Annotated in this window: 50 protein-coding genes (2 of these 50 running past the window's edge); 15 read left to right on the forward strand and 35 right to left on the reverse strand. The window is 72.3% G+C overall.

Annotated elements, in window-relative coordinates; translation table 11 throughout:
- The 4 genes in view from QIS99_RS11525 to argC are tightly spaced (at most 35 nt apart) and all read right to left on the reverse strand, a layout consistent with a single transcriptional unit that may run on beyond the window.
- Positions 1-1134: the 5' portion of an acetylornithine transaminase gene (locus QIS99_RS11525; protein WP_282513082.1), read on the reverse strand. Its footprint begins 84 nt before the window's first position; only the first 1134 of its 1218 coding nucleotides appear in the window; the start codon lies at positions 1132-1134; its stop codon lies beyond the left edge, outside the window.
- The gene (gene argB / locus QIS99_RS11530) at positions 1131-2108 is read right to left on the reverse strand and encodes an acetylglutamate kinase (RefSeq protein WP_282513084.1); all 978 of its coding nucleotides are present in this window, start codon (positions 2106-2108) and stop codon (positions 1131-1133) included. The genes QIS99_RS11525 and argB overlap by 4 nt, the downstream gene beginning before the upstream one ends.
- Before the next feature lie 35 nt (positions 2109-2143).
- On the reverse strand, positions 2144-3301 hold the full coding sequence (gene argJ, locus QIS99_RS11535) for a bifunctional glutamate N-acetyltransferase/amino-acid acetyltransferase ArgJ (protein WP_282513086.1): 1158 nt from the start codon (positions 3299-3301) through the stop codon (positions 2144-2146).
- Entirely contained in the window at positions 3298-4326 is a 1029-nt protein-coding gene (gene argC / locus QIS99_RS11540) for an N-acetyl-gamma-glutamyl-phosphate reductase (protein WP_282513088.1), read from the reverse strand. Before argC ends, argJ begins: the two co-directional genes overlap by 4 nt.
- Before the next feature lie 181 nt (positions 4327-4507).
- Between argC and QIS99_RS11545 the strand changes: the two genes are divergently transcribed.
- Complete coding sequence (locus tag QIS99_RS11545) at positions 4508-5914, forward strand: SMI1/KNR4 family protein (RefSeq protein ID WP_282513090.1); 1407 nt, start codon at positions 4508-4510, stop codon at positions 5912-5914.
- 209 nt (positions 5915-6123) lie between these two features.
- On the forward strand, positions 6124-6708 hold the full coding sequence (locus tag QIS99_RS11550) for a tellurite resistance TerB family protein (protein WP_282513092.1): 585 nt from the start codon (positions 6124-6126) through the stop codon (positions 6706-6708).
- A gap of 223 nt (positions 6709-6931) precedes the next feature.
- Here QIS99_RS11550 and QIS99_RS11555 read toward each other — a convergent pair whose 3' ends face one another.
- The 4 genes from QIS99_RS11555 to QIS99_RS11570 form a co-directional block, all read right to left on the reverse strand.
- Positions 6932-9154, reverse strand: coding sequence for an NADP-dependent isocitrate dehydrogenase (locus QIS99_RS11555; RefSeq protein WP_282513094.1), 2223 nt, complete (start codon positions 9152-9154; stop codon positions 6932-6934).
- A 247-nt stretch (positions 9155-9401) separates the two neighbouring features.
- The gene (locus QIS99_RS11560) at positions 9402-9971 is read right to left on the reverse strand and encodes a histidine phosphatase family protein (RefSeq protein WP_282513096.1); all 570 of its coding nucleotides are present in this window, start codon (positions 9969-9971) and stop codon (positions 9402-9404) included.
- A 63-nt stretch (positions 9972-10034) separates the two neighbouring features.
- A complete protein-coding gene (locus QIS99_RS11565) occupies positions 10035-10496 on the reverse strand; it encodes a GNAT family N-acetyltransferase (protein WP_282513098.1) in 462 nt (153 codons plus the stop codon).
- 63 nt (positions 10497-10559) lie between these two features.
- Positions 10560-12155: an aminotransferase-like domain-containing protein gene (locus QIS99_RS11570; RefSeq protein WP_408909528.1), complete on the reverse strand. Its 1596-nt coding sequence runs from the start codon at positions 12153-12155 to the stop codon at positions 10560-10562.
- A gap of 1 nt (position 12156) precedes the next feature.
- Between QIS99_RS11570 and QIS99_RS11575 the strand changes: the two genes are divergently transcribed.
- Both QIS99_RS11575 and QIS99_RS11580 read left to right on the forward strand, forming a co-directional pair.
- On the forward strand, positions 12157-12996 hold the full coding sequence (locus tag QIS99_RS11575; protein WP_408909533.1) for a DMT family transporter: 840 nt from the start codon (positions 12157-12159) through the stop codon (positions 12994-12996).
- A gap of 116 nt (positions 12997-13112) precedes the next feature.
- Positions 13113-13304, forward strand: coding sequence for a DUF1918 domain-containing protein (locus QIS99_RS11580; RefSeq protein WP_282513105.1), 192 nt, complete (start codon positions 13113-13115; stop codon positions 13302-13304).
- A gap of 63 nt (positions 13305-13367) precedes the next feature.
- Here QIS99_RS11580 and QIS99_RS11585 read toward each other — a convergent pair whose 3' ends face one another.
- Complete coding sequence (locus tag QIS99_RS11585; RefSeq protein ID WP_282513106.1) at positions 13368-14702, reverse strand: glycoside hydrolase family 10 protein; 1335 nt, start codon at positions 14700-14702, stop codon at positions 13368-13370.
- A 137-nt stretch (positions 14703-14839) separates the two neighbouring features.
- Between QIS99_RS11585 and QIS99_RS11590 the strand changes: the two genes are divergently transcribed.
- Both QIS99_RS11590 and QIS99_RS11595 read left to right on the forward strand, forming a co-directional pair.
- The gene (locus tag QIS99_RS11590; RefSeq protein ID WP_282513107.1) at positions 14840-15697 is read left to right on the forward strand and encodes a 3-hydroxybutyryl-CoA dehydrogenase; all 858 of its coding nucleotides are present in this window, start codon (positions 14840-14842) and stop codon (positions 15695-15697) included.
- 260 nt (positions 15698-15957) lie between these two features.
- Positions 15958-16215: a hypothetical protein gene (locus QIS99_RS11595; RefSeq protein ID WP_282513108.1), complete on the forward strand. Its 258-nt coding sequence runs from the start codon at positions 15958-15960 to the stop codon at positions 16213-16215.
- 7 nt (positions 16216-16222) lie between these two features.
- Here QIS99_RS11595 and QIS99_RS11600 read toward each other — a convergent pair whose 3' ends face one another.
- From QIS99_RS11600 to infC, 9 genes are all read right to left on the reverse strand, one after another.
- Entirely contained in the window at positions 16223-16753 is a 531-nt protein-coding gene (locus QIS99_RS11600; RefSeq protein ID WP_282513109.1) for an NUDIX hydrolase, read from the reverse strand.
- 75 nt (positions 16754-16828) lie between these two features.
- Entirely contained in the window at positions 16829-18175 is a 1347-nt protein-coding gene (locus QIS99_RS11605; RefSeq protein WP_282513110.1) for a transcriptional regulator, read from the reverse strand.
- 365 nt (positions 18176-18540) lie between these two features.
- Entirely contained in the window at positions 18541-21108 is a 2568-nt protein-coding gene (gene pheT, locus QIS99_RS11610) for a phenylalanine--tRNA ligase subunit beta (protein ID WP_282513112.1), read from the reverse strand.
- The gene (pheS, locus tag QIS99_RS11615) at positions 21108-22235 is read right to left on the reverse strand and encodes a phenylalanine--tRNA ligase subunit alpha (RefSeq protein WP_282513115.1); all 1128 of its coding nucleotides are present in this window, start codon (positions 22233-22235) and stop codon (positions 21108-21110) included. The genes pheT and pheS overlap by 1 nt, the downstream gene beginning before the upstream one ends.
- Positions 22236-22387: 152 nt before the next feature.
- A complete protein-coding gene (locus QIS99_RS11620) occupies positions 22388-23626 on the reverse strand; it encodes a sensor histidine kinase (protein WP_282513117.1) in 1239 nt (412 codons plus the stop codon).
- A gap of 112 nt (positions 23627-23738) precedes the next feature.
- Positions 23739-24575: a TrmH family RNA methyltransferase gene (locus QIS99_RS11625; protein WP_282513119.1), complete on the reverse strand. Its 837-nt coding sequence runs from the start codon at positions 24573-24575 to the stop codon at positions 23739-23741.
- Positions 24576-24770: 195 nt separating this feature from the next.
- Complete coding sequence (rplT, locus tag QIS99_RS11630; RefSeq protein WP_282513121.1) at positions 24771-25157, reverse strand: 50S ribosomal protein L20; 387 nt, start codon at positions 25155-25157, stop codon at positions 24771-24773.
- Positions 25158-25258: 101 nt separating this feature from the next.
- Positions 25259-25453 carry a 50S ribosomal protein L35 gene (gene rpmI / locus QIS99_RS11635; RefSeq protein WP_004933563.1) on the reverse strand — a complete coding sequence of 65 codons (195 nt, stop codon included), beginning with the start codon at positions 25451-25453 and terminating at the stop codon, positions 25259-25261.
- Between the two features lie 115 nt (positions 25454-25568).
- Positions 25569-26216, reverse strand: a complete 648-nt coding sequence (infC, locus tag QIS99_RS11640; RefSeq protein ID WP_282513185.1) for a translation initiation factor IF-3 — start codon at positions 26214-26216, stop codon at positions 25569-25571.
- Between the two features lie 409 nt (positions 26217-26625).
- On the opposite strand from infC, the gene QIS99_RS11645 reads away from it, so the two are divergent.
- Positions 26626-26997: a DUF1844 domain-containing protein gene (locus tag QIS99_RS11645; protein WP_282513124.1), complete on the forward strand. Its 372-nt coding sequence runs from the start codon at positions 26626-26628 to the stop codon at positions 26995-26997.
- Between the two features lie 52 nt (positions 26998-27049).
- Here QIS99_RS11645 and QIS99_RS11650 read toward each other — a convergent pair whose 3' ends face one another.
- From QIS99_RS11650 to QIS99_RS11660, 3 genes are all read right to left on the reverse strand, one after another.
- Positions 27050-27787 carry an SseB family protein gene (locus QIS99_RS11650; protein WP_282513126.1) on the reverse strand — a complete coding sequence of 246 codons (738 nt, stop codon included), beginning with the start codon at positions 27785-27787 and terminating at the stop codon, positions 27050-27052.
- 25 nt (positions 27788-27812) lie between these two features.
- Positions 27813-28997, reverse strand: coding sequence for a type VII secretion-associated serine protease mycosin (gene mycP / locus QIS99_RS11655; protein ID WP_282513186.1), 1185 nt, complete (start codon positions 28995-28997; stop codon positions 27813-27815).
- A gap of 62 nt (positions 28998-29059) precedes the next feature.
- On the reverse strand, positions 29060-30094 hold the full coding sequence (locus tag QIS99_RS11660) for a hypothetical protein (protein ID WP_282513128.1): 1035 nt from the start codon (positions 30092-30094) through the stop codon (positions 29060-29062).
- Positions 30095-30821: 727 nt separating this feature from the next.
- Between QIS99_RS11660 and QIS99_RS11665 the strand changes: the two genes are divergently transcribed.
- Positions 30822-32030, forward strand: a complete 1209-nt coding sequence (locus QIS99_RS11665) for an amino acid deaminase/aldolase (RefSeq protein ID WP_282513130.1) — start codon at positions 30822-30824, stop codon at positions 32028-32030.
- Positions 32031-32082: 52 nt separating this feature from the next.
- Here QIS99_RS11665 and QIS99_RS11670 read toward each other — a convergent pair whose 3' ends face one another.
- The 4 genes from QIS99_RS11670 to QIS99_RS11685 all read right to left on the reverse strand — a co-directional run bounded on the left by QIS99_RS11670 (position 32083) and on the right by QIS99_RS11685 (position 36637).
- Positions 32083-33003: a DUF2510 domain-containing protein gene (locus QIS99_RS11670; protein WP_349017292.1), complete on the reverse strand. Its 921-nt coding sequence runs from the start codon at positions 33001-33003 to the stop codon at positions 32083-32085.
- Between the two features lie 96 nt (positions 33004-33099).
- Positions 33100-33882: a 3-oxoacyl-ACP reductase gene (locus QIS99_RS11675; RefSeq protein WP_282513132.1), complete on the reverse strand. Its 783-nt coding sequence runs from the start codon at positions 33880-33882 to the stop codon at positions 33100-33102.
- Positions 33879-35252: an aldehyde dehydrogenase family protein gene (locus QIS99_RS11680; RefSeq protein ID WP_282513133.1), complete on the reverse strand. Its 1374-nt coding sequence runs from the start codon at positions 35250-35252 to the stop codon at positions 33879-33881. Before QIS99_RS11680 ends, QIS99_RS11675 begins: the two co-directional genes overlap by 4 nt.
- Before the next feature lie 8 nt (positions 35253-35260).
- A complete protein-coding gene (locus tag QIS99_RS11685; protein WP_282513134.1) occupies positions 35261-36637 on the reverse strand; it encodes a glutamine synthetase family protein in 1377 nt (458 codons plus the stop codon).
- 77 nt (positions 36638-36714) lie between these two features.
- On the opposite strand from QIS99_RS11685, the gene QIS99_RS11690 reads away from it, so the two are divergent.
- The 3 genes from QIS99_RS11690 (at position 36715) to QIS99_RS11700 (ending at position 39777) form a co-directional block, all read left to right on the forward strand.
- Positions 36715-37443, forward strand: a complete 729-nt coding sequence (locus QIS99_RS11690; RefSeq protein ID WP_282513136.1) for a FadR/GntR family transcriptional regulator — start codon at positions 36715-36717, stop codon at positions 37441-37443.
- Between the two features lie 149 nt (positions 37444-37592).
- The gene (gene eat, locus QIS99_RS11695; RefSeq protein WP_282513137.1) at positions 37593-39062 is read left to right on the forward strand and encodes an ethanolamine permease; all 1470 of its coding nucleotides are present in this window, start codon (positions 37593-37595) and stop codon (positions 39060-39062) included.
- A gap of 19 nt (positions 39063-39081) precedes the next feature.
- The gene (locus tag QIS99_RS11700; protein WP_282513138.1) at positions 39082-39777 is read left to right on the forward strand and encodes a gamma-glutamyl-gamma-aminobutyrate hydrolase family protein; all 696 of its coding nucleotides are present in this window, start codon (positions 39082-39084) and stop codon (positions 39775-39777) included.
- On the opposite strand, the gene QIS99_RS11705 is transcribed toward QIS99_RS11700, so the two are convergent.
- Entirely contained in the window at positions 39771-40823 is a 1053-nt protein-coding gene (locus QIS99_RS11705) for a LysR family transcriptional regulator (protein WP_282513139.1), read from the reverse strand. The genes QIS99_RS11700 and QIS99_RS11705 overlap by 7 nt on opposite strands.
- A 70-nt stretch (positions 40824-40893) precedes the next feature.
- On the opposite strand from QIS99_RS11705, the gene QIS99_RS11710 reads away from it, so the two are divergent.
- Positions 40894-42027 (forward strand): TDT family transporter, encoded by a 1134-nt coding sequence (locus tag QIS99_RS11710; RefSeq protein ID WP_282513140.1) that lies wholly within the window; start codon positions 40894-40896, stop codon positions 42025-42027.
- A gap of 103 nt (positions 42028-42130) precedes the next feature.
- Here QIS99_RS11710 and QIS99_RS11715 read toward each other — a convergent pair whose 3' ends face one another.
- The 6 genes from QIS99_RS11715 to QIS99_RS11740 form a co-directional block, all read right to left on the reverse strand.
- Positions 42131-42859: a helical backbone metal receptor gene (locus QIS99_RS11715; protein WP_282513188.1), complete on the reverse strand. Its 729-nt coding sequence runs from the start codon at positions 42857-42859 to the stop codon at positions 42131-42133.
- Positions 42859-43473 carry a helix-turn-helix domain-containing protein gene (locus QIS99_RS11720; protein ID WP_408909534.1) on the reverse strand — a complete coding sequence of 205 codons (615 nt, stop codon included), beginning with the start codon at positions 43471-43473 and terminating at the stop codon, positions 42859-42861. The genes QIS99_RS11715 and QIS99_RS11720 overlap by 1 nt, the downstream gene beginning before the upstream one ends.
- A gap of 192 nt (positions 43474-43665) precedes the next feature.
- Entirely contained in the window at positions 43666-46287 is a 2622-nt protein-coding gene (locus QIS99_RS11725; RefSeq protein WP_282513142.1) for an ABC transporter permease/substrate binding protein, read from the reverse strand.
- Positions 46280-47506, reverse strand: a complete 1227-nt coding sequence (locus QIS99_RS11730; protein WP_282513143.1) for a quaternary amine ABC transporter ATP-binding protein — start codon at positions 47504-47506, stop codon at positions 46280-46282. The genes QIS99_RS11725 and QIS99_RS11730 overlap by 8 nt, the downstream gene beginning before the upstream one ends.
- A 391-nt stretch (positions 47507-47897) precedes the next feature.
- On the reverse strand, positions 47898-48368 hold the full coding sequence (locus tag QIS99_RS11735) for an NUDIX hydrolase (protein WP_282513144.1): 471 nt from the start codon (positions 48366-48368) through the stop codon (positions 47898-47900).
- A 3-nt stretch (positions 48369-48371) separates the two neighbouring features.
- On the reverse strand, positions 48372-49115 hold the full coding sequence (locus QIS99_RS11740; RefSeq protein WP_282513145.1) for an XRE family transcriptional regulator: 744 nt from the start codon (positions 49113-49115) through the stop codon (positions 48372-48374).
- A gap of 483 nt (positions 49116-49598) precedes the next feature.
- On the opposite strand from QIS99_RS11740, the gene QIS99_RS11745 reads away from it, so the two are divergent.
- The 3 genes from QIS99_RS11745 (at position 49599) to QIS99_RS11755 (ending at position 52597) form a co-directional block, all read left to right on the forward strand.
- The gene (locus tag QIS99_RS11745; RefSeq protein WP_282513146.1) at positions 49599-50528 is read left to right on the forward strand and encodes a 5'-3' exonuclease; all 930 of its coding nucleotides are present in this window, start codon (positions 49599-49601) and stop codon (positions 50526-50528) included.
- A 102-nt stretch (positions 50529-50630) separates the two neighbouring features.
- On the forward strand, positions 50631-51488 hold the full coding sequence (locus tag QIS99_RS11750; RefSeq protein WP_282513147.1) for a siderophore-interacting protein: 858 nt from the start codon (positions 50631-50633) through the stop codon (positions 51486-51488).
- A 131-nt stretch (positions 51489-51619) separates the two neighbouring features.
- Positions 51620-52597, forward strand: coding sequence for an RluA family pseudouridine synthase (locus QIS99_RS11755; protein ID WP_282513148.1), 978 nt, complete (start codon positions 51620-51622; stop codon positions 52595-52597).
- A gap of 33 nt (positions 52598-52630) precedes the next feature.
- Here the strand turns inward: QIS99_RS11755 and QIS99_RS11760 are convergent, their stop codons facing one another.
- The 3 genes from QIS99_RS11760 to tatC form a co-directional block, all read right to left on the reverse strand.
- The gene (locus QIS99_RS11760; RefSeq protein WP_282513149.1) at positions 52631-55444 is read right to left on the reverse strand and encodes a DEAD/DEAH box helicase; all 2814 of its coding nucleotides are present in this window, start codon (positions 55442-55444) and stop codon (positions 52631-52633) included.
- An 80-nt stretch (positions 55445-55524) separates the two neighbouring features.
- Complete coding sequence (locus QIS99_RS11765; protein WP_282513150.1) at positions 55525-56415, reverse strand: diacylglycerol kinase; 891 nt, start codon at positions 56413-56415, stop codon at positions 55525-55527.
- Between the two features lie 40 nt (positions 56416-56455).
- Positions 56456-56706 carry the final stretch of a twin-arginine translocase subunit TatC gene (gene tatC / locus QIS99_RS11770; protein ID WP_282513151.1) on the reverse strand. The gene runs 646 nt beyond the window's last position, so the window shows 251 of its 897 coding nt (coding positions 647-897); its start codon lies beyond the right edge, outside the window; the stop codon is at positions 56456-56458.

Here is a 56706-nt window from a genome sequence, read left to right on the forward strand (position 1 = left end):
CTCGGCGTCCGTGAGGGTCAGCGCGGGCATCAGGCGGACCACGTCGGGCGCGGGGGCGTTCACCAGGCAACCGGCGTCCTGGGCGGCCTGCTGCACCTTGGGTGCGAGCGGCTCGGTGAGCACGATACCCAGGAGCAGCCCCGCGCCCCGGACATGGCTGACCAGTGCATGCCCAAAACCCTCGATGCCCTCGCGCAGCCGCTCGCCCTGCCGCTTGACGTTGTCGAGCAGCCCGTCCGCCGCGATCGTGTCGAGTACGGCGACTCCGGCCGCGCACGCCACCGGGTTGCCGCCGAACGTCGTGCCGTGCTGGCCGGGCTTGAGGAGGTCGGCCGCGGCACCGAACGCGACGGTCGCGCCGATCGGCAGTCCGCCGCCGAGACCCTTGGCCAGGGTCACGATGTCGGGCTGCACGCCCTCGTGGGCCTGGTGCTCGAACCAGTGGCCGGTGCGGCCGATGCCGGTCTGCACCTCGTCCAGGACGAGCAGCGTGCCGGTCGCGGAGGTGATCTCGCGGGCCGCCTTCAGGTAGCCGGCCGGGGGCACGACCACGCCGCTCTCGCCCTGGATCGGCTCGATCACGACGAGCGCGGTCTCCTCGGTGACGGCCGCCCGCAGCGCCTCCACATCGCCGTACGGGACGTGCGTGACGTCGCCGGGCAGCGGCTCGAACGGCTGCTGCTTGGCGGGCTGGCCGGTGAGCGCGAGCGCGCCCATCGTGCGGCCGTGGAAGCCGCCCTCGGTGGCGACCATGTGCGAACGCCCGGTCAGGCGGCCGATCTTGAAGGCCGCCTCGATCGCCTCCGCGCCCGAGTTGCAGAACAGCACCCGGCCCGCGCGCCCGAAGTGCGTCAGCAGCTTCTCGGCGAGGGTGACGGTCGGCTCGGCGATGAAGAAGTTGGAGATCTGGCCGAGGGTGGCGACCTGGTCGCTGACCGCGCGGACGACGGCCGGGTGGGCGTGGCCGAGGGCGTTCACGGCGATGCCGCCGATGAAGTCGACGTACTCGGTGCCGTCCGCGTCCCAGACCTTCACGCCCTCACCGCGCACCAGCGGGAGGCGCGGGGTGCCGTAGTTGTCCATCAGGGCGCCCTGCCAGCGCTGGACGTACTCCTGGTTGCTGCCGCCGGTCACTGCGCTCCCCCTTCGGTCTCGTCGGTCACGTCGTTCACATCGGTCATGTCGGTTACACCGGTTACGTCGGGCACGTCGGGCACGTCGGGCACGTCGGGCACGACCATCGTGCCGATTCCTTCGTCCGTGAAGATCTCCAGGAGGATCGAGTGCTGGACCCTCCCGTCGATCACGCGGGCCGTGTGCACGCCGTTGCGCACCGCGTGCAGGCAGCCCTCCATCTTCGGCACCATGCCGGAGCTCAACTCCGGAAGCAGCTTCTCCAGTTGGGCGGCGGAGAGGCGGCTGATCACCTCGTCGCTGTTCGGCCAGTCCTCGTACAGGCCCTCGACGTCGGTGAGGACCATCAGGGTCTCGGCGTTCAGGGCGGCGGCCAGGGCCGCGGCCGCCGTGTCGGCGTTGACGTTGTAGACGTGATGGTCGTCCGCGGAGCGCGCGATGGACGAGACGACCGGGATACGGCCGTCCGCGAGCAGCGCCTCGATCGCGCCGGTGTCGATCTCGGTGATCTCGCCGACCCGCCCGATGTCCACCAACTCGCCCTCGATCCGCGGCTGGTGCTTCGTGGCGGTGATGGTGTGCGCGTCCTCACCGGTGAGGCCGACGGCGAGCGGGCCGTGCTGGTTGAGCAGTCCGACCAGCTCGCGCTGCACCTGCCCGGCGAGCACCATGCGTACGACGTCCATGGCGTCCTCGGTGGTGACGCGCAGGCCCGCCTTGAACTCGCTGACGATGCCGTGCCGGTCGAGCGCCTTGCTGATCTGCGGTCCGCCGCCGTGCACCACGACCGGCCTGAGCCCGGCGTGGTGCAGGAACACCACGTCCTGCGCGAACGCGGCCTTCAGCTCCTCGTCGACCATGGCGTTTCCGCCGAACTTGATGACGACGGTCTTGCCGCGGTGCCGGGTCAGCCAGGGCAGCGCCTCGACGAGGATCTGCGCCTTGGGCAGTGCGGTGTGTTTACGAGTGCTCATCGGCTTCTGCGTCCCGGGGTGTTGGCAGGCGTCGGTCAGGAGGAGTAGGCGCTGTTCTCGTGCACGTACTCGGCGGTCAGGTCGTTGGCCCAGATCACCACCGGCTCGGCGGTGCCCGCGGCCAGGTCGGCGGTGATCGCGACCTCGCGGTAGCGCATGTCGACCTTGTCGCGGTCCTCGCCGACGGAGCCGTTCTTGCAGACCCAGACGCCGTTGATGGCGACGTTCAGCCGGTTCGGGTCGAAGGCGGCGGAGGTGGTGCCGATCGCGGAGAGCACCCGGCCCCAGTTGGGGTCCTCGCCGTGGATGGCGCACTTGAGGAGGTTGTTGCGGGCGATGGAGCGGCCCACCTCGACGGCGTCCTCCTCGCTCGCGGCGTTGATCACCTCGATGCGGATGTCCTTGCTCGCGCCCTCGGCGTCGCCGATCAGCTGCCGCGCCAGGTCCGCGCAGACCTCACGGACGGCCTCGGCGAACTCGCCCTGGTCCGGGACGACTTCGGACGCGCCGGAGGCGAGCAGCAGCACCGTGTCGTTGGTCGACATGCAGCCGTCGGAGTCGACCCGGTCGAAGGTCGTACGGGTCGCGGAGCGCAGGGCGGCGTCCAGGGCGGCGGTGTCCACGTCGGCGTCCGTGGTGAGGACGACCAGCATGGTGGCGAGGCCGGGGGCGAGCATGCCCGCGCCCTTTGCCATGCCGCCTACGGTCCAGCCGGCCTCGCTGGTGACTACCGCGGTCTTGTGCACGGTGTCGGTGGTCTTGATGGCGATGGCGGCCTTCTCGCCGCCGTGCTCGGAGAGCTGCGCGGCGGCGCTCTCCACGCCCGGGAGCAGCTTGTCCATCGGCAGGGTCACCCCGATGAGCCCGGTCGACGCGACGGCGATTTCACCCGCGTTCAGGTCCAGGACCTCGGCGACCTTCTCGGCGGTGGCGTGCGTGTCCTGGAAGCCCTTCGGGCCCGTACAGGCGTTGGCGCCACCGGAGTTGAGGACCACGGACTGGACCTGGCCGCCCCCCAGGACCTGCTCCGACCACAGGACCGGGGCGGCCTTGACGCGGTTGGAGGTGAAGACGCCCGCGGCGGCCAGTCGGGGCCCGTTGTTGACCACGAGGGCCAGGTCGGGGTTCCCGTTCTGCTTGATCCCGGCGGCGATGCCCGCGGCCGTGAATCCCTTTGCTGCCGTAACACTCACGGTGCGACTCCGATCGAGGAAAGCCCGGTGGCCTCGTCGAGGCCGAGGGCGATGTTCATGCTCTGCACCGCGCCGCCCGCGGTGCCCTTGGTCAGGTTGTCGATGGCGCTGATCACGATGGCGCGGCCCGCGTTCGCGTCGTACGCGACCTGCAGCTGCACCGCGTTCGAGCCGTACACGGAGGCGGTCGCGGGCCACTGCCCCTCGGGCAGCAGGTGCACGAACGGCTCGTCCGCGTACGCCTTCTCGTACGCCGAGCGGAGCGCGTCCGCAGTCGTGCCGGGTGCGGCCTTGGCGCTGCAGGTGGCGAGGATGCCGCGGGACATCGGGGCGAGCGTCGGCGTGAAGGACACGGAGACCCTTCGGCCGGCGGCCGCGCTCAGGTTCTGGATCATCTCGGGCGTGTGCCGGTGCCCGCCGCCCACGCCGTACGGCGACATGGAGCCCATCACCTCGGAGCCGAGCAGATGCGGCTTGAGCGCCTTGCCCGCGCCGGAGGTGCCGGTCGCGGCGACGATCACCGCCTCGTCCTCGGCGAGCCCGGCGGCGTACGCGGGGGCGAGGGCGAGCGAGACGGCCGTCGGGTAGCAGCCGGGCACCGCGATCCGCTTCGTGCCGTCGAGCGCGGCGCGGGCGCCGGGCAGCTCGGGCAGTCCGTAGGGCCAGGTGCCGGCGTGCTCGGAGCCGTAGAACGTCTCCCAGTCCGCGGAGTTCTGCAGCCGGAAGTCGGCGCCCATGTCGATCACCAGGACGTCCGGGCCGAGCTGCTCGGCGACGGCGGCGGACTGGCCGTGCGGCAGCGCGAGAAACACGACATCGTGGCCCGAGAGCACCTCGGCGGTGGTCGGTTCCAGGATCCGGCCGGCGAGCGGCAGCAGGTGCGGCTGGAGCGCACCGAGGTGCTGTCCGGCGTTGGAGTGGCCGGTCAGGGCGCCGAGCTCCACCTCCGGGTGACCGACAAGCAGACGCAACAGCTCCCCGCCCGCGTAACCACTCGCCCCTGCGACTGCCGCACGTACTGCCATCGGATCCTCCTCGGTGATGGCATGACTATACGTAGCTTCGAAGTTTTATGCAAAAGCGTTCACGGTTCGACGGGAGGTCTGGTCGAGGCATGACGCAGCACGCTCGTCTGCTGAGGGCTGGTGCGGTGGGCGAGCGGTCGTGCGGAGCTCGTTGTCAGTGGTGGCGCGTACGGTCTGAGGCATGACCGATCAGGACGCCAACTCGCCCTCGCTGCACGCCTTCTCGACGTGGCAGCCGTTGCTGCGGCTGCTGCGGGTCTGGCGCGCACCGGGGCCGGACGGCGCATTCTCGTACGCGTCGGGCCGTATCGGGCAGGGCAGTTGGAGCCTGCCGTCGCGGGAGGACGTGCCGCGTACCGACCGGGCCGCGCGGGACGAAGGGGTGCAGGCCCAGGCGGAAGCGGTGGAGCCGGTGCGGCGGGCGCTGGCCGCCGCCGGGGTCGAGGACGTCACGTTCACGGCCGAGTTCTCGGCGGCCGGGCCGCTCACGCTGCGCGTGCTCGGGCGGAGCCCGGCCGTGGAGTCCGGGGTCGGCAGCGCGCATCCGGGGGCGCTGCTGCTGGTGGAGGGCGCGGTTCCGGAGCCCTGGCGCCGGCTGCCCGAGCCTGCGCCGGAGTCCGGGCCCGCCCCGACCGCGGACCCCGGCCTCCTTGAGCGGACCCTGCGGGAGCGGATTCCACCGGGCGCGGTCGGGTCGACGGACGCGGAGCTGGCGGCGGCGGAGGCGCGGCTCGGGGTCCCGCTTCCCGAAGAGCTGAGGGCGCTCTACCGCGTGACGCGTGGGCGGCCGCAGGACTGGGGCGAGGGGTACGAGGCGGTGCTGCGGGCGGACGAGGCGGTCGGCTGCGAACTCTTCCCGCTGGACGAGGTGTATGTCGCGGACGCGGCGTCGCGGCCCACGCTGTGGCAGTTCGGGGCGAAGGAGGCGGTCGTCACCACGGCGGACGACGCGGTGCAGGGCCTGGTCGGCTCGCCCGGCTGGATCGTGTTCGGGGACAACGGCGGCGGGGACCGGATCGCCGTGGACCTCACCCCGGGCCCGCGCGGCCACATCGGGCAGATCATCATGCTCAGCCACGAGTACAACATCGGGGCCGAGCTGATCGCCGACTCACTCACCGACCTGGTCCTGGGGCGGGAGAGCGAGTCGCGCAGCGGCTCCGGACCCGACGCGCCCCCGGCCGTGGCGCACGTCAACTGGCGGAGCCTGCCGAGCGTCGAGGCCGCGGCCCACGCCGGCCTGGAGGTGCTGTCCCTCGGGGTCTGGGAAGCCGAGCCGCTGAGCCTCGCCCCGGCCCTCGGCCTGCCCCGGCTCCGCACGCTCGCGGCGTATCCCGGCACGCTGGCCGACCCGTTGGAGATAGCCGGGCTCAAGGGCCTGGAGTACCTGGAACTCGCCCCGCAGGACTGGCGCGTGCTGCTCGACGCGGGGGCGGTGCCGCGCAGCCTGTCGGCGGCCTCGGTCCTGGTGCGCGGGCAGCAGGACGTGTTGTCCACGGTGGCGCTGGCCAACGAGATCCTGACCCTGTGGGACCGGCCGCAGATCGTGCAGACGGTGCTGGAGGAGGACCTGGGGGCGATGGCTTAGGCGAGGCGGACCTGCGCTGCTCCCGGTCGCGCGGCAAGGGGGTTCGATGGCGTGCTCATGACAGGCGCCTCCACAGGTCTCCTTCAGCCTTGGCTCGTCCGAGCCCAACGTGTTTGCCCGGGGCGGAACTTCAAGCAAAGGTAAGGCGTTGGCAAAGCGATGCGTCGTGTGAGCGCACGTACCAAGAACGGCTAGCCGAGGTGGCACGGATGGCGATGTGGGACCGGATCAAGGACCAGGCCAAGGGTCTGCAGCAGCAGGCAGGGGGAGCGCGCGGCTCCGGCGGCCACGGACAGGGGCACGGACAGCCGGGGGCCGGGGCGAATCCGGGCTCGGAGTCGAGCGGCGGAGGGTCGAAGGCCCAGCTCGTCGGCATGCTCAAGACCCAGCTCACGTCCCTGAAGACGGAGCTGAAGAGCGGGGCGTACCGGGACGCGAGCATGGCCATGTGCGCCCTGGTCGCGGCGGCCGACGGGTCGGTCGACCCGGCGGAGCGGCAGCAGATCGAGTCCCTGATCCTGCAGAACGACGTGCTGCAGAACTTCCCGCCGGAGCAGCTGCGGCAGCGCTTCAACAAGCATGTCGACCAGCTGTCGTTCAACTTCCAGCAGGGCAAGGCCGAGGTCATGCAGGAGATCGCCAAGGCAGCGAAGAAGCCGACGGAGGCCAGGGCTGTCGTGCAGACCGGCGTCGTCGTGGCGGGCGCGGACGGCTTTGTCGCCCCGGCCGAGCAGCAGGTACTGCGGGAGGCGTGCGCGGCGCTGAACGTGTCGCCACAGGAGTTCGGCCTCTGAGCGGCGCCGAGGAACGGCCTGGCCGCAGGCCGTCAGCCCGTTGCCTCGGCCCAGGTGCCGCGTACACCGACGTAGAGCCCGATCTGGCCGACGGACACCGCCAGGTCACCGAGCACGGCACGCAGTCGGCGGCCGGCGAGGAGCGCGACACGCGGACGCAGCGACGGCTACGCCCCGGCCGCCGGTGAGCGGTCGGGGCGTAGCCGTGCGTGGGGAACCGGGATCAGGCGAGCGTCGCCAGCGCCTGGTTGAAGGTGGCCGAGGGGCGCATGACCGCCGAGGCCTTCTTCGCGTCCGGCTGGAAGTAGCCGCCGATGTCCGCCGGGGAGCCCTGCACGGCCAGGAGCTCGTCGACGATGGTCTGCTCCTGCTCGGTGAGCGTCTTGGCGAGCTGCGCGAACGCCTCGGCGAGCGCCGCGTCCTCGGTCTGCTTGGCCAGCTCCTGGGCCCAGTACAGGGACAGGTAGAAGTGGCTGCCGCGGTTGTCGATGCTGCCGAGCTTGCGGGCCGGGGACTTGTTCTCGTTCAGGAACGTGGCCGTGGCGCGGTCCAGGGTGTCGGCCAGGACCTGCGCGCGGGCGTTGCCCGTGCTCTGCGCGAGGTGCTCGAAGGAGACCGCGAGCGCCAGGAACTCGCCGAGGCTGTCCCAGCGCAGGTAGTTCTCCTTGACCAGCTGCTGGACGTGCTTCGGGGCGGAGCCCCCGGCGCCCGTCTCGAAGAGGCCGCCGCCGTTCATCAGCGGGACCACGGAGAGCATCTTGGCGCTGGTGCCCAGCTCCAGGATCGGGAACAGGTCGGTGAGGTAGTCGCGCAGCACGTTGCCGGTGACGGAGATGGTGTTCTCGCCGCGGCGGATGCGCTCCAGGGAGAAGCGGGTGGCGTCGACCGGCGCCAGGATCCGGAGGTCCAGGCCCTCGGTGTCGTGCTCCGCGAGGTACTCGTTGACCTTCGTGATCAGCTGGGCGTCGTGGGCGCGGGTCTCGTCCAGCCAGAACACGGCCGGGTCGCCGGTGGCGCGGGCGCGGGTCACGGCGAGCTTGACCCAGTCCTTGATCGGGGCGTCCTTGGTCTGGCAGGCGCGGAAGATGTCGCCCTCGGCGACCTCCTGCTCCAGGACCACGTTGCCCGCGGTGTCGACCAGGCGGACGGTGCCGGCCACGGGGACCTCGAAGGTCTTGTCGTGGGAGCCGTACTCCTCGGCCTTCTGCGCCATCAGGCCGACGTTCGGGACGGAGCCCATCGTCGCCGGGTCGAAGGCGCCGTTGGCGCGGCAGTCCTCGATGACGACCTGGTAGACGCCGGAGTAGCTGGAGTCGGGCAGGACGGCGAGGGTGTCGGCCTCCTGGCCGTCCGGGCCCCACATGTGGCCGGAGGTGCGGATCATCGCGGGCATGGAGGCATCCACGATGACGTCCGACGGGACGTGCAGGTTGGTGATGCCGTTGTCCGAGTCGACCATGGCGAGCTCGGGACCCGCGGCGAGCTCGGCCTCGAAGGACGCCTTGATCTCGGCGCCCAGGTGCGGCACGGAGTCCAGGCCCTTGAGGATGGAGCCGAGGCCGTCGTTCGCGGACAGGCCGGCGGCGACCAGGACCTCGCCGTACTTGGCGAAGGTCTGCGGGAAGAACGCGCGCACGACGTGGCCGAAGACGATCGGGTCGGAGACCTTCATCATCGTGGCCTTGAGGTGCACGGAGAACAGCACGCCCTCGGACTTGGCGCGGGCGACCTGCTCGGCCAGGAACGCGCGCAGCTCGGCGACGCGCATCACGGAGGCGTCGACGACCTCGTCCTTGAGGACCTTTACGGACTCGCGCAGCACGGTGGTGGTGCCGTCCTCGGCGACCAGCTCGATGCGCAGGGTGCCGTCCTCGGCGATGACGGTGGACTTCTCGGTGGAGCGGAAGTCGTTCTCACCCATGGTGGCGACGTTGGTCTTGGACTCGGGGGTCCAGGCGCCCATGCGGTGCGGGTGGGCCTTGGCGTAGTTCTTCACCGAGGCGGGGGCGCGGCGGTCGGAGTTGCCCTCGCGCAGGACCGGGTTCACGGCGGAGCCCTTGACCTTGTCGTAGCGGGCGCCGATCTCCCGCTCCTCGTCGGTCTTCGGGTCGTCCGGGTAGTCGGGGAGCGCGTAGCCCTGGGCCTGCAGCTCGGCGACCGCGGCCTTCAGCTGCGGGATCGACGCCGAGATGTTGGGCAGCTTGATGATGTTCGCGCCGGGGGTCTTGGCCAGCTCGCCGAGCTCCGCGAGGGCGTCGCCGATGCGCTGCTCCTCCTTGAGGTACTCGGGGAAGACCGCGATGATCCGGCCCGCGAGGGAGATGTCGCGGGTCTCCACGGCGACACCGGCCGTCGAGGCGTACGCCTGGACCACCGGCAGGAACGAATGCGTCGCCAGGGCCGGGGCCTCGTCAGTGTGGGTGTAGATGATGGTCGAGTCAGTCACCGGGTGCTCCGCTCCACGTCTACTGCATCGGTCGGAATTGCTCGACATCAAGATATCTCGTGTCGGGGGCCGGACGGACAGTGGCCCTTCCGCCGAGGGCGAAGCCCAGCCGAATTCCTCGTGACCGGTTCCTGACTCGGCCGCTCCTTCGCCCAGCCGCTCCCCCGCTCAGCCGCTCCTTCGCTCCGCCATTCGCCCGCTCAGCCGCTCCTTCGCTCCGCCATTCCCCCGCTCGCCGCTTCCCGGCTCAGCCCCCGACCCGCAGGCTCCACCGCCCCGCCCGCCCCGTCAGGGCCACCGTCGACAGCGGGCGGACGTCGATGTTCCAGTACGTCGCCGGGGGTGCCTTGAGGGCGTACACGAGGGCGGCCCGTACCACCGCGGGTTCCGCCACCGCGACGACGCGGCCGCCGTCCTCCGCGGGGCGGGTGTCGAGCCACTGGCCGACACGGGCGATGAAGGACAGCAGCGGCTCGCCGCCGTGCGGGGCGGAGCGGGGGTCGGCCAGCCAGGCGTCGACCGCGCCGGGCTCGCGCGCCGTGACCTCCGCCAGGGTGCGCCCGCGCCAGCGCCCCATGTCGCAGTCGCGCAGGGCGACCTGGGCGAGCGGGGCGTAGCCGAGGGCGTCGCCGGTGGCGCGGCTGCGCGGGGTCGGCGAGCAGTAGCGCAGCTCGGCGGCGGCCAGCGGCGCCAGGCCGGGCGCGGCCGCCTGCACCTCGTGCCAGTCGGCCCGGTCGAGCGGCCGGTCGTCGTCGAAGCGCTCGGCGAGCAGGGAGGAGCTGCGGGCGGCGGCTACGAAGGTGACCCGTACATGCATGCCGGCGATCGTGCTGGGAGGAGCTGCGAAGGTCAAGTGGCGGCGATGTGAAGAAACCCCGGTTCAGTGTCTGCCGTGGACCATCCAGGACTCCGGGTCGTCGACGCGCTTGAAGCCGGCCTTCTCGTAGACGCCGTGCGCGTCGGCCGTGGCCAGGAGGATGCGCCGCAGCCCGTACGGCTCAAGCTCCGCACGTACGGCGGCGACGAGGGCGGTGCCGAGCCCCTTGCCGCGGGCCTGCGGGGCCACGTACACATCGCAGAGCCAGGCGAAGTCGGCACGGTCCGTGACGACTCGCGCATAAGCCACTTGTCGCCCCGAACTCTCCTCGTACGCGCCGAAGTTGAGGGATTCGGACATCGCGCGGTCCTGCTTCTCGCGGCTGCGGCCGACGGCCCAGTACGCGTCGGTGGAGAGCCACTCGTACACGCGGTCGGCGTCGATGCGGGCGGGGTCGGGGGAGATCTCGTACCCGGGCACCCCGACCGTCGGGTTCCCGGGATTCATCGTGGTTTCGTGGGTCATGGCGGCAGAGTCGCAGGCGGGGCGGGGTGCGGGCCACCAGATTTCGGGCGGCCCACGGTCCGCCTACCCCAGCACCTCGTCGCACGCCCGCCGCAGCCGCCGCACGCCCTCGGTGATCTCCGCGTCCCCCGCGAGCCCGGCGAAGCTCAACCGGACGTGCCCGGCGGGCGGTTCGGCGCAGAAGTACGGGCGCCCCGGAGTGATCGCGACGCCTGCGCGCAGCGCGGCGCTGACGAGGGCCGCCTCCTGTGCGCCGTCGGGCAGGCGCAGCCACAGGTGGTAGCCGCCGGTCGGGACGTGCGGCAGGTCGAGTTCGGGGACGTCCCGCAGCAGCGCGGTCGTCATCGCGTCCCTGCGGTCCTTCAACTGTGCGGCCACGGACCGCAGATGACGGCTCCAGGCCGGTGACCCGACGAGTTCGAGCGCGGCCTCCTGCAGCGGTCTCGGTACGAAGAAGGTGTCGACGATCTGGATGGCCCGCAGCCGTTCCAGGACCGGCCCGCGGGCCACGAGAGCGCAGACCCGGAAGCTCGGCGAGGTCGCCTTGGTGAGGGAGCAGACGTGGACGACGACGCCGTCCGGGTCGTCGGCGGTGAGCGGGGCGGGCAGCGGCCCGGCGTCCGCGTGCGCGAGGCGGCGTACGAAGTCGTCCTCGACGATGAACGCGCCCGCCGCGCGCGCGATCCGCAGCACCTCGGCGCGGCGGTGCGCGGCGAGCACCGCGCCGGTCGGGTTCTGGAACAGCGGCTGGCAGACGAAGACCCGCGCCCCGGTCGCCTCGAAGGCGGCGGCCAGCAGCTCGGGGCGCACGCCGTCGGTGTCGACCGGCACCGGTACGGGCCGCAGCCCGGCCGCCCGCGCGATCATCAGCATGCCCGGGTACGTGGGCGATTCGACCAGTACGGGCGCACCGGGCGGGGCCAGGGCGCGCAGCGCGGTGGTGAGTGCGGACTGGCCGCCCGCGGCGATCAGCACATCGGACGCGGTGATCGCGCCGCCGCAGCCGCGCGCGAACCACTCCCGCAGCTCCGGGACGCCGTCGAGCGGCGGCCGCGCCCAGGCGCCAGGGCGGCGGCCCGCGCGGGCGAGCGCGGAGGCGAGGGCGCGCTCCGGCTGCAGGGACGCGTGCAGATAGCCGCCGTTGAACTCGATCACCCCGGCGGGCGGCGCGGCCAGGCTCGCCAGGACACCGCTGGCGTCGACGGCGCGCGGCACCGGTTCGGCCGCCGCGTCCGCGCTCAGGGTGAGCTGCTGCCAGGACGTGTCCCCGGTCGGCTGCGCGGCGGTACGCGGCTCGGCGCGGAAGGCGCCGGCGCCGGGACGGGTGACGACCAGGCCCTCGGCGGCGAGCTGGGCGAGGGCGCGCGAGACGGTGACGGGGCTGACCCGGTAGCGGTCGACCAGGGCGCGGCTCGACGGCAGCTTCTCACCCGGAGAGTAGCGCTTCATCTCGCCCCGGAGCAGTTTTGCCAGATCACCGACGCTGCTACGCTCATGCATGACAGCACAGGATAGCGCTACTCCCCCGACACGGATAGCGGTCAGCGCGGCCGAAGGCCCAAGCGGAGCCCCAACCGGAGCCCCAACCGGAGCCCCAAGCGAAGCCGCAACCGAAGGCCCGACCGGAGCCGCAACCGCAGCCGGACTCCGCGGCGGCACCCTGCAGGCCGCGCTCGGCGTCACCGCGTTCTCCCTGACCTTCCCCGCCACCGCCTGGGCCCTCGACGGCTTCGGCCCCTGGTCGCTGGTCGCCGTGCGCAGCGTCCTCGCCGGGCTGCTCGCCGGGGCCTGCCTGCTCGCGCTGCGCGTACGGCTGCCCGAGCGCCGGCACTGGGGCGGGCTCGCGGTCGTGGGCGCGGGCGTGGTCGTCGGGTTCCCGCTGCTCACGACGCTCGCCCTGCAGACCTCGACGACCGCGCACGCCGCCGTCGTCGTGGGCCTGCTGCCACTGACGACGGCGCTGTTCTCCGCGCTGCGCACCGGCGCGCGGCCCCCGCGCACCTTCTGGGTCGCGGCCCTCGCCGGGGCCGCCGCGGTGATCGCCTTCACCGTGCGGCAGAGCGGCGGCGCCGTCACCACCGCCGACCTGTACCTCTTCGGCGCGCTGCTGATCTGCGCGGCCGGGTACACCGAGGGCGGCCGGCTCTCCCGGGTGATGCCCGGCTGGCACGTCATCGGCTGGGCCCTGGTGCTCTGCCTGCCGCTCGCGGCGGTCGCCACCTGGATCGCCGTCGGCCTGGAACCGGTGCACCTGACGGCGCGCAGCGTCGCGGGCATGGCCTGGCTCGCGGTCGGCTCGCAGTGGTTCGGCCTGATCGCCTGGTACCGGGGCATGGCCGCGATCGGCATCCCCAAGGCCAGCCAACTCCAGCTCGCGCAGCCCCTGTTGACCCTCGTGTGGTCGGTCCTGCTGCTCGGCGAGGCCATGACGTGGGCCGCACCGCTCACCGCCGTCGCCGTACTCGTCTGCATCGCCGTCACTCAGCGCGCGCGAGGCTGACCCCGACCGTTGACGCGCCCATACAGCACCCCCCGCCGTAGACTTACGGCCACGGATCGCTCACCGGACTTCCAAGGCGGTGGGCACCCTCCAAGCGGACAGGGAGGTCACCACCGATGCAGGCAAGTGTGGGCGACACGCTCCTGGTGCACGGCAGGATCGTCGGCCAGCACGACCACAAGGCCGAGGTCGTCGAAGTGCTCGGCACCGCAGGCGAGCCCCCGTACCGGGTCAAGTTCGACGACGGTCACGAGGCAGTCCTGTCACCGGGCCCCGACACCGTCGTACGACACAAGGAAGACGCGTAGCCGAGCGTCCAGGGAAGTCACCCGCGGGCGGCACCGGCCGACCGGCGCCGCCCGCGGCACCCCTCACCTCCGCGGGCTCCGCGCGTAGTGGTCGGCCACCACGCGGGCCATCGCGCCGGACGGATCGAGGGCGACCTCCTTCGCCGAGAAGAAGGCGTGGCCGCGCACCTCGGCGAAACCGCAGGCCAGCGTCAGATGGCGGGACAGCTCCGCAGAGTCCTGCCAAGGGGCGGGCTGCGCCGGATCGCCCGCCTTGTACAGCGCCTCCCCCAGGTAGAGCTGTACGCGCGCGCCCCGCGCCACCTCCGCCCACCACGGCAGCAGCCGCGCGTAGTCGGCGGCGGGAAAGCCGATGTTCCAGTACAGCTGCGGTACGACGTAGTCGATCCAGCCCTGCCGCACCCAGGTCCGGGTGTCCGCGTACAGGTCGTCGTAGGTCTGCACCCCCGCCGCCGTGTCCGAGCCGCGCGGGTCCGTGCTTGCGTTGCGCCACACCCCGAAGGGGCTGACCCCGAACCGCACACCCCGCCTCACCTGCGGGAGCCGCGCGGCCATCTCGCGGACCAGCAGGTCGGTGTTGTGCCGGCGCCAGCTCGCCCGGTCCGGGAAGGCACCGCCGTAGCGCGCGTACGCCGCGTCATCGTCGAAGACCTCGCCCGCGACCGGATACGGGTAGAAGTAGTCGTCCCAGTGCATCGCGTCCACCGGGTAGCGGCGCACCGCGTCCAGCATGGCGTCCTGCACGAAGCGTCTGACCTGCGGAAGGCCCGGGTTGTAGTACAGCTTCCCGCCGTACGGCACGACCCAGTCGGGGTGCACGCGTGCGGGGTGGGCGGGGTCCAGGCGCGACAGGTCGGTGTGGATCGCGACCCGGTACGGGTTGCACCACACGTGCAGTTCGAGGCCGCGCCGGTGAGCCTCCTCGACCGCCGTGCCCAGCGGGTCCCAGCCCGGGTCCCGGCCCTGCACGCCGGTCAGGAACTCGGACCAGGGCTCGTACGGGGAAGGCCACAGGGCGTCGGCCGAGGGGCGGGCCTGGAAGATCACCGTGTTGAGCCGCCGCGCGACCGCCGCGTCCAGATACGCGAGCAGCTCCGCGCGCTGCGCGGCCGGGCTCAGCCCCGGCCTGGACGGCCAGTCGCGGTTGGCGACACTGGCCAGCCACATGCCGCGCAGCTCCCGCCGGACCCCGTCCGCACCGTGCCGTCCGCCTTGCCCTGCCGCTTCCCCTTCCGCACCGTGCCGTCCGCCTTGCCCTGCCGCTTTACCGGGCCTGCCCCGGCCCTGCGCCACCGCCTGCGCGTCCGTGGCGAGCCCGCTGACCAGCGCCGCCGCCGCCACACCTAACGCCCTGCGAGAGATTCGCACCGAATGCCTCCGCCTGCGACCGATGTCCATGTGTGAACGGACAGGATGCCCGCCCCGGCCCATGGGGCACCAGGAGGCGCGGAGTAACGTCGTCGGCGAGGCGGACGCTGTACAACGGCGTCGGCGCCGGGCCGAAGATGATGGAAAGGCACAAGGTGACCGACCTTATGGGCGATATCGCACGCGTCGGAGTGGTGGGCTGTGGCCAGATGGGCGCGGGCATTGCGGAGGTCTGCGCCCGCTCCGGCCTGGAGGTCAAGGTCGCGGAGACCACCGGCGAGGCCCTGGAGATCGGCCGCACGCGGCTGTACAACTCCCTCGCGAAGGCGGCGGAGCGCGGGAAGATCACGGAAGAGGAGCGGGACGAGACCCTTGCGCGGCTCACCTACACCACCGACCTCGGCGAGTTCGCCGACCGCGACCTGGTGATCGAGGCCGTCGTCGAGAACGAGGCGATCAAGACCGAGATCTTCCAGGTGCTCGACCAGGTGGTGACCCGGCAGGACGCCATCCTCGCCTCCAACACCTCCTCGATCCCCCTGGTCAAGCTGGCCGTCGCGACCTCACGGCCCGACCAGGTCATCGGCATCCACTTCTTCAACCCGGCCCCGGTGCAGCAGCTGGTCGAGCTGATCCCGGCCCTCACCACCTCCGAGGGCACGATCAGCCGGGCCGAGGCCGTCGTCGAGAAGATCCTCGGCAAGCACGCGATCCGTGCGCAGGACCGCTCGGGCTTCGTGGTCAACGCCCTGCTCATCCCGTATCTGCTCTCCGCGATCCGGATGTTCGAGTCGGGCATCGCCTCGCGCGAGGACATCGACAACGGCATGGAGCTGGGCTGCGCCCACCCGATGGGGCCGCTGAAGCTGGCCGACCTGATCGGCCTGGACACGGTCGCCTCGGTCGCCGACTCGATGTACGCCGAGTACAAGGAGCCGCTGTACGCCGCTCCCCCGCTGCTGCAGCGGATGGTGGACGCGGGCCGCCTGGGCCGGAAGACGAGCTCGGGTTTCTACACGTACTGATCGCGCCCGTGCGGCGGGAACACATGTTCCAGCCACGCTGCGTATCTATCCGGCCAGAAAAGGCCGTCAGAGAGGGGCCCGGCACCGCTTCGCGCGTGCCGGGCCCCTTCGTTTCGCACGGGGTGTGCGCCTCGGGCCCGCATATGCCGCCCGCACTCGCTTCCTCCGTGACGACCAGCGGTATTGACTGTGCGTGCGCGTCAGGGGGATGCGAATCGAGATGGATCGATGCCGGATTCCGGCCGGAAAGGAGCGCACTCGTGACCACCGACCCCGAGCATGCCGTGGTCCCGGAGGAACACGCGGAGTTACGACGCTCGATCGACGTGGGTCTCGCCCAAGTGGACGGAAGACTCGCCCTGTTGACCCAGCGCGACGAGCAGAGCAGCAAGGACCTGGACGACCTGAGCGCACGGATCGCCGCCCTGGAGCGCACTCGCTGGCCGCTGCCCGCGCTGGCCGTACTGGCGGCACTCGGCGCACTGGTGGTCGCGCTCTGGCAGGCGGTGGGCGGCTGAGGAGAACTCACCCCAGCCGCATCCGCTGCAACAGCAGCAGTGCCGCCACCATGTTCGCCCCCGGCACCTCCCCGCGGGCGATCAGGTCGGGGACGAGTTTCAGGTGGACCCACTCGCGGCGGTCCGACTCGAAGGCGTCCTGCGGGGGGCCGGTGTACGTGGCCTCCTGGGACCAGTAGACGTGGTGGACCGCGTCGGTCAGGCCGTTGGAGGGCTCCACGCTCATCAGGTGCCGCATGGCCCCGGGCCGCCAGCCGGTCTCCTCCTCCAGCTCCCGCGCCGCCGCGACGGCGATGTCCTCGCCGTCCTCGACGACGCCCGCGGGCAGTTCCCAGCCCCAGCTGTCCGTGATGAACCGGTGCCGCCACAGCAGCAGGACCTCGTTCGCCTCGTTGACCACCGTGGCCACGGCGACCGGCCGCATGCGTATCAGGAAGTGGTCGAGATGCCGGCCGTCGGGCAACGCGACATCCGCCAGGTTGACCTGGAACCAGCGGTTCTCGTACACAGTTTGTTCTTTCAGGTTCGTCCACTGCACGGTTCTGCCACCTTCCGCCGAAGTAGTGGCAATATCGCAGCAGCGGACGGGAGTTCGGGAGTCGCGGCGTCCGGACTACAGCGGCACCCGCAGCGCCCCGTCGATCAGCGCCGCCGCCTCCGCCGTGCCCGAACAGCCGTTGCGTACGAGATGTTCGCGCACCGCGCGCAGCCGGTCCCGCAGCCGACGCGACTCCATGCCCCGCGCCTGCTCGGCCATCTCGACCGCCGTGGCCGCCGCCTTGTCCGCATCGCCCTGGCGCAGCTCGACCTGGGTGAGCACGGCGAGCCGGTGCACCCGCCCCCGGTCGTGGGCCGGGGTGTCCACGGCCGCCGTCGAGTGCTCCCGCGCCGCCGTGAGGTCGCCGAGGCTCAACAGGGCCTCCGCCACCTGTACGTTGACGAGCCCGGGCTGCACGTACCCCGTCTCGTCGGGTTCCTGGCCGCGGTGGATGCGCTCGGCCGCGGATTCGGCCCGGCGGATGCAGGACAGCGCGCTGCCGCCGTCGCCGAGGTGCGCGTACGCCTTGGCCTGCATCGCGTACAGGTCGGCCGCGAGCGCCGGGGTGAGGTGCCGGCCCGCGGCGCGCAGCGCGGCCTCCGCGAACGCCACCGCCTGCCGGAACTCCCGCATGAAGAGCGACTGGTTGACGAGCAGCGCTATCACGTACGCCCCGAGCCCCCGGTCCCCGCTGGCCTTGGCGAGCCGCAGCGCCTGGTGGAAGTACCGCTGCGCGAGCCCGTGCGCGTCCGAGTCGTAGGCGCAGATCCCGGCGACGGCCACCAACCCTCCGGTGGCGCGGTGCAGTTGGCGCCCGGTGGCGTCGGTGTAGCAGCCGCGCAGCAGCGGGGCCGCCTCGGCGTTGAGGAAGCCGACGATGCGGGCGCGCGTCGCGATGCCGCCGGTCTTGCGGTACATCTGCTCGTAGTGCGCGCGGGCGGAGCGCAGCATGTCGATGTCGGTCATGCTGACCCGGTGCCGCCCGCCCCGGGACACGTCCACGTCCTCCGGCGGGTTCTCCCACTCCCACACGGGCATGACGGCGGGCGTTCCGGTGACGGCGGGGGCGCCGAGGAGGTGCGGGCGCTGCTGTTCGTCGGAGCGCCACAGCGCGGTGGCCCGCTCCACGAATCCGGAGAGCGTGCCGCCGGCGCCGTGCGGGTCCGTGGCGTTTGGGGGCACCCCGAGCCCGATGTCGTCGAGCGTGACGCTGCGGTGCAGGCGGCCGGCGAGCACCTCGCAGATCAGGTCGGGCACCTGGCCGCGCGGCCGCTGACCCTTCAACCACCGTGCCACGGCGGTGTGTTCGTACCGCAGGGCCAGGCCTCGGGCCTTGCCTGCCTGGTTGACATGGGCGGCCAGTCCCGCGTGGGAGACTCCGGCCTCGTCGAGGATCGCGTCGAGCAGGGTGTTGGGCTGCATGTGGCCCTCCGGGCTTGTCTCGCCCTCCGATGGCTCCGTGCGGTCAGCGTACTGGGACCGGCTTCACACGGGGTGTGAACCGAGTGCCCGTACCGGGGCGGTACGCGCGCTGCCCGCGGCGGCCGCGGCTCGGTTGACTGGGCTCCGTCCGGTCCCCCCTGGGCCGGGTCTCTGGCCGAGCCAGAGAGGCCGGGCCGTCGGCTCCCCCCTCGACACAGCGGCGGCCCACCCACACGTCGCCCGTCGGACCGTTCTGCCAGGTACGTCCGCGGTCCGGCGGACGACGCAGGGCGTATGACGCAGGGCGGACGAGTGAGGGGCGCACCCGGTTTCCCAAGTGCGCCCCTCGTCGGGGAACTTGCGCGCTATGCGCCGCGCACCACCGCGCCCGTCCGCTCGCCCGCGAGGGCCGCGGCGGCGTCGCGGGCCGCGCTGGCCTCGTCGACCGTCAGCGTCCGGTCGGCGGCGCGGAAGCGCAGCGCGTACGCGAGGGACTTCTTGCCCTCGCCGAGCTGCTCGCCGGTGAACACGTCGAACTGGCGGAGGGATTCGAGCAGTTCGCCCGCGCCCTCGCGCAGCGCGCGCTCGACCTCGACGGCCGGCACGTCCGCGTCGACGACCAGGGCGACGTCCTGCGTGGCCACCGGGAACGTGGAGATCCGCGGCGCCTGCAGCACCTCGTCGGTGACGAGCGCGTCGAGCTCCAGCTCCATGGCGCAGGTGCGCGCGGGCAGGCCGAGGGCCTTGATGACGCGGGGGTGCAGCTCGCCCGCGTACCCGACGACCTTCTCGGACTTTTCCGGGCCCTCGGCCACGAGCACCAGCTCGGCGCAGCGGCCCGGGTGCCACGGCCCGTACTGGCCCTGGCGGACGGTCAGTTCGACCCCGGTCTCGCGGGCGACCACGCGGGCGGCCTCGACGGCGTCCGCCCAGTCGGCCGGGCGGCCCTTGCCCCACCAACCGGCCTGCTCACGGGCGCCGGTGAGGACGACCGCGACGTTGCGCCACTGGTACGGCAGCGCCTCGTCCAGGCCCGCCAGCTCCTCCTCGGTCGGGCGCCGGTCCACCGGGAGCCGGACCGCGGTGCGCTGTTCCTGCCTCGGGTGGAAGACGGTGCCGGTCTCGAAGAGGGCCAGGTCGTGGCTGCCGCGGCTGTCGTTGCGGCGCAGCGCGGCGAGCAGGCCGGGCAGCAGGGTCGTACGGAGCGCGGGCTCCTCGTCGGAGAGCGGGTTGACGAGCTTCACCACGCGGCGGTTCGGGTCGTCCGCCTCCAGGTGCAGCTCGTCGAAGACCTGCTCGCCGATGAACGGGTAGCTCAGCGCCTCCACGTACCCGGCGCCGGCCAGGGCGCGGCCGACGCGGCGGTGCGTGCGCTGCCGCTCGGTCAGGCCCATGCCCTCGGGCACCTTGGGCAGCGTGGAGGGCAGGTTCTCGTACCCCTCCAGGCGGATGACCTCTTCGGCCAGGTCGTTCGGGTCGGTGAGGTCGGGTCGCCAGGACGGCACGGTGACGGTCAGGGCGTCCTGCCCGCCCGTCTCCCGGCCACCGCCCCCCAACGACGCGTTCCACGCGGCCGAATTTCCATATACGTCGCAGCCGACCTCCTGGAGTCGGCGTACGACGGTCTCCCGGCCGTACGCCACGCCCGCGACCTGGTCCGGGTGGTCGGCCGGGATGGTGAGCGTGCGCGGGGCGCCCGGCGCGACGACCTCGGTGACGCCCGCCTCTGCGGTGCCGCCCGCGAGCAGCACAAGGAGGTCGACGGTGCGCTGGGCCGCGGCCGAGGTGGCCTGCGGGTCCACGCCGCGCTCGAAGCGCTTGGACGCCTCGGAGGACAGCTTGTGGCGGCGGGCCGTGCGCGCGATGGAGAGCTGGTCGAAGTGCGCGGCCTCGATGACGACGTCCGCGGTGCCGGCGTCGGCCTCGTGGTCGGCGATCTCCGTGTCGGCGCCGCCCATCACACCGGCGAGGCCGATCGGGCCGCGGTCGTCGGTGATGACCAGGTCGGCGGCGTCGAGGACGCGCTTGGCACCGTCGAGGGTGGTGATCTTCTCGCCCTGCTCGGCGCGGCGGACCCCGATGGTGCCCTGGACGAGGGACCGGTCGTAGGCGTGCAGCGGCTGGCCGAGCTCCAGCATCACGTAGTTGGTGATGTCGACGGCGAGCGAGATCGGGCGCATGCCGGCCTTCTGCAGGCGGCGCTTCAGCCAGATCGGCGAGCGGGCCTCCGGGTTGAGGCCGGTGACGGTGCGGGCCGTGAAGCGGTCGCAGCCGGCCGGGTCGGCGACCTCCACCTGGTAGCCGTGCGCGTTGGGCGCGGGCACGTCGATCAGCGCCGGGTCGCGCAGCGGCAGCCCGTACGCGGTGGCGGTCTCGCGGGCGACGCCGCGCATCGACAGGCAGTAGCCGCGGTCGGGCGTGACGGCGATGTCCAGGACCTCGTCGACGAGTTCGAGCAGCTCGATCGCGTCGGTGCCGACCTCGTGCTCGGGCGGAAGGACGATGATGCCTCCCGATCCGTCGTCGCCCATGCCCAGCTCGTCGCCGGAGCAGATCATGCCGTGGGACTTCTTGCCGTACGTCTTGCGCGCGGAGATCGCGAAGCCGCCGGGCAGGACGGCGCCGGGCAGGACCACGACGACCTTGTCGCCGACGGCGAAGTTCCGGGCGCCGCAGACGATCTCCTGCGGCTCGCCGGTGCCGTTGGCCCGGCCGACGTCGACGGTGCAGAAGCGGATCGGCTTCTTGAACTCCGTCAGCTCCTCGATGGTCAGCACCTGGCCGACGACGAGCGGACCCTTGAGGTCGGCGCCCAAGTGCTCGACGGTCTCGACCTCCAGGCCGACGCCGACGAGCTTCTCCTGTACGTCGCGACCGGATTCGCCGGCCGGCAGGTCGACGTACTCCCGCAGCCAAGAAAGCGGGACCCGCATCAGATCTCCATCCCGAACGGCCGGGTGAACCGGACGTCACCCTCGACCATGTCTCGCATGTCTTCGACGTTGTGGCGGAACATCAGCATCCGCTCGATGCCGAACCCGAAGGCGAATCCGCTGTACTTCTCGGGGTCGACGCCGCACGCGGTCAGCACGCGCGGGTTGACCATGCCGCAGCCGCCCAGCTCGATCCAGCCCTCGCTGCCGCAGGTGCGGCAGGGCCGGTCCGGGTTGCCCACGGACTCGCCCCGGCACACGTAGCACACCATGTCCATCTCGGCGGACGGCTCGGTGAAGGGGAAGTAGTTCGGGCGGAGCCGGGTCTTCATGTCCGGACCGAAGAGCGCCTTGACCATGTGGTCGAGGGTGCCCTTGAGGTCGGCCATGGTGAGGCCCTCGTCGACGGCGAGCAGCTCGATCTGGTGGAAGACCGGGGTGTGCGTGGCGTCGAGCTCGTCCGTGCGGTACACGCGGCCCGGGCAGACGATGTATACCGGCGGCTCACGGTCGAGCAGCGCGCGGGCCTGCACCGGCGAGGTGTGGGTGCGAAGGACGACACCCGACTCGTCGCCGGAGGTGCCCTCCGGGCCCTGGACGAAGAAGGTGTCCTGCATCTGCCGCGCCGGGTGGTCCGGCACAAAGTTCAGGGCGTCGAAGTTGAACCACTCGGCCTCGGCCTCGGGGCCCTCCGCGACCTCGTACCCCATGGACACGAAGACGTCCGCGACGCGCTCCATGATCGTGGTCAGCGGGTGCCGGGCGCCCGCGGGCGTGCGGTCGTAGGGCAGCGTGACGTCCACGGCCTCCTCGACGAGCACGCGGGCGTCCCGCTCGGCCTCCAGCTCGGCCTGGCGGGCGGCGAGGCCCCGGCCGACGGCGGCGCGGGCCTGGCCGACGCGCTTGCCGGCCTCGGCCTTCGCCTGCGGCGGCAGCGCGCCGATCTCGCGGTTGGCGAGCGACAGCGGCGAGGTGCCGCCGGCGTGCGCGACCTTGGCCGCCTGAAGCGCGTCGAGCGAGTCCGCGGCGGCGAAGGCGGCGAGGGCCTCGTCCCGCATGCGCTCGATCTCTTCCGGTTTCAGTGCCTCGACCTCGACAGGGTCGTACGACTTGTTCGGTGCCGACATCTCTTCCCGTGCTTCCGATTGGCTGGCGGATGGCCCCGTCCACGACTCGTACCGCCCTCGATGACGAGCCATCCCTGGTTGCGGGACGCAATGTGCCAAAGGTCGAGTCTAACGGGGGTGAGGCAGGCGAGGGCGCCCGTGGTGGCCCTGGCTCAGCTGGTGAGATAAGCGGGCGCCGCCACGGGCAACGTAAATCGGAACTCGGCACCGCCCGCGGGCCCGCGCCCGACGGTGATCGAGCCGCCGTGGGCCTCGACGATGCCCTTCACGATGTAGAGCCCGAGCCCGGTGCCGCCGCGCTTGCTGCCCCGCCAGAAGCGGGTGAAGACGCGGTTCATGGATTCCTCCGGGATGCCTGGGCCCTCGTCGCTGACGGTGATGGTCGTGCCGACCGGGGCGGTGGGCTCGACGGGTTCAGGGGGTTCGACGGGTTCGACGGGCTCGACGGGCTCGACGGGCTCGATGTCAATGGTGACGGTTCCCTCGCCGTGGCGCACCGCGTTTTCCAGCAGGTTGCTGAGCACCTGGTCGATCTTGTCGGGGTCGGCCCACAGATCGGGCAGCGGGTGCCGGACGCGGACGAGGAAGCGGTCGGCGGGGCTGCCGGCGGCGACGTGGGCCTGCACGTGGCGTCCGACGGCCGCGCCCATGTCGATCGGCTGGCGGCGCACTTCGAGGCGCCCGGAGTCGATGCGGGAGATGTCGAGCAGCTCGGCGATGAGCCGGGTGACGCGGTTGGCGTCGGCGTCGACGGTCTCCAGCATCAGCTTCTTCTGCTCGTCGGTGAACCGCTCCCACTTGGCGAGCAGCGTCGCCGTGAAGCCCTTCACGGAGGTCAGCGGCGAGCGCAGCTCGTGCGCGACGGTGGCGATCAGCTCGGCGTGGCTGCGCTCGGTGCGCCGCCTGGCCTCGGTGTCGCGCAGCGAGACGACGAGGCGGCGCAGCGGTCCGGTGGGGCGGGTGCGGACGTACCGCGCGGTGACCAGGACCTCGCGGCCGCCGGGGAGGAGCAGGTTCCGCTCGGGCTGCCCGGTGCGGGTGGCGAGCCCGCCGTACGGGTCGGTCAGCTGCCACCAGCGCCGGCCCTCCAGGTCCTCCAGGGGCAGGGCGCGCTCGATGGGTGCGCCGATGGCGTCGGCGGCGCTGACCGCGGTGATGCGTACGGCGGCGGCGTTGAAGCAGACGACCCGGCCGGACTCGTCGGCGACGACCAGGCCGTCCGGCAGGTCGTCGGGGTCGAGGCCGAGTTCGTGGCCGAGTTCGTGGCCGGGTTCGTGGCCAAGGTCGTGGCCGGGTTCGTTGCCGATTTCGTGGGGGTCACCGGCGCGGGGCGCGGGGGGACGCACGGCGGAGCCACGCCCTCCCCTGGGCCTGCTGGTGCCGATGCTCATCCCCGTACCCCACCTCTGGATTGGGCTGGGGTCCCCGCGCGGCGGTCGATGCTGACACGTGGGCCCCCGAGCCCGTCACCTTACTAGTTCGAGGTGACGCGGCGGACCCCCCTCAGCGGGTGGTCCCGGTGCGCTGGGCGCGCGCGGAGGCGTACAGGCACACGGCGGCGGCGGTCGCGAGGTTGAGGCTCTCGGCGCGGCCGTGGATGGGCACGCGCACCACCGCGTCGGCGAGTGCGCGGGTCTCCTCCGGCAGGCCCCAGGCCTCGTTGCCGAAGACCCAGGCGGTCGGGGTGCCCAGGCGGCCGTGGTCGAGCTCGTCGTCGAGGTCCCGGTCCCCGGCCCCGTCGGCGGCGAGCACCCGAACTCCCGCTTTCCGCAGCCCTGTTACCGCCTCTTCCACGGGTACGCCGACGGCCACCGGCAGGTGGAAGTGCGAGCCGACGGAGGCGCGTACGGCCTTGGGGTTGTAGAGGTCGACGGAGGCGTCGGTGAAGACCACGGCGTCGGCGCCCGCGGCGTCGGCGCACCGCAGCACGGTGCCGGCGTTGCCGGGGTCGCGTACGTGGGCGAGTACGGCGACGAGTCCGGGCCGGGCGGCGAGGATCTCGGCGAAGGGCTGGTCGAGGAACCGGCAGACGCCGACGAGCCCTTGGGGCGTGACGGTGGTGGAGATGTCGGCGATCACGGCCTCGTCGGCGAGGTGCACCCGGGCGCCGGCGGCGCGCGCGGCCCCGACGATGTCGGCGTACCGCTCGGCGGCCTCGACGGTGGTGAACAGCTCGACGAGGGTCGCCCCGCCGGAGCTGCGGTGCCCGGCGGCTTCCCGCACGGCCTGCGGTCCTTCGGAGAGGAACAGCCGCTCCTTGCCGCGAAAGTTCCGCTTGGCCAGCCGCCGCGCGGCACTGACGCGCGGGGAGCGGGGGGAGATCAACTCGGGGGCACCCATGAAATCAACCTTGTCAGGAGCGCCCTTCAGGGGCGCGGGGCTGTGACATCAGCGGCTCCGCCGCGGGGCGCGACCAGCCACGACGGCGCGGCAGACGGCGACGAACAGTCATCGGCAGGCGAGGAGCCGGACGCAGTCGGACCCGCAGCCCACGAGGGGTCTGCGGGTCCAACAGGGCTCAGCTCAACCCGTCACTCAGGCGGCAGCCTTAGGCGCGTTGACATCGCTCGGCAGCGCCTTCTGCGCAACCTCGACGAGCGCGGCGAACGCGTTCTCGTCGTTGACCGCGAGCTCGGCCAGCATCTTGCGGTCCACCTCGATGTTGGCGGCCTTCAGACCCTGGATGAAGCGGTTGTAGGTGATGCCGTTGGCGCGGGCAGCGGCGTTGATGCGCTGGATCCACAGCTGACGGAAGTCGCCCTTGCGCTTCTTGCGGTCGTTGTAGTTGTAGACGAGGGAGTGGGTGACCTGCTCCTTCGCCTTGCGGTAGAGGCGCGAACGCTGGCCGCGGTAGCCGCTGGCCTGTTCGAGGATCGCCCGACGCTTCTTGTGCGCGTTGACTGCGCGCTTGACGCGTGCCACTTGTTAACTCCTTGTAGCGGGGCCGTGGTGGTCCTCACACGGCCCGGTGTCGAATAGGTCCCGGTCCAGGCGTCCGGCCCCCTGTCTCGGGGGCCGCGACGTCACTTGCCGAGAAGCTTCTTGATCTTCGCGGCGTCGCCCGGGGCCATCTCGGCGTTGCCGGTGAGGCGACGCGTCACGCGGGACGACTTGTGCTCAAGCAGGTGGCGCTTGCCGGCGCGCTCACGGAGCACCTTGCCGGAGCCGGTGACCTTGAAGCGCTTGCTGGCACCGCTGTGCGACTTGTTCTTCGGCATAGCGCCGTTCTCTCCTCGTCAGTGGCCCTCCCACCGAGCCCGGTCGGGCAGGCGGGAGCGTCAGTTGTATCGGTTGCGTCCGGGACGGTCCGGGGCTCGCGCCCCGGGTCTCGGATCAGGCTTCGGCGGGCTCCTCGGCCGGCTCCTCGGCGGACTGCTCGTCCGCGGCGCGGTCCCGGCGGGACGTGGTGCCCGGAGCGTCCGCCTTGCGGGCGGCCTGGGCTTCACGGGCCTCGGCCATCGCCTCGGTCTTCTTCTTGTGCGGACCGAGGACCATGATCATGTTGCGGCCGTCCTGCTTCGGGTTCGACTCGATGAACCCGAGGTCCTGGACGTCCTCCGCGAGGCGCTGCAGCAGCCGGTAGCCGAGCTCCGGCCGGGACTGCTCGCGACCACGGAACATGATCGTGATCTTGACCTTGTCGCCCTGCTTGAGGAACCGGACGACGTGACCCTTCTTGGTGTCATAGTCGTGCGGGTCGATCTTCGGCCGGAGCTTCATCTCCTTGATGACCGTGTGCGCCTGGTTCTTGCGCGCCTCACGGGCCTTCATGGCCGACTCGTACTTGAACTTCCCGTAGTCCATGAGCTTGCAGACAGGCGGACGGGCGTTCGCCGCGACCTCGACGAGGTCGAGGTCGTACTCCTGCGCAAGCTCCAGGGCCTTGGCAAGCGGAACAATCCCGACCTGCTCGCCGCTGGGACCGACAAGTCGCACCTCGGGAACGCGAATCCGGTCGTTGATGCGGGGCTCGGCGCTGATGGATCCTCCTCGGTAGCACCACGCGACGGCCTGGCGGACTGCCGCGTAACGTCTCTTTTCGTAAGACCTAACCGCGCCGGCGCACGAAAAATGCCCCGGAGACGATCACATGCGGGGCTCCATCACTTACCGGAGCACCGCCGCGTCGTACGCGGGGCGCAGAGGACCGCCACTCGGGGTGGCCGTCGGACCGGTGACCCGCCGCCCTGAGGGCGGTCAGGTGGGAGAGCGGAGCCTCCACTTGTGGGCCGGTTCGCCTGAAGTTCATCAGTCGTGTCCGGCCGGTCGGTTCACCAGCATACCAGCGTTCGGGGGTGCGGCAGTCACGCCGGTGGACAGCGCCTAGGCTGGTCCGGCCCGGCAGCCGCCGGACCCCTCTGTAGCAGCAGTCAGGAAGTAGAAGCAAGCCATGAGCGACGCGACCCCCGCCCCCGGCGAAGACACCTCCGCCGACTTCGACGCCATGACCCGTGACATCGCGGAGGTCCCCGCGGTCGAGGTGATCGTGACGGTCGCGGTCAACCTGATGAGCGCCGCCGCCGTGAAGCTCGGCCTGACCGAGGAGGGCGACGCGCACAAGGACCTGGACGAGGCCCGCAAGCTGGTGCACGCCCTGGCCGGACTGCTCGACGCGAGCACGACCGAGATCAGCTCGTTCCACGCCGCGCCCCTGAAGGACGGCCTGAAGTCGCTGCAGCTGGCGTTCCGCGAGGCGTCGCTCGTGTCGGACGAGCCGGGTCAGGGCCCGGGCGAGAAGTACACGGGCCCGGTCTTCGGCTGAGAGCTCGGGCGCGCGATCAGGCGCGTACGCAGGCGCGCAATCAGGCGCGCAATCAGGCGCGTACGTAGAGGGGCTCGCCCGGTGGCGTCGCCTCGGCGGGCAGGAGTGCCAGGTCGAGGCCGCGCACCAGGCGGGCCCTCAGTGTTTCGTCTGCGGCGACTGCTTCGGCGATGCGGCGGGCGGCCTCGGCGGGTACGGCGTCGGGCCCGAGGACGAGGGCGAGGGTGCCGTCGGCGCTGCCCGGCCCGAGGTGGGCGCGGAGCACGGCGGGCTCGGCGGCGACGATCGCGCGTACCGCCTCGGTGACGGCGGGGTCGGCGAGCGGGTCGGTGGAGGTGCGGCCCTCGGCGACGGCGAGCAGGGCGGGGCGGGGCAGCTCGAAGGGCACGGGTCCTGCGACGTCTAGGACGATCGTGTCGGCCTTCTCGTGCACGGCGGCCTGCACGGCCTGGTGCAGGGGTACGGCGACGGGGCGGGCCTCGGGGTCCCACAGGGCGAGGGCCTGGGTGGACGTGAAGGCGGGCAGGGCGCTGCGGCCGCCGGCCTTGAGGATGGGCACGGCCATGTCGCTGGTCTTCTCGCGGCGCAGGCCGTTCTCGTCCTCCTCGACCTCTCCCAGTACGGCTACGACGGGTACGAGGAGCCGGGTGCCCGGCAGGTTCTCCAGGACGGCGCGGCCGCTCGCAGGGGAACGGTCCCCGGCCCAGGCCGCGAGGGCCGCGCTCAGCTGCGGGTCGGCGGAGCCGTCGTCGTCGGGGAAGCCGGAGTCCGGGATGTTCTTGTTCGCCACGGTCCTCGACCCTACCGGGGGCGGTTCAGTAGGCGTCGGGGCGGCCGCGCCACAGGACGACGGCCGCGACCAGGCAGACCGCGCCGAGGCTGCCCGCGAGCGGGCCGAGCCAGGCGGCGGAGTCGTCGGGGTCGGCGTCGGGGCCGCTGCCGAAGTACTGGTCCGCGTACCCGGCCGGGGTCGGCTTCCCGGGCCCCAGGTTGCCGCCCTCCTCGATGGCGGCGGCGGGGTCGACCAGGCCGTAGCCGCGGGAGTCGTCACGGCCGCCGTCCGGGGCGTTCCGGGCGGTGTCCTCAAGGAGCCGCTTGATCTGGGCGGGCCGGAGGTTCGGGTGGGCGGAGCGGACCAGGGCGACGGCACCGGAGACGAAGGCGGAGGCGGCGCTGGTGCCCCAGCCGCGGTAGTACTCGCGGTCCGGGTCGGCGATGACGATGTCCTTGCCGGGCGCGCTGACCGTGGCGTACCAGCGGCGGGTGGAGAAGGGGGCGCGGTCGCCGTACCGGTCGACGGCGGCGACGGCGATGACGCCCGGGTAGGCGGCCGGGTACGAGATGTGGTCGCCCTCCTCGCCGCCGTTGCCGGCCGAGGCGACCACGACGACGCCCTTCTTCAGTGCGTACTGGACGGCGGCGTCCTCGGTGGCGTCGGCGTGGGCGGACTCGCTGTCGTCGCCGAGGGACATGTTGATGACGTCGGCGCCGTGGTCGGTGGCCCAGCGGATGCCTTCGGCGAGGGCGCCGGAGCGGGTGGAGCGGGCCTTCTTGCGGGACTTGTCGCCGTCTTCGAGGATCACCCGCACGGGGAGGATCTTGGCCTCGGGCGCGATGCCGAGCACGCCCTCGTCGTTCCCGGAGCCATGGCCGTGACCTGCGATGATCCCGGCCATCGCGGTGCCGTGCCGGGCCCAGGGGCGGTCGCCGCGGCCGGCGCCGAAGCCGATCATGTCCTTGCCGGGCAGGACGTTGTCCGCGAGGTCGGGGTGCTGGTCGTCGACGCCGGTGTCGAGGACGGCGACGGTGACGCCCGCGCCGCGCGTGCTCTGCCAGGCCTCGGCGGTGTTGAGCGCGCCCAGGCCCCACTGCTGGGTGCGGATCCCGTCGGCGCGGGCGGTGGCGGCGGGCAGCAGAGCGAGCGCGGCGGCGGCGAGGAGCGTGCCGCCCTTGCGCAGCGGGCCGAGCCGACGGGGCCTGGTTCTCGTACGGGCGCTCATGTTTGCCGTACGGGTGTTTGCCGTACGGGCGCTTGTCGTACGGGCGCTTGTCGTACGGGCGCTCATGCGGGCTCCTCCTCCGAGGCCGCCTTGGCCGTCTTGCGCAGGGCCCGCTCCACCTGGTCGGCGAGTCCCTTCGCCTCGTGGCCGAGGCCGGACTGGGCGGGGGCACTGGTGGCGCCGGACTTCATGGCCTCGGCGGCGGGCTCGGGCGCGGACACCTCGCGGCCGTCGGCGAAGCCGGAGACGGCGTAGACGACGACGGGCGCGTCGGTGAGCACCGAGACCGTCCAGCTGGCGCGCTGCTCGTCCCCGAAGCCGGCGGCGACGGTGCCCTTCTTCGCGTACGGGCGTGGCATCAGGTCGTCGCGCTTGTCCAGGCCCTCCTCGGTGAAGCGGGTGCGCAGGGAGCCCATCGAGGCGGCGTCGGCCTTGGTGAAGATCATGCCGACGGTGGTGACATAGCTGCGGGTGGCGTCGGTGTACGTGGCGCGCAACAGGCGTTCGCAGCCGACGGGTTGGAGGGCCTTGCGCAGGAGCGGGTCCAGGGCGTCCTTGCAGCCGCTGTCGGGGGCGACGGCGATACGGGTCCAGACGCGGTCGGCGCCGCCGGGGCCCGCGCCGTCGCCCTTGATGCGGGGCGGGAAGAGCGTGTCGACCTCGGCGTTGTGCCAGGCCGCACCGGCGGCGGTGTAGACGCGCTCGGCGCTGGGGGCGCCGTCGGCCTCGCCGGTGAGCCAACTCCCGGTCACCGCACCGCCGATGAGGCCGAAGCCGAGCACCAGGCAGGCGGCGACGGCGGCGAGCCGGGGCTTGCTGCGGGCCGGGACGGGGCGCAGCCGCGCGGTCCGGTCGTCGAAGACGGCGGGCCGGCCGAAGTGGAGGGGCCGCCCGGCACCGGGCTGCGGCGTGAGGTCGACGGAGCCGACGGGCCGCCGCGGCGGCACCGGCGGCTGGGGTGGCGCCTGCGGTGGCGGCTGGGGCGCCGCCTGCGGCTCGGGCCGGGGCGGCTGCGGGTGGCGGGGGGCCTCGGGGGGCAGGGGTGCGGAGCCGGTACGGCGTACGGGCTGCTGCTGCTCGCCGGGTGCCGGAGGCACGGGGCGCAGCCGCGCGGTGGTCTCGGCGGGACTGGGTGCGGGGGCTGCGGGCGCCGGGCCAACGGGCTTGGGGCCAGGGGGCGTTGGGCTTGCGGGCGTTGGGCCTGGGGAGGCCGGGCCTGGGGAGGCCGGGCCCGCGGGCTGCGTCGGGATACTGCCGGTGCCGTCGGGGCGCGGCGCGCCTCCGGTGCCGCCGGAACCCGGTACTCCTCCGGTGCCGCCGGAACCCTGCGGCACGGGCGGCGGACCGGCGGGACGCGGGGGCGTGGCCGGGGCACCAGGACCGTTCGCAGGCGCAGGCCCAGGCCCAGGCCCAAGCCCAGGCGCAGGCGGCGCCACCGGAGCGCCCGGATCGGCGCCCTGGACCGGGGTAACGGTCTCGGTGCGGGGCGGCTCGTCCGGGAGGCGGGTCGACGGGTTGGGCGGGGGTGGCGAGGAGGGGCACGGGGGGACACCGGCGCGGCGCGCGTCTGTGCTCATGCACCCCCCGTCCTCGAACTCGGGCCCTGCTCGATCCCCACCGGAGACTTCCGCCGGGACAGCCGTCGGAGACTTCCGCCGGAGACAGCCGCCGGAGACAGCCATCGGAGACAGACCCGTTCTTCCCTGCCTGCGCGTCACTCTACGGGCTGATGCAGGTCGGGCGGGAACCCGTCCGAAGGCCACGGGGCGATCTGTCCGGATCATCCCCCTACCGCCGGGTAGAGCAGTCTGGCAGGCTGCGCCCATGACGGCTCTCGCTGCAGATCGCGCCCGTTACGACCGGGCCACCGCCCACCTCGACGCCCCCGTGGCCGTCGTGGACCTGGAGGCGTTCGACGCCAATGCCGCGGACCTCGTGCGCCGCGCGGGCGGCAAGCCGATCCGGGTGGCGAGCAAGTCGGTGCGCTGCCGTGCGCTGCTCGAACGGGCCCTGGCGAAGGACGGGTTCGCGGGCGTCATGTCGTTCACGCTGGCCGAGTCGCTGTGGCTGGCCCGCTCGGGCTTCGATGACGTGCTCCTCGCGTACCCCTCCGCGGACCGTACGGGCTTCGCGGAGCTGACCGCCGACCCGAAGCTGGCCGCGGCGGTCACGGTGATGGTGGACGATCAGGCGCAGCTGCGCCTGATCGACGAGGCGCGCGGCGGCGGCCGCGGGCGTGAAGAGGTGCGCGTCTGCCTGGAGTTGGACACGGCCCTGAAGCTGCTCGGCGGCCGGGTGCGGATCGGCGCGCTCCGCTCGCCGCTGCACTCCCCCGCGCAAGTCGCCGAGTTGGCCCGCGCGGTGGCGCGGAGGCCGGGGTTCCGCCTGGTGGGCGTGATGGCGTACGAGGGGCATGTGGCCGGGGTCGGCGATCTGCTGGCGGGGCGGCCGGTGCGGTCGCGGGCGATCCGGGCGATGCAGGCGGCGGCGCGGCGGGAGCTGGCGGTGCGGCGGGCGGAAGTGGTGCGCGCGGTGCGTGCCGTCGTACCGGATCTGGAGTTCGTGAACGGCGGCGGCACGGGCAGCGTGCAGCACACGGCGGCGGAGGCGGCGGTCACGGAGATCGCGGCGGGCTCGGGGTTCTACGTGCCGCGGCTCTTCGACAACTACACGTCGTTCAGCGGCCGTCCGGCGGCGCTGTTCGCGCAGCCCGTCGTGCGCAGGCCCGGCGTGGGGGTGGTGACGGTGCTCGGCGGCGGCTATCCGGCGTCGGGTGCGGCGGGCCGCGACCGCTCGCCGGTGCCGTACCTGCCTCAGGGGCTGCGGTACGACCCGCAGGAGGGCGCCGGCGAGGTGCAGACGCCGCTGCTCGGCTCGCCCGCGGACGACCTGCTGATCGGCGACAAGGTGTGGTTCCGGCACGCCAAGGCGGGCGAGCTGTGCGAGCGCTTCGAGCAGCTGCACCTGGTCGAGGGCGACCGGGTCACGGCGACGGTGCCGACGTACCGGGGCGAGGGCCGAACGTTCCTGTGACGTCTGACGCCTGACACCTGACGCCTGACACCTGACACCTGACACCTGACACCTAGCGCGTGGAGCGGATCCCGCGGGTGATCTCGTCGATGGCGGAGAGCGGCGGGCCGTCCGGGCCCGCGTCGAAGGCGAAGCGGACGACGATCATGCTGCCCGCGCGGCCCGAGGGAGCCGGGAAGGCCAGCGACTGCACGTAGCCGCCGGGCCCGGACTCGGTGGTGACCCGCCAGCGCACGAAGTGGCCCTCGGCGCCCGCGACCTCGACGCGGCCGGAGTCGACCTCGCGGTGACTCTTCATGCCGTTGTACGGGCGGCGCCCAATGATGTCGCGGTCGTACGCGCGCTCCGCGGCCTCGGCGATGTCCTGCTCGGCGACGCCGCGGGCGGAGGCGCCGCCGTCGACGGTCACGGAGTGGGTGCCGACCCGGCCGGAGTGGCAGAAACCGCTGGTGCCGGGGCAGTCGTACGCGTCCTCGGTGACGGCAGTGGGCACCCGTTCGGCGGGGCGTTCGTCCCGCTTCCAGCCGTCGAGGAGGGGCAGGGATATGCCGTTCAGCTGGTCGACGAGGGTGTCCGGGTCGTCGGCCGGGCTCGCCGTGCCGGGCTCGGGGCTGGGGGAGGCGGGCTCGGTCTCCGGGTCCGTTGAGGGGTGCGGGGCGGATTCGGACGGCGCGGATTCGGACGGGGCGGATTCGGACGGCGCCGGGCCGGGGCCGCCGCCCTCGCCGCCGAGGACGAAGACGCCGGTGACGAGGGAGGCGACGAGCACCAGTCCGGCGGCGCCGAGTGCGACGGCCTTGGACCGGCCCGACGCCTCCCCGGCCGTGGCGGCGGCCTGCGGTGGGGCGGCGGGGACCGCGCCCGGGGCGTCCGCGGCACGGGTGTGCTCGGTCCACCGGGCGCCGTCCCACCAGCGCTCCAGGGACGGTGCCGCAGGGTCCGGGTACCAGCCGGGCGGGGTCGTCATGCTCATCCGCCCACCTTAAGCCGGGCCCGCGCGGCCGGGAGAGAGCCCTCGGGCCCCGTACGAGCAGGGCTTCCCCCCGCCCGTACGGGGCCCTCGGAGGGGCTACAGCGGGGTGACGTACGCGCCCGCGATGCCGCCGTCGACGAGGAAGTCCGTGGCGTTCACGAACGAGGAGTCGTCGCTGGCGAGGAACGCGACCGCCGCGGCGATCTCCTCGGCCTCGGCGAAGCGGCCCACCGGCACGTGCACGAGGCGGCGCTCGGCCCGCTCCGGGTCCTTGGCGAACAGCTCCTGAAGGAGCGGGGTGTTGACCGGGCCCGGGCACAGCGCGTTGACGCGGATGCCCTCGCGGGCGAACTGCACGCCCAGCTCGCGGGACATGGCGAGGACGCCGCCCTTGGACGCGGTGTACGAGATCTGCGAGGTGGCCGCGCCCATCCGCGCCACGAACGACGCGGTGTTGATGATGGAGCCGCGGCGCTGCTCGCGCATGTACGGGATGGCCGCCTTGCAGCACAGGTAGACCGAGGTGAGGTTGACCTCCTGGACGCGCTTCCACGCCTCCAGGCCGGTCTCCAGGATCGAGTCGTCGTCGGGCGGGGAGATGCCGGCGTTGTTGAAGGCGATGTCGACGCTGCCGTACGTGTCGTACGCCGTCTTGAACAGGGCCTCGACCTGCTCGGCGTCGGTGACGTCGACCTGCACGAAGGTGCCGCCGGTCTCCTCGGCTGCGGCCTTGCCGGCGGCCGGGTCGATGTCGGCGCACACCACGTTGGCGCCCTCGGCGGCGAGGCGGCGGGCGGTGGCGAGGCCGATGCCGCTGCCGGCTCCGGTGACGACGGCGGTACGGCCGACGAGGCGGCGGCAGATGTTCTGGTCAGTCACTGTGCGGAACCTTCCGTGCTGATGAAGACGTTCTTGGTCTCGGTGAAGGCGGTGAGCGCGTCGGGGCCCAGCTCGCGGCCGAGGCCGGACTGCTGGTAGCCGCCGAAGGGGGTCCAATAGCGCACGCTGGCATGCGAGTTGACGGAAAGATTGCCCGCGCGGACGGCCTGCGAGACGCGGATCGCGCGCCCCGCGTCCCGGGTCCAGATGGACCCGGAGAGGCCGTACTCGGTGGCGTTGGCGAGCCGCACCGCGTCCGCCTCGTCCTCGAACGGCAGGACCACGGCGACGGGCCCGAAGACCTCCTCGGCGGCGACGGGCGCGGCCGCCTCGACGCCGGTGACGACGGTCGGCGGGAACCAGAAGCCGGGGCCCTGGGGCGCGCTGCCGGTGATCGTGTCCAGGTCCCCGGTGACGTACGACCGCACCCGCTCCAGCTGAACCCTGGAGATCAGCGGGCCCATCTGGGTCTTGGCGTCGCCGGGGTCGCCGACGACGACCGACTCGATCGCGGGGCCGAGCAGTTCCATGAACCTGTCGTACGCGGAGCGCTGCACGAGGATGCGGGTGCGGGCGCAGCAGTCCTGGCCCGCGTTGTCGAGGAAGGACATCGGGGTCGCGGCCGCGGCCGCCTCGACGTCCGCGTCGGCGAAGACGATGTTGGGGCTCTTGCCGCCGAGTTCGAGGGTCACGCGCTTCACGCGGTCCGCGCACTGGGCCATGATCCGCTTGCCGACGCCGGTGGAGCCGGTGAACACGATCTTGGCGACGCCCGGGTGCTCGACGAGCGCGGCGCCCGTGATGTCCCCGGCGCCCGGCAGGACCTGGAAGAGGTGCTCGGGAAGCCCGGATTCCAGGGCGAGTTCGGCCAGGCGCAGGGCGGTGAGCGGGGTGGTCTCGGCGGGCTTGAGGAGGACGGCGTTACCGGCGGCGAGCGCGGGCGCGGTGCCCCAGGCGGCGATCGGCATCGGGAAGTTCCACGGCGCGATGACGCCGACCACGCCGAGAGGTTCGAGGAGGGTGACGTTCAGGCCGCCGGGTACGGGGATCTGGCGGCCGCTGAGACGTTCCACTCCCCCGGCGGCGTAGTCGAGGAGGTCGCGGACGTTGCCCGCCTCCCAGCGGGCGTTGCCGAGGGTGTGGCCGGCCTCGCGGACCTCCAACCGGGCCAGTTCTTCCAGGTGTTCGTCGACCTTGACGGCGAAGCGGCGCAGCGCGCGGGCCCGGTCGGCGGGGGCCAGGGCGGACCACTTCCGCTGGGCCGCGGCGGCCAGGGCGACGGCCTTGTCGACCTCTTGCGCGCCGGTCGCCGGGACGGTGGCGACGAGCTCTTCGGTGGCCGGATTCAGTACGTGGTGCTCGTACGACAACAGGGGCCTCACATGCGTTCGAAGGAGCGGCGCAGCTCCCAGTCGGTCACCGCGGCGTCGAACGCGTCGAGTTCGACCCGCGCCATGTTGCGGTAGTGGGCGACGACCTCGTCGCCGAAGGCGGCCTTGGCGATCGGGCTGTTCTCCCAGAGTTCGGCGGCCTCCCTGAGGGTGGTGGGGACGTGCTCGAAGTCGGCGGTGTAGGCGTTGCCGGGGCAGGCCTCGGGGAGTTCGAGCTTCTGCTCTATGCCGTACAGACCGGCCGCGATCAGGCCCGCGACCGCGAGGTGCGGGTTGACGTCTCCGCCCGGCAGCCGGTTCTCGAACCGCATCGAGCGGCCGTGACCGACGACGCGGAGCGCGCAGGTGCGGTTGTCGTACCCCCAGGCCGCGGCCGTCGGCGCGAAAGAGCCGGGCTGGAAGCGCTTGTACGAGTTGATGTTGGGGGCGTACAGGAGGGAGAAGTCGCGCAGCGCGGCGAGCTGGCCGGCGAGGAAGTGCCGCATGACCGGCGACATCGACTCGGGTCCGTGACCGGCGCCTTCTCCCGGCATGACGTTGGTGCCGTCGGCGTCGGCGAGCGAGAGGTGGATGTGGCAGGAGTTGCCCTCGCGCTCGTTGTACTTGGCCATGAAGGTGAGGGAGACGCCCTCCTGCGCGGCGATCTCCTTCGAGCCGGTCTTGTAGATGGCGTGCTGGTCACAGGTGACCAGGGCCTCGTCGTAGCGGAAGGCGATCTCGTGCTGGCCGGGGTTGCACTCGCCCTTGGCGGACTCGACGGTGAGCCCGGCGCCCGCCATCTCGTTGCGGATGCGGCGCAGCAGGGGCTCCACACGGCCGGTGCCGAGGACGGAGTAGTCGACGTTGTACTGGTTGACGGGGGTCAGGTCCCGGTAGTTCGCGTCCCAGGCCTGCTCGTAGCTGTCCTTGAAGACGATGAACTCCAGCTCGGTGCCGACCTGCGCGGTGTAGCCCAGCTCGGCCAGGCGGTCCAGCTGGCGGCGCAGGATCTGGCGGGGCGCGGCGACCACGGGTGAGCCGTCGCTCCAGGCGAGGTCGGCGATCAGCATCGCGGTGCCCTCGTTCCAGGGGACGCGGCGCAGAGTGCCGAGGTCGGGGACCATCGCGAAGTCGCCGTAGCCGGTCTCCCAGCTGGACATCGCGTAGCCGTCGACGGTGTTCATCTCGGCGTCCACGGCCAGCAGATAGTTGCAGCCCTCCGTGCCGTGCTCCAGGACGTCGTCGAGGAAGAAGCCGGCGGCGAACCGCTTGCCCTGAAGGCGGCCCTGCATGTCCGGGAAGGCCAGGACGACGGTGTCGATCTCGCCGCTCGCGACGAGGGCACGCAGCTCCTCGACGGAAAGCGGCGGTGTGCGGTCTGCCACGGGGGTCTCCTCCTTGGGCGGTCCGGAGGCTTTAAGGTATGCACGAGAACCATTCCTTGGGAAGGGGGAAACGCTCGATGTCCACGACCGAGGGAGCAGAGCGGCTGCCGCAGGTCCTGCGCCCGGTGCGCGCGGGCAACGGCTTCGAGGAGGCGCTTGAGCAGATCCTCCAGGTGGTCCGGCTCGGGCTCGTACCGGCGGGCGAACGGCTGCCCGCGGAGCGGGAGTTGGCGGACCAGCTCGGCATCAGCCGGGTCACGCTGCGCGAGGTGCTCAAGGTGCTGCAGGACCAGGGCCTGGTGGAGAGCCGGCGCGGGCGGTACGGCGGCACGTTCGTACTCCCCCGGGAAGGCGGCGCGGGCGGCGAGGACGAGCTGCGGCGGCGCCTGCGCGGCGTGGACCTGGAGGACGTGCTGCGGTTCCGCGAGGTCCTGGAGACCGGGGCGGCGGAGCTGTGCGCGGCCGGAGGTCTGGGCAAGGAGCAGGAGGACCGCCTCCTGGACGCGCTCGCCGCCACACAGGACGCCCCGCTCGCGGAGTACCGGCGCCTCGACACCCTCTTCCACCTCACACTGGCCGAGCTGTCCGGCTCGCCGACGCTGGCCGGGCAGTACGCGGCGGTCCGGGCCACGGTGAACGACCTGCTCGACTGCATCCCGCTGCTCGTCCGCAACCTGGAGCACTCGCAGCAGCAGCACGCGACGCTGGTGGCGGCGGTGCTCGACCGCGACGCGGGGACTGCGCGGCGGGTCATGCGGGAGCACTGCTGCGGCACGGCGGCGCTGCTGCGGGGGTTTCTGGCGTAAGTGCGCCGGGCGTGCGGTACGGGCGGTTCGGGCGAACACAGCCGCCCGACCCACTCGTAACCCGAAAGTGACGCAGAGGTCTTGCGCTCCCCGGAACGCACCGCAAAGGTATGGAGCCATTCCATTGGCGAATGCGGGGAGCCCCTGCCATGACGGACGAACGCACCACCGCCCCACCCGGCCACACCACCGCCCCACCCGGCCGCGCCGCCGGAGACGACTACCTGGAGCGCCGAGCGCTGCGCCGCGGCAGCGCCGGCTGGCTGCTGCTCACCGGCCTCGGCGTCGCGTACGTCGTCTCCGGCGACTTCTCCGGCTGGAACTTCGGCCTCGCGGAAGGCGGCTTCGGCGGCCTCGCCATCGCCACGGTCCTCATGGGCGTGATGTACACGTGCATGGTGTTCTCGCTCGCCGAGCTGTCCTCGATCCTGCCGACCGCCGGCGGCGGCTACGGCTTCGCGCGCCGCGCCCTCGGCCCCTGGGGCGGCTTCCTCACCGGCACGGCGATCCTCATCGAGTACGTGCTCGCCCCGGCCGCCATCTCCCTCTTCATCGGCGACTACGTCGAATCCCTCGGCCTGTTCGGCCTGGAGTCGGGGTGGCCGCTGACCCTCGCCTGCTTCCTGATCTTCATCGGAATCCACCTGTGGGGCGTCGGCGAGGCACTGCGGTTCAGCTTCGTGGTGACCGGGATCGCGGTGGCCGCGCTGCTCGTCTTCGCCGTGGGCGCGTTCACGGAGTTCGACGCGTCGGGCCTGAACGACATCAAGGTGGACCCCGAGGCCTTCGGCGCCAACTCCTGGCTGCCGTACGGGATCCTGGGCATCTGGGCGGCGTTCCCGTTCGGCATGTGGTTCTTCCTCGGCGTCGAGGGCGTACCACTGGCCGCCGAGGAGACCCGGGACCCGGCGCGCACGCTGCCGAAGGCGATCCGCTGGTCGATGCTGATCCTGGTCTGCCTCGCCCTGCTCACCTTCTTCGCCGCCGCCGGCGCGCGCGGCTCCGCCGCCATCCAGTCGGCAGGCAACCCGCTGGTCGAGGCGCTGCAGCCGGGCGGCGAGCCGACGACGCTCAGCCGGATCGTCAACTACGCGGGCCTGGCCGGCCTGGTGGCGTCGTTCTTCTCCCTGATCTACGCGGGCTCGCGCCAGCTCTTCGCGCTCTCCCGGGCCGGCTACCTGCCCAAGTTCCTCTCCCTGACCAGCCGCCGCAAGGCCCCCTACCTGGGCCTTCTGGTGCCGGGCGCGATCGGCTTCGCCCTCGCCGCGTCGAGCGGCAACGGCGCGCGCATGCTGAACGTCGCGGTCTTCGGCGCCACCATCTCGTACGCCCTGATGGCCCTCTCGCACATCGTCCTGCGCCGCCGCGAGCCGCACCTCGACCGCCCCTATCGCACCCCCGGCGGCGTCCTCACCTCCTCGGTCGCCCTTGTCCTGGCCTGCGCGGCGCTGGTGGCGACGTTCCTGGTCGACGTGACGGCGGCGTTCATCGCGCTCGGGGTGTACGTGGTGGCCATCGCGTACTTCGGCTTCTACAGCCGCAAACACCTGGTCGCGCAGGCGCCGGAGGAGGAGTTCGCGGCCCTCGCGGCGGCCGAGGCAGAGTTGGAACGGAACTAGTGTCGAAGGAGTACGCGTCGTGACCAGGCCATTGATCGGGGTCAGCACCTATCTGGAGGCAGGCGCGCGCTGGGGCGCGTGGGAGCTGGACGCGGCGCTGCTGCCGGCCGGCTACCCGCGCCTGGTGCAGTCGGCGGGCGGCATCGCCGCGATGCTGCCGCCGGACGACCCGGCGCACGCGCGGTCGGCCGTCGCCCGCCTGGACGGACTGGTGATCGCGGGCGGCCCGGATGTGGAGCCCGTACGGTACGGCGCCGAGCCCGAGGAGCGCACCGGGCCGCCGGACCGCGACCGCGACGCCTGGGAACTCGCCCTGATCGAGGCCGCGTTGGCCTCCGGCACCCCGCTGCTCGGCATCTGCCGCGGCATGCAGCTCCTCAACGTGGCCGTCGGCGGCACCCTCGTCCAGCACCTGGAGGGCCACGCCGCGCAGCAGGGCGTCTTCGGCAGCCACCCGGTGAAGCCGGTGCCGGGCACGCGGTACGCCTCGATCGTGCCGGACGAGGACCACGTACCGACGTACCACCACCAGGCCGTCGACCGCCTCGGCCGGAACCTGCTGGCCTCGGCGCACGCGGCGGACGGCACCGTGGAGGCCGTCGAACTGCCCGGTGCCCCCTGGGTGCTGGGGGTGCAGTGGCATCCGGAGATGGGGGTGGATCTGCGGGTGATGCAGGCGCTGGTGGAGGCCGCGGGCACGCCTGGGGCTCACTGAGCCCGACGCGTCAGCGACAGCAGATCCCGCCCCGGCCCCGCCGGCCGCTGCCCCGACCGCCACACCGCGCGCAGCGCCCGCCGCAGATCGACGCCCTCGACCGGGATCTGGATGAGCCGGTGCGCGGCCAGCTCCTCCGCGACGGCCAGTTCGCTGAGCACCCCCGGACCCGCGCCGCTGGCGACGGCCGCCTTGAGGGCGGTGGTCGAGGTGAGTTCGAGGAGCGGCGCGGCCAGTCCGCCGTGCCCGGCGAGCGCCGCGTCCAGGACCTCCCGGGTGCCGGAGCCCTCCTCCCGCAGGATCAGCGCGGTGGCGGCGAGTTCGGCCGGGGCCAGCGGTGCGCGCCGCCTGGCCCACGCGTGGTCGGGGCCGACGACCACGACGAGCCGGTCCCGGGCGACGACCGCGCCGCGCAGGCCGCGCGGCGCGGTGAGCCCCTCGACGAAACCGAGGTCGGCCTCGTCGGCGAGCAGCCGCTCCACGACGGCCGCGGAGTTGCCGGAGAGCAGCGACACCGCGGTGTCCGGCCGCTCCCGGCGCAGCGCGATCAGCCAGCCGGGCAGCAGATACTCGGCGACCGTCATGCTCGCCGCGACCCGCAGCCGGGAGTCGCGCCGGTCCCGCAGCGCCTGCGCGCCCGCGTCGAAGGCCTCCGCGGCCTCCACGATCCGGCGCGCCCAGTCGGTGACGAGCACCCCCGCGCCGGTGAGCCGCGAGCCGCGCGGCGAGCGCTCCACCAGGCCGACGCCCAACTGCCGTTCCATCGCCCGGACCCGGTTGCTCGCGGCGGGCTGGCTGATGCCGAGCTCCGCGGCCGCGCGGCCCAGGCTGCCGAGCCGGGCGACGGCGAGGAGCAGCTGCAGCGCGCCGAGTTCGGGCACCCGGTGGGCGAGATGCGCGTCCCCCGCGGAGTGCCCCGCAGAATCCGCCGCGGAGTCCGCCCCGAACCCCGCTCCGGCTCCCGCAAGGCCCCCCGCAACAGCTCCCGTACCGCCCTCCGCCCCGGACTCCGTACCCCGCACCGCACCGTCCCGCCTGTCGCTCATAACGCCAGCTTATGCCCTCATAGCCACATACCCCCTGGTGAGGGCATGACCACGGAGCGACGCTGAGGCCATGGCAAGCTACGCGCACCCGCAGCACCTTCCCGCCCCCGCGCTCGCGGCGGACCGCAGGACCAGCTCCCCGCTGCGGCATCTCGGCCCCAACTGGTACGCCGCCGTCATGGGCACCGCGATCGTCGCCTCGGCCGGGGCGGCGCTGCCCGCACCGGTGCCGCACGGCTTCGCCGTCGCCGTGTGGGCGCTGTCCGCGCTGCTGCTCGCCGCCCTGCTGGTGGCCCGCGCCGGGCACTGGCTGCACCACCGGGACCAGGCCAGGGCGCATCTGCTCGACCCGGCGGTCGCCCCGTTCTACGGCTGCCTGTCGATGGCGCTGCTCGCGGTGGGCGGCGGCACGCTCACGCTCGGCGGCGGCGTCATCGGGGAGCGCGCGGCGGTCGCCGTCGACCTGGTGCTGTTCGCGGCCGGTACGGCGGTCGGCCTGGTCGCGGCGGCCGCGATCCCGTATCTGATGGTGACCCGGCACCAGGTCGACGCGGGCAGCGCTTCGCCGGTGTGGCTGCTGCCGGTGGTGGCGCCGATGGTGTCCGCCGCGCAGGGCCCGCTGCTCCTCCCGCACCTCCCGGCCGGCCAGTGGCAGGAGGCGATGCTGCTCGGCAGCTACGCGCTGTTCGGCCTGAGCCTGCTCGCCACACTCCTGATGCTGCCGCTGATCTTCGGCCGGCTCGTGGTGCACGGCCCGCTGCCGCTCGCCCTGACCCCGGCCCTGTTCCTGGTCCTCGGCCCGCTCGGCCAGTCCACGACCGCCGTCAACTCCCTGGCCGACGTGGCCCCGACCGCCATCGGCGGCCCGTACGCGGGCGCCTTCGAGGCCTTCGCGGTGGTGTACGGGGTGCCGGTGCTCGGCTTCGCCCTGCTGTGGCTGGCCCTCGCGCTCGCCCTGGTGGTGCGCGCCGCGCGCGGCGGGCTGCGCTTCTCCATGACGTGGTGGGGCTTCACGTTCCCGGTCGGCACCTGCGTCACGGGCGCCGCGGGCCTTGCCCGGCACACGGGCCTCGCGGCGTACGACTGGCTGGCGACGGCACTGTACGTCTTCCTGGTCGCCGCCTGGGCCGTGGCCGCGCTCGGGACGCTGCGGGGCCTCATGGCGGGCCGCCTGCTGACGGCGCCCGCACCGGCGCGCACGTGACGCGCCCGCGCGCATGCACGCGCCCGCGCACGTGACGCGCTCAGCACCGTGACGCGCCCGCGCCCGCGCCCGCGCCCGCGACGCGCCCCCGCGCGTGATGCGCTCAGCGCGCGGCCCGCAACCGCCAACCGAGCCCGGCCGCCGCGTCCACCAACGACGGCCCGTACCACGTCAGTTGGCGCCCGTCGACCAGCGCGGCCGGCAGCCCCGGGAACGCCTCCGGGCCGTCCTCGGCCGTGAAGCGGTACGGCTCGTCCGGGAGCACCACCAGGTCCGCGCCGGACGCCCGCAGCTCGTCCAGCGGGACGCGCGGGTAGCGCTCCGCGTGTCCGCCGTGGACGTTGCTGACGCCGAGCCGGGCCAGCAGGTCACCGGCGAAGGTGTCGCTCCCCAGGACCATCCACGGGCGGCGCCAGATCGGCACGACGGCGCGCACGTCGGGCAGGGCGGGCGGCGCGCGCCAGGCGTCCTCGGCCTCGTCCAGCCAGCCGGGCCGGGGCAGTCCGCAGCCGCGCACCAGCACCCGGTCCAGCTCGCGCAGCGCCGACGGCAGGTCGCGGATCTCGGTCACCAGCACGTCGAGCCCGGCGGCGCGCAGGGCGGCCAGGTCCGGGGCGCGGTTCTCCTCCTCGTTGGCGATCACCAGGTCGGGGGCGAGGCGGACGATGCCCGGCACGTCGGGGTTCTTCGTACCTCCGATGCGTACGACGCCGGCCGCGTCCAGGTCCGCTGGGTGGCTGCACCAGTCGGTGGCCCCGACGAGCAGACCGGGCGCGCTGTGGGCCACCGCCTCGGTGAGGGACGGCACGAGCGAGACGACCCGGCGCGGGATCACTCCCGCTCGGCCTTGACGTGCTCGCCCACGGCGACGACCAGGACCCGCGTCTCGGGCACCGCCGCCCGCCACCGGTGCCGCACGCCGCCGGACAGGAACATCGAGTCGCCGCGCGCGAGCCGGTACGCCCGGCCCTCCGCCTCGACCTCGACGGCGCCCTCGACGACGTACATCAGCTCGTCGTTGCGGTGCTGGAACTCGCGGCCCGCGTCGTGGTCGCCGATGAACTCCAGGGCGTGCAGCTGGTGGTGGCCGTGCACGAGGCGGCGCGTGCTCGGCACCGGCCGCCCGGCCCCGGACTCCGGGTCCGAGTCCGTGTCCGAGTCCGTGTCCGTGTCCGGCTGCAACTGCGACTCCGACTCGGCGCGGACCACCTCCACCGTGCGCGCCGCGTCGGCGGCCGAGAGGAGTTCGACGGCGGTGGTGCCGAGGGCGTCCGCCACCCGCTCCAGGGACGTACGGCTCGGGCGGGCCCGCTCGTTCTCGATCTGGCTGAGGAACGGCACCGACAGTCCGCTGCGCCCCGACACGGCGGCGAGCGTGAGGCTCAGCGCGCGGCGGCGGCGCCGGATGGCCACGCCGACCCGCGCGGATTCCTTGTCGTCCATGATCCGGCCCCCCTCTGGCGCTTCGGTCCGATCGTGTGCTGAGCAAACCCTATGCAAGCAGCGCGCCCCGCGCCCTGCCAACCGTGCTGCTGCTCCCCGCGCACGCCCCTCTCCCGCGAAAACCCCGAGGGGTGGGCCCCGCCGCAGGTCGTACGACCTGGGGAGACCCACCCCTCGGGGTGCTGCGGCCGTCGGTTACCCGATCGGCGCCATCCGGTCGACCATGCCCGGGTGGTCCTTCATCCACGCTTCGACGGCCGCTTCCTCCTGGCCCTTGCCGCGCTTCTTGATCTCGTTCTCCAGGCTGGCGAGCTCTTCCTCGCTCATCTTGAAGTTCTTCAGCCACTTGGAGAGCTGCGGGTACTGCTTCGGGAAGTTCTTGTTGGCGATGTTGTAGAGCTTGTCGCCCTCGCCGAACAGGCCCTTGCCGTCCTTCAGCTTGGTCAGCTCGTACTCGCTGTACGCCCAGTGCGGCGTCCACAGCAGCACGGCGACCGGCTCCTTCTTCGCGTACGCGCGCTTGAGCTCGGCCAGCATCGCCGGGGTGGAGCCCTTGACGAGCTGGTACTCCTTGTCGAGGCCGTAGCCCGGAAGGATCTTGTCCTTCATCTTGGTCATGATCCCGGCGCCCGGCTCGATGCCGATGATCTTGCCGTTGAACTCGTCGGCGCGGCCCTTGAGGTCCTCGATGGACTTCACGCCCTTGACGTACGAGGGGACCGCGATCTCCAGCGATGTCGGGCTGTACCAGGAGCCGAGCTTGACCAGGTCGTTCTTGTGCTTGTCCCAGTACTGCTTCTGCGTGGTCGGCAGCCAGGCGTCGAAGTTGACGTCCAGGGAGCCCGTGGAGAGACCGGCGAAGACCGGGCCGACGTCGGACTGCTTCAGGTTCAGCGTGTAGCCGCGCTTCTCCAGGACGTTCTTCCAGAGGTACGTCACGGCGACGTCCTCGTCCCACGGGAACCAGGCCACGTTGACCGGACGCGCGGCCTCGCCCTTGCCGCCCTCGGTGGGCGCCTTCTTCTGGACGGGGGCGAGCTTGTCGACCAGGCCCGGGTTCTTCTTCAGCCAGCCGCGGACGGCCTCCTGCTGCTTGCCCTTGCCGGCCTTGTTGATCTCCGACTCAAGGCTGGTGAGCTGCTTCTCGGTGAGCTTGAAGTCCTTCAGCCACTTGGCGACCTCGGGGTTCTCGGCCGCGAAGCCCTTGCGCGCCACGGTGTGCACCTGGTCACCCTCGCCCCAGGCGCCCTTCGGGTCCTTCAGCTTCTTCAGGTCGAAGTCGCTGTAGGCCCAGTGCGGCGACCACAGGGTGGTGACGATCGGCTCCTTCTTGGCGTACGCGCGCTTCAGCTCGGCCAGCATCGCGGGCGTCGAGCCGTCGACGACCTTGAACTCGCCTTCCAGGCCGTACTCCTTGAGCACCTTGTCCTTGAGCAGCTTCATCATGCCGGCGCTGGGCTCGATGCCGATGATCTTGCCGTCGAACTTGTCGCCCTGGCCCTTGAGGTCCGCGAGCGAGTCGATGCCCTTCACATACGAGGGCACGGTGAGCTCCAGGGAGGTCGGGCCGTACCAGTCGCCCAGGTCCTCCAGCTTGGAGCCGTACTTCTTCCAGTACTCCGCGTGCGTGGTGGGCAGCCAGGCGTCGGTCTGGAAGTCCAGCTGGCCCTGCGCGAGGGAGGTGTAGAGGGGGCCCGCTTCGAGCTGCTTGACCTCGGGCTTGAAGCCGCGCTGCTCCAGGATCTCCTTCCAGAGGAAGGTGGAGGCGACGCCCTCGTCCCACGGGATGTAGCCCATGGAGATCTTCTTGCCCTGGCCGACGTTGGTGCCGTCGCCGGCCGCCTCGGTGTCGGCCTTGCCCATGAAGTTCAGGCCGCCGGCCACGAGGGCGAGGATCACGACGCCGACCACCGCGAACGCGGGGCGCGGACGGTAGCTCCAGATCTTCAGGCCCTGCACGGCGCGCACCTTGGCGGCGGCGCGACGGCCGAGCGGCGAGACCTGGGTGCCGAGCGAGCCGGTGATGCGGTCCAGGTAGATGGCGAGGATGACGATGGAGACACCGGCCTCGGCGCCGAGGCCCACGTCGAGCTGGCCGATGGCCTGGTTGACGTCACCGCCGAGGCCGCCGGTGCCGACCATGCCCGCGATCGCGGTCATGGACAGGCCCAGCATGATGACCTGGTTGACGCCCGCCATGATCGTCGGCAGGGCCAGCGGGAGCTGGACGCGGAGCAGCGTGTTGCGCGGCGTGGTGCCGAACGCCTCGGCCGCCTCGACCAGTTCCTTGTCGACCTGCCGGATGCCCAGCTCCGTCATGCGGACGCCGGGGGCCAGGGCGAAGATCAGGGTGGCGATGATGCCCGCGGGCGCGCCCAGGCCGAAGAACAGGATGGCCGGGATCAGGTAGATCATCGCGGGCAGCGTCTGCATGAAGTCCAGGACGGGCCGGACGATCCCGCTGACGGTGCTGGAGCGCGCCGCCCAGATGCCGAGCGGCACCGAGACGACGAGCGCGATGATCGTGGCGACGAGCACCAGGGACAACGTGATCATCGCGTTGGCCCAGAGGCCCATCGAGACGATCAGCCCGAAGCCCGCGAAGCTCAGCACACCGGCGAGCAGTCCGCGCAGCCAGAACGCGAGCACCGCGAGGATACCGACGAGCAGCAGCGGCTCGGGCGCGGAGAGGACGGCGACGATGCCGTCGTAGAGGCCGGTGACGACCGCCTTGATGGCGTCGAACAGCCAGCTCATGTTGTTGAGGAGCCAGTTGACTCCGCTGTTGACCCAGTCTCCGAGGGGGACCCTAGGCATTCGTGGCCACCTCCTCGGCGTCGTTGGCCTCGTCTTCGTCGGGCTTCACGCCCTCGGCGGCCTTGGCGTCCGCGTCGGGCTTCGCGTCCTGCTTGGTGAGCGTGAGCGCCTCGTCCCGCTGGTGCGGTACGGCGGGCTCCACGGCGTCGCCCTCCACGGCGTCGCCCTCCACGGCGGCGTTCTCCACCGCGGCGTTCTCCTCGCCGAGCGCGGTGAGCAGGCGCGTACGCGAGACCTGGCCGACGAGCTCGCCCGCGGCGTCGGCCACGGCGACAGGGGCGTCGGCGGCTGCGCACAGCGAGAACAGCTCGACGAGCGGCGTGTCCTTGCCGACCGTCGCGGGCGCGGCGGCGCGCACGGCGTCCGCGGCCCCCTCGACCGGCTCCATGACGGCACCGGCGGTGAGCACGCGGGAGCGGTCCACGTCCTGGATGAAGGACGCGACGTAGTCGCTGGCGGGGCGCACGAGGATGTCCTCGGAGCTGCCGGTCTGCACGATCCGGCCGTCCCGCATGACCGCGATCTGGTCGCCGAGACGCATCGCCTCGTTGAGGTCGTGGGTGATGAAGACGATCGTCTTCTTCAGGGTCTTCTGCAGCTCCAGGAGCTGGTCCTGCATGTCGCGCCGGATCAGCGGGTCGAGCGCGCTGAACGACTCGTCCATGAGCAGCAGGTCGGCGTCGGTGGCGAGCGCGCGGGCCAGGCCGACGCGCTGCTGCATACCGCCGGACAGCTCGTCGGGCCAGGACTTCTCCCAGCCCTCCAGGCCGCACAGGCGCAGCGACTCGGTGGCCCGCTCCTCGCGCTCGCTCCGGCTGACGCCCTGCACTTCGAGGCCGTACGCGGCGTTCTCCAGGACGCTGCGGTGCGGGAAGAGGGCGAAGTGCTGGAAGACCATGCTGATCTTCTTCGAGCGGACCTCGCGCAGCTTGCGCGGGCTGAGGTGCGTGATGTCCTCACCGTCGAAGAGCACCCGGCCGGCGGTCGGTTCGAGCAGTCCGTTGAGCATGCGCAGCAGCGTGGACTTGCCGGATCCGGACAGACCCATGACGACGAAGATCTGGCCCGGCTCGACGGTGAACGAAGCGTCGATCACCGCGGCGGTGGTGCCGTCGGCGCGGAGCTCGTCGCGGTCGGTACCGCTTTCGAGCCTGCGGACCGCGTCGTCGGGTCGTCTGCCGAACACCTTGTAGAGGTGCTCGGCCTGCAGCCTGGACATAAAGCCTCTCGGTTCGTACGTGAGACGGCCCGCCTCCCCCGCCGGCGGGCCGTGGAGCGACGCGGAATCCTCCCGCTCACCGTTTCAAACGGACTAGTTGAATCCGTCAATCGGTTCGCTCCGGGTTCGCGCCTGCCCTGGACCCATCCGCCTGAAACGCAAGAGTGTTCCAGCTCACAGCCCTGGATGTTCATCCACTGTTTCCGCGTACGGCCGGACACGGGACGTAATCGCCTCGGTGTGAGGGAACCGTGACGGGGCCGTGACGGGGCGGCGTCTACGCCGGGTCATCGGATACGCACGGATCTCGAAGGTTTTCACGCCCCGGCGTGGCCCGATATCGGAGCCGCGACCGGGGCGTTCTCTGCATTCACACGTTCGGCGTTCGGCGTCACCCCAGGTACGGCGTCGACCGACCTTCGAGGAAGTGCCCGATCCGAAGCCGCTGGGTGTGGTGCATCGGCAGCGCATCCACTTCGCCGGGAGCGACGAACCGGACCTCGGTGCTTTCATCCGAGATGGCCAACAAGCCGCCCACGATCCGCGCCATGAAGCACACGTTGAACTGTCGGCGCACCTCGCCGTCCGTGTACGCGATGACGTGGCGCGGGTCGGTGTACGTACCGACAAGCCCGGTGATCTCGACGACCAGACCGGTCTCTTCGCGGACCTCGCGCACGGCGCACCCTGGCAGCGAGTCGGTCATGTCCATACCGCCGCCCGGCAACGCCCACAAGCCGTTGTCGGAGCGCCGTTGCAGCAGGATGCGGCCCGTGTCATCGGTCACGACGGCCGACGCCGCCACGACCATGCTGTTCGGCTCTGGAGCTTCGGGGTCGTTGAAGTACTCGGTACGTGCCATCGCTCAATCCTGCTGCACCGGCGTGGCCTTGTCCCACACGGCTTCGAAGCTGTCCGCGTACGCGTCGAACATGCCGCCGCTCGCGTTGCGGCGGAGGTGCCATACGGGCGCGCCGTACGCGTTCACGCCGAACACGTGAGTGTTGACCAACACCTGATCGTCGGCGCGGTACAGCGAGTTGTAGAGCGTCGTGCCATGCGTGCGCAGCTCGATCCCCGGCGTGCCGAGCAAGGGCCGGTAGTGCATCAGCGCCAAGCGGCAGCGCGATTCGATGCCGTGGCCGAACCGCTCCTCCTCGCCGCGCTGCCTGACGTTCTCGCTGTCGGCGTCTCCGATGGCGATGCGAACGGCGCACCCTTCGGCGGCCCGCTCGCGGATCAGGTCGTTCAGACGGGGATACGCCTCGTGCAGGAACACCGCCGCGTACACCAACACGTCGATGCATTCCTGCGCTTGGGCGAACAGGTCCACGTACGTCGACGCGGGGAGGTCCGCCCGCTGCTCGTACAGGGCGACCAACTCCGGACTGACCGCCCTTGCCGCGCGGGCCTGCCGAAGCGCTGGCCAGAGCGCATACACATCTTCCCCTAGGATCTCGGCGGCTTGAAGTGCCGTCACGCGCCGGGGAGTTCGCCCGAGGTTGACCCATCGTTCAACGCTCTTCGGATCAACACCCGCCTTCTCGGCGAGCGTTGCATGCGTCCAGCCCCCGGACGCCATGAGGGCCCGTAAGCGCTCGTTCGGCATGGTCAGCGTCTCCCCGCACTCCGGACGTTGTTAGGGACGTTTTACCGCACGCGGGACGTCCCGGAGTGGGAAACGTACGCGGTTCCACCGTCCCGGTGGTCCGGCCGAACATCGGTCCATGACCAGGACGAAGGACATCCACCCCGGCAACTACGAGTACCTGACGTATGCGCCACAGGGGCACCGATGCACGACATGCCAACGGCCGATCGGGCCGTTGGAGCTCACCCGGCGATACTCCGTCGGCCGCCCGTCCGGCTCTCCGGTCGTCGAGTACCGGCACGCGCCCCGGTGCCCGAAGAGGCCGTGACCCATGGCGGTATCAAGGCAGGACATCGGACGGACCGACGGGACGACTCGGGGAGGGCCACAGGTACGCGACCATCGGCGAAGACGCGCACGGGACGACGGAACGGCATCCCACGCCTGGATGGATGCCGGGGCGTTCGGCGTCCATGGGACGAGCAGTGCGATCCTGTCGGCATGACAACCCGCCCTCCCAAGTGTCTGTTGCTCGACACCGCTTCCCTGTACTTCCGGGCGTACTTCGGCGTCCCGGAATCCGTGAAGGCCCCGGACGGCACGCCGGTGAACGCCGTGCGCGGGCTGCTCGAATTCATCACGCGCCTGGTCCTCGACCACCACCCCGACGAGCTGGTGGCCTGCATGGACGCGGACTGGCGCCCGCAGTGGCGGGTGGACCTCATCCCCTCGTACAAGGCGCATCGCGTCGCGGAGGAGGTGCCCGGGGGTGCCGACGAGGAGGAGATCCCCGACACCCTCTCGCCGCAGGTGCCGATCATCGAGGACTTCCTGGACGCCCTCGGCATCACCCGCATCGGCGCCCCGGGGTACGAGGCGGACGACGTGATCGGCACGCTCGCCGCCCGCGCCACGGGCCCGGTCGACATCGTCACCGGCGACCGCGACCTCTACCAGCTGGTCGACGACAAGCGCGGGATCCGCGTCCTGTACCCGCTCAAGGGCGTCGGCACGCTCCAGGTCACCGACGAGGCGTGGCTGCGCGAGAAGTACGCGGTGGACGGCTCCGGCTATGTCGACCTGGCGCTGCTGCGCGGCGACCCGAGCGACGGCCTGCCCGGCGTCCCCGGCATCGGCGAGAAGACCGCAGCCAAGCTGCTCGCCCAGTTCGGCGACCTCGCCGGGATCATGGCCGCCGTCGACGACCCGAAGTCGAAGCTCACGCCCTCGCAGCGCAAGCGCCTGGACGAGTCCCGGCCGTACGTCGCGGTGGCGCCGAAGGTCGTCCGCGTCGCCACGGACGTCCCGGTCCCGGACGTTCCGCTCACCCTGCCCCGCGAGCCGCGCGACCCGGCGGCGCTCGACGAGCTGGCCACCCGCTGGGGCCTGACGGGTCCGGTGAAGCGGCTGCTTCTGATCCTCGAAGGGTGAGACCTCTGAACCTCGAAGGATCCTCGAAGGGGGAGGCCTCCTCCGGACCGAGGTGTTAACTTAGGCTTACCTAAGCGATACTTCTCTGGTCAGGAGGCCTCCGTGGCAGAACGTCCGGCCCGCACAGCGCCGAAGGCCCACCTCGCGGAGGTGGTCCGTACCGAGCGGCTCACCCCGCACATGCAGCGGGTGGTGCTCGGCGGCCCCGGCCTCGACCGGTTCGAGGCGGGCACGCACACCGACCACTACATCAAGCTGCTGTTCCCGGCCCCGGGCGTGACCTACCCCGAGCCGTTCGACATCCAGCGGATCCGCGCGGACTTTCCGCGCGACCAGTGGCCGGTGACGCGCACGTACACGGTGCGCGCCTGGAACCCCGAACTCCGCGAGCTGACCGTGGACTTCGTGGTCCACGGCGACGAGGGCCTGGCAGGGCCGTGGTCCGCCGCGGCGCGTCCGGGCGACCGGGTCCGCTTCCTGGGCCCGGGCGGCGGGTACGCGCCGGACGCCGCCGCGGGCTGGCACCTCCTGGCCGGCGACGAGTCGGCGCTGCCCGCGATCGCCGCGTCCCTGGAGCGGATCCCGGCGGGCGCACCGGTGCACGCCTTCGTCGAGGTGGCCGGTTCGGAGGAGGAGCAGGACGTGGTCTCCCCCGGCGGCGCCCGGATCACCTGGCTGCACCGCGGCTCCCGCCCGGTCGGCCAGGCCCTGGTCGAAATGGTCACGGGCCTCGACTTCCCGGCCGGTGACGTCCAGGCGTTCGTGCACGGCGAGGCGGGCTTCGTGAAGGAGCTCCGCCGCCACCTCCGCCTGGACCGCGAGATCCCCCGCGAGCGCCTCTCCATCTCCGGCTACTGGCGCCTCGGCCACAACGAGGAGGGCTGGCAGTCCGCCAAGCGCGACTGGAACGCCCAGGTGGAGGCGGAGCAGGAATCCCCGGTCGGCGCGAACGCAGCCTGACCGAACCGCCACCCCTACGACGCCCCGCACGGCCCCGGATCCCCACCGGGGCCGCGCCGCCTCCGGGCACGCACGGGGTCCCGTACGACCGCGCCCCTCCACCGCGGCCCCGCCCCCGTACCCTGGCCCCCGTGCCCCGACGCAAGCCCCGTATCCCCGACTCGCCCCTCGATCAGCGTGACGGGATCGACCCGGTGCATCTGCGGCTGCCCGTCGACGGGTCCTGGGCGACCGTGCGGGATCATCTGGTGGACCGGCTTCCGGTCGACGCCGGCGTGGTCGACGCGCTGCTCGCCGCCGGTGAAGTGGCGGGCGTGGACGGCCCGTTGAGCGGCGACAGCCCGTACGCCCCCGGCGCACACGTCTGGTTCCACCGGCCGCTCGCCCCCGAGCCGCGCGTGCCGTTCCCGCTCCGGGTGCTGTACCGCGACACGCATCTGCTCGTCGTCGACAAACCGCACTTCCTCGCGACCACCCCGCGCGGCAGCCACATCACCGAGACCGCCCTGGCCCGGCTGCGCCGCGAGCTCGACCTGCCGCGGCTCTCCCCGGCCCACCGCCTGGACCGGCTCACCGCCGGCCTCGTCCTGTTCACGCTGCGCCCCGCCGACCGCGGCGCGTACCAGGGGCTGTTCGCCGACAAGCGGGTGCACAAGGAGTACGAGGCGATCGCCCCGTACGACCCTGCGCTTGAGCTGCCCCGGACCGTACGCAGCCGGATCGTGAAGGACCGCGGGATCATCGCCGCGTACGAGGCTCCGGGCGAGCCCAACAGCGAGAGCCGGATCGAGCTGCTCGACCACCGCACGCACGGCCCCGGCACCGAGGCCGCCCCGCTCGCCCGCTACCGCCTGCTCCCCCGCACCGGCCGCACCCACCAGCTGCGGGTGCACATGAACGCGCTCGGTGTGCCGATCCTCGGCGACCCGGTGTACCCGCGCCTCACCGACCCCGCGCCCGACGACTACTCCCGGCCGCTGCAACTCCTCGCCCGCACCCTGGAGTTCACCGACCCGCTGACCGGCCGCGCGCACCGCTTCGAGAGCGAGCGCACGCTGCAGGCGTGGACGGACCACGAGGGCTGGGCGTCCGGGGGCGCCACGCGCTGAACGCGAGCCGCCCCCACCGACCGGTGAACCGGCTCACCCCACCGACGAGTACGCCACAACCCCGCGAAGCAGCGCGTCCACCGCCTTGCGGGCGCATCTGCCGACCGTGCTGCCGTCCTTGGGCGCGGCCGCCGCGATCTGCCCGAGTACGTCGATGACCTGCTTGCACCAGCGCACGAAGTCGCCCGCGGGCATCTCGGCCTCGCGCAGCACCTCGTCCAGGCTCTTGTCGGACGCCCACATGTACGCCGCCCAGGCGAAGCCGAGGTCGGGCTCGCGCTGGCCGACGCCCTCGGCCTGGCTGATCCGGAACTCCTCCTCCAGGGCGTCGAGCCGCCCCCAGATCCGCACCATCTCGCCGAGCGCCGCCTTCGCGGGCCCGGCGGGCAGCTTCGGCGCCAGCGCGTCGTCGGCGGCCCGCGCCTCGTACACCAACGCCGAGACGCACGCGGCGAGTTCGGCCGGGTTCAGGCCCTCCCAGACGCCCGCGCGCAGGCATTCGGAGGCGAGCAGGTCCAGCTCGCCGTAGAGGCGGCCCAGGCGGCGGCCGTCGTCGGTGACCTCGTCCCCGCGCAGGTAGTCCAGCTCGGTGAGGAGGGCGACGATGCGGTCGAAGGTGCGCGCGATGGTGTTGGTGCGCCCCTCGATGCGGCGCTCCAGCTGTCTGGTGTCGCGCTTGAGCCGGTGGTACCGCTCGGCCCAGCGGGCGTGGTCCTCCCGTTCGTCGCAGCCGTGGCAGGGGTGGGCGCGCAGCGCGGCCCGCAGGCGGGCGATCTCGCGGTCGTCGGCGGCGGCAGAGCGGCCCTTGCGGTGCTTCTCGGGCCGGATGTGCCCGGCCTTGGTACGCAGCGCGGAGGCCAGGTCCCGACGGGACTGCGGCGAGCGGGGGTTGAAGGACTTGGGGATGCGCATCCGGTCCAGGGCCTCGACCGGAACCGGGAAGTCCATCGACGCGAGCCGCTTGACCTGCCGCTCGGCGGTGAGGACAAGGGGGCGCGGCCCGTCGTGGCTCTCGAAGCCGCGGTGGCCGTTGGACCGCCCGGCCGCGAGCCCGGGGTCGAGCACGAGGGCGAGGCCCGCGAACTTGCCGGTGGGAACGTGGATCACATCGCCCGGCTTCAGCTTCTCCAGGGCGACGGCCGCCGCCACCCTGCGCTGCGCGGCGCCCTGTTTGGCCAGCTCGGTCTCGCGGTCCTTGAGGTCGCGGCGCAGCCGCGCGTACTCCTCGAAGTCGCCCAAGTGGCAGGTCATGGAGGCCTTGTAGCCCTCAAGTCCCTCTTCGTTGCGCTGCACCTGGCGGGAGATGCCGACGACCGAGCGGTCCGCCTGGAACTGCGCGAAGGACGTTTCGAGCAGTTCGCGCGAGCGGTGCCGGCCGAACTGGTGGACCAGGTTCACGGCCATGTTGTACGACGGCTTGAAGCTGGAGCGCAGCGGGTACGTGCGCGTGCCGGCGAGGCCCGCGAGGTGTTCGGGGTTCATGCCGCGCTGCCAGAGCACGACGGCGTGGCCCTCGATGTCGATGCCGCGGCGGCCTGCCCGGCCCGTCAACTGCGTGTACTCACCGGGGGTGATGTCGGCGTGCTGCTCGCCGTTCCACTTGACCAGCTTCTCCAACACCACGGACCGCGCGGGCATGTTGATGCCGAGGGCGAGGGTCTCGGTGGCGAACACGGCCTTCACCAGGCCGCGGACGAACAGTTCCTCGACGACCTCCTTGAACGTCGGCAGCATGCCCGCGTGGTGGGCGGCGATGCCCCGCTCCAGGGCCTCCAGCCACTCGAAGTAGCCGAGGACGTGCAGGTCTTCGTCGGGAATGGAGGCCGTGCGCTCCTCGACGATCTCGCGGACCCTCTGCCGGCCCTCCTCGTCGTTCAGCCTGAGGCCCGCGTACAGGCACTGCTGTACGGCGGCCTCGCAGGCGGCGCGGCTGAAGATGAACGTGATGGCCGGGAGCAGGCCCTCGGAGTCCAGACGGTCGATGACTTCGGGGCGGCCCGGTGTCCAGATCCGGGACCTGGAGCGCCGCTCCCGCTCCCGGTCGGCCTCCCGGATCCGCTTGCCCTTGCGGCGGTCCCTGCCGTACGAGGGCCGGGAGTCCTCCAGGCGCGCCATCCGGGTCAGGTCCGGGTTGACGGCGCGCTTGCGGGACTCCTGCGACTCCTCGAAGAGGTCGTACATCCGCCGCCCGGCGAGGACGTGCTGGAAGAGCGGGACGGGCCGGTGCTCGGAGACGATCACCTCGGTGTCGCCGCGGACGGTGTCCAGCCAGTCGCCGAACTCCTCGGCGTTGGAGACCGTGGCCGAGAGGGAGACCAGCGTCACCGACTCGGGGAGGTGGATGATCACTTCCTCCCATACGGCGCCACGGAAGCGGTCGGACAGATAGTGCACCTCGTCCATCACCACGTACCCGAGGCCGCGCAGCGCCTGCGAGCCCGCGTACAGCATGTTCCGCAGCACCTCGGTGGTCATGACCACGATCGGGGCGTCGGCGTTGACGCTGTTGTCGCCGGTGAGCAGGCCGACCTTGTCCTGGCCGTAACGGCGGGCCAGGTCGGCGTACTTCTGGTTGGAGAGGGCCTTGATGGGCGTGGTGTAGAAGCACTTCTTGCCCTGTCTCAGGGCGAGGTGGACGGCGAACTCGCCGACGATGGTCTTGCCCGAGCCCGTGGGCGCGGCGACGAGCACGCCCTTGCCCGCTTCGAGTGCCTGGCAGGCCTCGATCTGGAAGGGGTCGAGCCCGAAGTCGTACATCTCGCGGAAGGATGCGAGTGCGGTGGCCTGCTCGACAGCCCGCTTGCGTGCTGCCGCGTACCGCTCGGCCGGTGAGAGGTCCTCTGTCATCTTGTCTTCGAGCCTACCCGCCACCACTGACAGCGTCGCGATCTTTGTTCGGCCCGAGGACGCGGACGCGGACGCGGGCCTCAGGGCGCGAGGACGCGCACCGCTCCCGGCACGCACCGAGCGGTCAGCGGCAGCGGGCCGAACGGCTCCCCGTCGGCGTACCCGGTGACGTCCGGCGCCTCGATGCTGATCCTCGCGGCCCGGTGCACGGTGACTTTCGGGTGGTCGAGGTGGGTGCCCTGGTACACGCGCGGGAACACCTTCAGCAGCGTGGTGCGCGAGCAGTCCCCGACGACGGTGACGTCGAACAGCCCGTCGTCGAGCACGGCCCCGGCGCAGATCCGCATGCCACCGCCGTACGAGCTGCCGTTGCCGACGGCGACGAGGGTGGCGTCGACCTCCAGGACAGGCCCGTCGTCGAGCCGGATGCGGTACGGGACGGGCTTGAACGCGGCGAGTTCGGCGATCATCGCGAGGTCGTACTTGAGGCGCCCGGAGGGCCAGGGCATCCGGTTGCCGCGGTCGTTGACACGGGAGTCGAAGCCGGAGGCGAGGACGGTGCCGAACCAGCGTTCGCCGACCCGGCCGAGGTCGATCTGCCGGATGCGGGGGCTCTTCAGGGCCTCGGCGGCGACGGTGCCGGCGGCCTCGGGGTCGCGTACGGGCAGGCCGAGGGCGCGGGCGAGGTCGTTGCCGGTGCCGACGGCGATCACGCCGAGCGGGGTGCGGGTGCCGGCGACGGCCTGCAGGGCGAGGCCCGCCATGCCGTCGCCACCGACGGCGATGAGCGCGCCGGTCCCGGCGCCGACGGCCTCGCGGGCGCGCTGCAGGGCGTCGTCGGGGCCGTTGCCGACGAGGGTGCGTACGGAGAAACCGGCGGCCCGCAGCGCGGAGGCGGCCGGCTGCGCGGCGTGCGCGCCCCGGCCGCCTCCTGCGGTGGGATTGACGAAGAGCGTGATCTCGCTGGTCACTACGGGCCCCTCCGAATGTGTGGGGCAGGACCATACAAGATCAGGTGATGTCGTCGTAACCGTGCGTCCTGCGGTCGTTGCTGTCGCCGCTCGCCTGCTCGGGCAGCTGCCGCGCCACCGGCACGGACTCGACCCCCTCGATGCTCTCGGGCGTCAGATCGAGCTCGGCGGCCTCGTCGTCGGAGAGGGCGGCGTCGGGGTTGTTGCGGGCGCGGCGCTTGTCGTTGAGGAGGGAGATGCCGACGGCCGCGAAGAACAGCACGATGATGGGCCCGGAGAGGGCGATCATGC

Origin of the sequence: Streptomyces solicavernae (assembly GCF_029968095.1) — a bacterium.
In the GTDB taxonomy this organism is placed as follows: Bacteria; Actinomycetota; Actinomycetes; order Streptomycetales; family Streptomycetaceae; genus Streptomyces; species Streptomyces solicavernae.

Coding starts and splice junctions, on each gene's coding strand:
- argB (WP_282513084.1), bottom strand. CDS start 2,108: ATGAGCACTCGTAAACACACCGCACTGCCCAAGGCGCAGATCCTCGTC.
- argC (WP_282513088.1), bottom strand. CDS start 4,326: ATGGCAGTACGTGCGGCAGTCGCAGGGGCGAGTGGTTACGCGGGCGGG.
- QIS99_RS11545 (WP_282513090.1), top strand. CDS start 4,508: ATGACCGATCAGGACGCCAACTCGCCCTCGCTGCACGCCTTCTCGACG.
- QIS99_RS11550 (WP_282513092.1), top strand. CDS start 6,124: ATGGCGATGTGGGACCGGATCAAGGACCAGGCCAAGGGTCTGCAGCAG.
- QIS99_RS11560 (WP_282513096.1), bottom strand. CDS start 9,971: ATGCATGTACGGGTCACCTTCGTAGCCGCCGCCCGCAGCTCCTCCCTG.
- QIS99_RS11565 (WP_282513098.1), bottom strand. CDS start 10,496: ATGACCCACGAAACCACGATGAATCCCGGGAACCCGACGGTCGGGGTG.
- QIS99_RS11580 (WP_282513105.1), top strand. CDS start 13,113: ATGCAGGCAAGTGTGGGCGACACGCTCCTGGTGCACGGCAGGATCGTC.
- QIS99_RS11585 (WP_282513106.1), bottom strand. CDS start 14,702: ATGGACATCGGTCGCAGGCGGAGGCATTCGGTGCGAATCTCTCGCAGG.
- QIS99_RS11590 (WP_282513107.1), top strand. CDS start 14,840: ATGGGCGATATCGCACGCGTCGGAGTGGTGGGCTGTGGCCAGATGGGC.
- QIS99_RS11605 (WP_282513110.1), bottom strand. CDS start 18,175: ATGCAGCCCAACACCCTGCTCGACGCGATCCTCGACGAGGCCGGAGTC.
- pheT (WP_282513112.1), bottom strand. CDS start 21,108: ATGCGGGTCCCGCTTTCTTGGCTGCGGGAGTACGTCGACCTGCCGGCC.
- pheS (WP_282513115.1), bottom strand. CDS start 22,235: ATGTCGGCACCGAACAAGTCGTACGACCCTGTCGAGGTCGAGGCACTG.
- QIS99_RS11620 (WP_282513117.1), bottom strand. CDS start 23,626: ATGAGCATCGGCACCAGCAGGCCCAGGGGAGGGCGTGGCTCCGCCGTG.
- QIS99_RS11625 (WP_282513119.1), bottom strand. CDS start 24,575: ATGGGTGCCCCCGAGTTGATCTCCCCCCGCTCCCCGCGCGTCAGTGCC.
- rpmI (WP_004933563.1), bottom strand. CDS start 25,453: ATGCCGAAGAACAAGTCGCACAGCGGTGCCAGCAAGCGCTTCAAGGTC.
- QIS99_RS11645 (WP_282513124.1), top strand. CDS start 26,626: ATGAGCGACGCGACCCCCGCCCCCGGCGAAGACACCTCCGCCGACTTC.
- mycP (WP_282513186.1), bottom strand. CDS start 28,997: ATGAGCGCCCGTACGAGAACCAGGCCCCGTCGGCTCGGCCCGCTGCGC.
- QIS99_RS11665 (WP_282513130.1), top strand. CDS start 30,822: ATGACGGCTCTCGCTGCAGATCGCGCCCGTTACGACCGGGCCACCGCC.
- QIS99_RS11670 (WP_349017292.1), bottom strand. CDS start 33,003: ATGAGCATGACGACCCCGCCCGGCTGGTACCCGGACCCTGCGGCACCG.
- QIS99_RS11690 (WP_282513136.1), top strand. CDS start 36,715: ATGTCCACGACCGAGGGAGCAGAGCGGCTGCCGCAGGTCCTGCGCCCG.
- eat (WP_282513137.1), top strand. CDS start 37,593: ATGACGGACGAACGCACCACCGCCCCACCCGGCCACACCACCGCCCCA.
- QIS99_RS11705 (WP_282513139.1), bottom strand. CDS start 40,823: ATGAGCGACAGGCGGGACGGTGCGGTGCGGGGTACGGAGTCCGGGGCG.
- QIS99_RS11710 (WP_282513140.1), top strand. CDS start 40,894: ATGGCAAGCTACGCGCACCCGCAGCACCTTCCCGCCCCCGCGCTCGCG.
- QIS99_RS11725 (WP_282513142.1), bottom strand. CDS start 46,287: ATGCCTAGGGTCCCCCTCGGAGACTGGGTCAACAGCGGAGTCAACTGG.
- QIS99_RS11730 (WP_282513143.1), bottom strand. CDS start 47,506: ATGTCCAGGCTGCAGGCCGAGCACCTCTACAAGGTGTTCGGCAGACGA.
- QIS99_RS11735 (WP_282513144.1), bottom strand. CDS start 48,368: ATGGCACGTACCGAGTACTTCAACGACCCCGAAGCTCCAGAGCCGAAC.
- QIS99_RS11740 (WP_282513145.1), bottom strand. CDS start 49,115: ATGCCGAACGAGCGCTTACGGGCCCTCATGGCGTCCGGGGGCTGGACG.
- QIS99_RS11745 (WP_282513146.1), top strand. CDS start 49,599: ATGACAACCCGCCCTCCCAAGTGTCTGTTGCTCGACACCGCTTCCCTG.
- QIS99_RS11760 (WP_282513149.1), bottom strand. CDS start 55,444: ATGACAGAGGACCTCTCACCGGCCGAGCGGTACGCGGCAGCACGCAAG.